The sequence below is a fragment of the Micromonospora coxensis genome, assembly GCF_900090295.1.
GTDB lineage: Bacteria > Actinomycetota > Actinomycetes > Mycobacteriales > Micromonosporaceae > Micromonospora > Micromonospora coxensis.
Genome location: NZ_LT607753.1, coordinates 6,011,988 through 6,067,970 on the forward strand (window position 1 = coordinate 6,011,988; position 55,983 = coordinate 6,067,970).

Annotated in this window: 52 protein-coding genes (1 of these 52 cut by a window edge); 33 read left to right on the forward strand and 19 right to left on the reverse strand. The window is 74.1% G+C overall.

Annotated features, from left to right (window positions below; all coding sequences use genetic code 11):
- Positions 1-3 precede the first annotated feature (3 nt).
- Positions 4-1,086 (reverse strand): hypothetical protein, encoded by a 1,083-nt coding sequence (locus GA0070614_RS27405; RefSeq protein WP_088978653.1) that lies wholly within the window; start codon positions 1,084-1,086, stop codon positions 4-6.
- Positions 1,087-1,345: 259 nt separating this feature from the next.
- On the opposite strand from GA0070614_RS27405, the gene GA0070614_RS27410 reads away from it, so the two are divergent.
- A complete protein-coding gene (locus GA0070614_RS27410; RefSeq protein ID WP_088979706.1) occupies positions 1,346-3,499 on the forward strand; it encodes an amylo-alpha-1,6-glucosidase in 2,154 nt (717 codons plus the stop codon).
- Between the two features lie 42 nt (positions 3,500-3,541).
- Positions 3,542-4,846: an NAD(P)/FAD-dependent oxidoreductase gene (locus GA0070614_RS27415; protein ID WP_088978654.1), complete on the forward strand. Its 1,305-nt coding sequence runs from the start codon at positions 3,542-3,544 to the stop codon at positions 4,844-4,846.
- 24 nt (positions 4,847-4,870) lie between these two features.
- On the opposite strand, the gene GA0070614_RS27420 is transcribed toward GA0070614_RS27415, so the two are convergent.
- From GA0070614_RS27420 to GA0070614_RS27430, 3 genes are all read right to left on the reverse strand, one after another.
- Positions 4,871-5,956, reverse strand: a complete 1,086-nt coding sequence (locus tag GA0070614_RS27420; protein WP_088978655.1) for an AI-2E family transporter — start codon at positions 5,954-5,956, stop codon at positions 4,871-4,873.
- A 99-nt stretch (positions 5,957-6,055) separates the two neighbouring features.
- A complete protein-coding gene (locus GA0070614_RS27425; protein WP_088979707.1) occupies positions 6,056-6,847 on the reverse strand; it encodes a spermidine synthase in 792 nt (263 codons plus the stop codon).
- Between the two features lie 100 nt (positions 6,848-6,947).
- The gene (locus GA0070614_RS27430; RefSeq protein ID WP_088978656.1) at positions 6,948-7,919 is read right to left on the reverse strand and encodes a DUF2267 domain-containing protein; all 972 of its coding nucleotides are present in this window, start codon (positions 7,917-7,919) and stop codon (positions 6,948-6,950) included.
- A 183-nt stretch (positions 7,920-8,102) separates the two neighbouring features.
- Between GA0070614_RS27430 and GA0070614_RS27435 the strand changes: the two genes are divergently transcribed.
- Complete coding sequence (locus GA0070614_RS27435; protein ID WP_088978657.1) at positions 8,103-8,417, forward strand: hypothetical protein; 315 nt, start codon at positions 8,103-8,105, stop codon at positions 8,415-8,417.
- A gap of 67 nt (positions 8,418-8,484) precedes the next feature.
- On the opposite strand, the gene GA0070614_RS27440 is transcribed toward GA0070614_RS27435, so the two are convergent.
- Positions 8,485-8,826: an STAS domain-containing protein gene (locus GA0070614_RS27440; RefSeq protein ID WP_088979708.1), complete on the reverse strand. Its 342-nt coding sequence runs from the start codon at positions 8,824-8,826 to the stop codon at positions 8,485-8,487.
- Positions 8,827-8,872: 46 nt separating this feature from the next.
- Positions 8,873-9,265, reverse strand: coding sequence for an STAS domain-containing protein (locus tag GA0070614_RS27445; RefSeq protein ID WP_231933405.1), 393 nt, complete (start codon positions 9,263-9,265; stop codon positions 8,873-8,875).
- 217 nt (positions 9,266-9,482) lie between these two features.
- Between GA0070614_RS27445 and GA0070614_RS27450 the strand changes: the two genes are divergently transcribed.
- The 5 genes from GA0070614_RS27450 (at position 9,483) to GA0070614_RS27470 (ending at position 13,919) form a co-directional block, all read left to right on the forward strand.
- Complete coding sequence (locus GA0070614_RS27450) at positions 9,483-11,249, forward strand: PP2C family protein-serine/threonine phosphatase (RefSeq protein WP_088978659.1); 1,767 nt, start codon at positions 9,483-9,485, stop codon at positions 11,247-11,249.
- Positions 11,246-12,295: a cobalamin B12-binding domain-containing protein gene (locus GA0070614_RS27455; protein WP_088978660.1), complete on the forward strand. Its 1,050-nt coding sequence runs from the start codon at positions 11,246-11,248 to the stop codon at positions 12,293-12,295. The genes GA0070614_RS27450 and GA0070614_RS27455 overlap by 4 nt, the downstream gene beginning before the upstream one ends.
- Positions 12,296-12,381: 86 nt before the next feature.
- Positions 12,382-12,729 (forward strand): STAS domain-containing protein, encoded by a 348-nt coding sequence (locus tag GA0070614_RS27460; RefSeq protein WP_088978661.1) that lies wholly within the window; start codon positions 12,382-12,384, stop codon positions 12,727-12,729.
- Positions 12,730-12,802: 73 nt separating this feature from the next.
- The gene (locus tag GA0070614_RS27465; protein ID WP_088978662.1) at positions 12,803-13,249 is read left to right on the forward strand and encodes a response regulator; all 447 of its coding nucleotides are present in this window, start codon (positions 12,803-12,805) and stop codon (positions 13,247-13,249) included.
- 121 nt (positions 13,250-13,370) lie between these two features.
- Positions 13,371-13,919, forward strand: coding sequence for an ATP synthase subunit B family protein (locus GA0070614_RS27470; protein ID WP_088978663.1), 549 nt, complete (start codon positions 13,371-13,373; stop codon positions 13,917-13,919).
- Positions 13,920-13,921: 2 nt separating this feature from the next.
- On the opposite strand, the gene GA0070614_RS27475 is transcribed toward GA0070614_RS27470, so the two are convergent.
- Positions 13,922-14,767: a hypothetical protein gene (locus GA0070614_RS27475; protein WP_408630715.1), complete on the reverse strand. Its 846-nt coding sequence runs from the start codon at positions 14,765-14,767 to the stop codon at positions 13,922-13,924.
- Between the two features lie 303 nt (positions 14,768-15,070).
- On the opposite strand from GA0070614_RS27475, the gene GA0070614_RS27480 reads away from it, so the two are divergent.
- Complete coding sequence (locus GA0070614_RS27480; RefSeq protein WP_231933406.1) at positions 15,071-16,018, forward strand: endonuclease/exonuclease/phosphatase family protein; 948 nt, start codon at positions 15,071-15,073, stop codon at positions 16,016-16,018.
- A gap of 3 nt (positions 16,019-16,021) precedes the next feature.
- Here the strand turns inward: GA0070614_RS27480 and GA0070614_RS27485 are convergent, their stop codons facing one another.
- Positions 16,022-16,447 carry an OsmC family protein gene (locus GA0070614_RS27485; protein WP_088978665.1) on the reverse strand — a complete coding sequence of 142 codons (426 nt, stop codon included), beginning with the start codon at positions 16,445-16,447 and terminating at the stop codon, positions 16,022-16,024.
- Between the two features lie 90 nt (positions 16,448-16,537).
- Complete coding sequence (locus tag GA0070614_RS27490; RefSeq protein ID WP_088978666.1) at positions 16,538-17,488, reverse strand: serine/threonine-protein kinase; 951 nt, start codon at positions 17,486-17,488, stop codon at positions 16,538-16,540.
- A gap of 197 nt (positions 17,489-17,685) precedes the next feature.
- On the opposite strand from GA0070614_RS27490, the gene GA0070614_RS27495 reads away from it, so the two are divergent.
- Positions 17,686-17,919 carry a hypothetical protein gene (locus GA0070614_RS27495; protein ID WP_088978667.1) on the forward strand — a complete coding sequence of 78 codons (234 nt, stop codon included), beginning with the start codon at positions 17,686-17,688 and terminating at the stop codon, positions 17,917-17,919.
- Here GA0070614_RS27495 and GA0070614_RS27500 read toward each other — a convergent pair.
- Complete coding sequence (locus tag GA0070614_RS27500) at positions 17,895-18,734, reverse strand: alpha/beta fold hydrolase (RefSeq protein WP_231933407.1); 840 nt, start codon at positions 18,732-18,734, stop codon at positions 17,895-17,897. The two genes, GA0070614_RS27495 and GA0070614_RS27500, sit on opposite strands and share 25 nt — an antisense overlap.
- Positions 18,735-18,919: 185 nt before the next feature.
- Between GA0070614_RS27500 and GA0070614_RS27505 the strand changes: the two genes are divergently transcribed.
- Genes GA0070614_RS27505 through GA0070614_RS27515 form a run of 3 tightly spaced genes read left to right on the forward strand, consistent with a single transcriptional unit; the run spans position 18,920 to position 21,887 of the window.
- Positions 18,920-19,666, forward strand: a complete 747-nt coding sequence (locus tag GA0070614_RS27505; RefSeq protein ID WP_088978668.1) for a response regulator transcription factor — start codon at positions 18,920-18,922, stop codon at positions 19,664-19,666.
- Complete coding sequence (locus GA0070614_RS27510; protein WP_088978669.1) at positions 19,644-21,149, forward strand: sensor histidine kinase; 1,506 nt, start codon at positions 19,644-19,646, stop codon at positions 21,147-21,149. Before GA0070614_RS27505 ends, GA0070614_RS27510 begins: the two co-directional genes overlap by 23 nt.
- Positions 21,150-21,197: 48 nt before the next feature.
- Complete coding sequence (locus GA0070614_RS27515) at positions 21,198-21,887, forward strand: helix-turn-helix transcriptional regulator (protein ID WP_088978670.1); 690 nt, start codon at positions 21,198-21,200, stop codon at positions 21,885-21,887.
- Between the two features lie 257 nt (positions 21,888-22,144).
- On the opposite strand, the gene GA0070614_RS27525 is transcribed toward GA0070614_RS27515, so the two are convergent.
- Entirely contained in the window at positions 22,145-22,552 is a 408-nt protein-coding gene (locus GA0070614_RS27525; RefSeq protein ID WP_088978672.1) for a VOC family protein, read from the reverse strand.
- A gap of 186 nt (positions 22,553-22,738) precedes the next feature.
- Here GA0070614_RS27525 and GA0070614_RS30365 point away from each other — a divergent pair, with 186 nt between their 5' ends.
- The 4 genes from GA0070614_RS30365 to GA0070614_RS27540 all read left to right on the forward strand — a co-directional run bounded on the left by GA0070614_RS30365 (position 22,739) and on the right by GA0070614_RS27540 (position 27,830).
- On the forward strand, positions 22,739-22,888 hold the full coding sequence (locus GA0070614_RS30365) for a hypothetical protein (RefSeq protein ID WP_157745101.1): 150 nt from the start codon (positions 22,739-22,741) through the stop codon (positions 22,886-22,888).
- A gap of 10 nt (positions 22,889-22,898) precedes the next feature.
- Positions 22,899-24,314, forward strand: a complete 1,416-nt coding sequence (locus GA0070614_RS27530) for a class I SAM-dependent methyltransferase (RefSeq protein ID WP_088978673.1) — start codon at positions 22,899-22,901, stop codon at positions 24,312-24,314.
- A complete protein-coding gene (locus tag GA0070614_RS27535) occupies positions 24,307-26,358 on the forward strand; it encodes a sulfatase-like hydrolase/transferase (RefSeq protein WP_088978674.1) in 2,052 nt (683 codons plus the stop codon). Before GA0070614_RS27530 ends, GA0070614_RS27535 begins: the two co-directional genes overlap by 8 nt.
- 188 nt (positions 26,359-26,546) lie before the next feature.
- Entirely contained in the window at positions 26,547-27,830 is a 1,284-nt protein-coding gene (locus tag GA0070614_RS27540) for a citrate synthase (protein ID WP_088978675.1), read from the forward strand.
- A gap of 158 nt (positions 27,831-27,988) precedes the next feature.
- On the opposite strand, the gene GA0070614_RS27545 is transcribed toward GA0070614_RS27540, so the two are convergent.
- A complete protein-coding gene (locus GA0070614_RS27545) occupies positions 27,989-29,395 on the reverse strand; it encodes a glycosyltransferase family 4 protein (protein WP_088978676.1) in 1,407 nt (468 codons plus the stop codon).
- A 316-nt stretch (positions 29,396-29,711) separates the two neighbouring features.
- Here GA0070614_RS27545 and glgX point away from each other — a divergent pair, with 316 nt between their 5' ends.
- The 6 genes from glgX to GA0070614_RS27570 all read left to right on the forward strand — a co-directional run bounded on the left by glgX (position 29,712) and on the right by GA0070614_RS27570 (position 37,892).
- On the forward strand, positions 29,712-31,832 hold the full coding sequence (glgX, locus tag GA0070614_RS27550; protein ID WP_088978677.1) for a glycogen debranching protein GlgX: 2,121 nt from the start codon (positions 29,712-29,714) through the stop codon (positions 31,830-31,832).
- Between the two features lies 1 nt (position 31,833).
- Complete coding sequence (gene treY, locus GA0070614_RS27555; RefSeq protein ID WP_088978678.1) at positions 31,834-34,164, forward strand: malto-oligosyltrehalose synthase; 2,331 nt, start codon at positions 31,834-31,836, stop codon at positions 34,162-34,164.
- Positions 34,161-35,894 carry a malto-oligosyltrehalose trehalohydrolase gene (gene treZ, locus GA0070614_RS27560; protein WP_088978679.1) on the forward strand — a complete coding sequence of 578 codons (1,734 nt, stop codon included), beginning with the start codon at positions 34,161-34,163 and terminating at the stop codon, positions 35,892-35,894. Before treY ends, treZ begins: the two co-directional genes overlap by 4 nt.
- Before the next feature lie 118 nt (positions 35,895-36,012).
- The gene (locus GA0070614_RS30370; RefSeq protein WP_157745102.1) at positions 36,013-36,822 is read left to right on the forward strand and encodes an ETEC_3214 domain-containing protein; all 810 of its coding nucleotides are present in this window, start codon (positions 36,013-36,015) and stop codon (positions 36,820-36,822) included.
- A 192-nt stretch (positions 36,823-37,014) separates the two neighbouring features.
- Entirely contained in the window at positions 37,015-37,293 is a 279-nt protein-coding gene (locus GA0070614_RS27565; protein ID WP_088978680.1) for a helix-turn-helix domain-containing protein, read from the forward strand.
- 5 nt (positions 37,294-37,298) lie between these two features.
- Positions 37,299-37,892 (forward strand): hypothetical protein, encoded by a 594-nt coding sequence (locus tag GA0070614_RS27570; protein ID WP_157745103.1) that lies wholly within the window; start codon positions 37,299-37,301, stop codon positions 37,890-37,892.
- A 127-nt stretch (positions 37,893-38,019) separates the two neighbouring features.
- On the opposite strand, the gene GA0070614_RS27575 is transcribed toward GA0070614_RS27570, so the two are convergent.
- On the reverse strand, positions 38,020-39,387 hold the full coding sequence (locus GA0070614_RS27575) for a permease prefix domain 1-containing protein (protein ID WP_088978682.1): 1,368 nt from the start codon (positions 39,385-39,387) through the stop codon (positions 38,020-38,022).
- Positions 39,384-39,755 carry a PadR family transcriptional regulator gene (locus GA0070614_RS27580; protein ID WP_088978683.1) on the reverse strand — a complete coding sequence of 124 codons (372 nt, stop codon included), beginning with the start codon at positions 39,753-39,755 and terminating at the stop codon, positions 39,384-39,386. Before GA0070614_RS27580 ends, GA0070614_RS27575 begins: the two co-directional genes overlap by 4 nt.
- Positions 39,756-39,911: 156 nt before the next feature.
- Between GA0070614_RS27580 and GA0070614_RS27585 the strand changes: the two genes are divergently transcribed.
- The 4 genes from GA0070614_RS27585 (at position 39,912) to GA0070614_RS27600 (ending at position 43,896) form a co-directional block, all read left to right on the forward strand.
- Positions 39,912-40,508 carry a DUF6518 family protein gene (locus GA0070614_RS27585; protein ID WP_231933408.1) on the forward strand — a complete coding sequence of 199 codons (597 nt, stop codon included), beginning with the start codon at positions 39,912-39,914 and terminating at the stop codon, positions 40,506-40,508.
- Positions 40,509-40,615: 107 nt separating this feature from the next.
- Positions 40,616-41,551: a class A beta-lactamase gene (bla, locus tag GA0070614_RS27590; protein ID WP_088978685.1), complete on the forward strand. Its 936-nt coding sequence runs from the start codon at positions 40,616-40,618 to the stop codon at positions 41,549-41,551.
- A gap of 198 nt (positions 41,552-41,749) precedes the next feature.
- Complete coding sequence (locus GA0070614_RS27595) at positions 41,750-42,706, forward strand: SRPBCC family protein (RefSeq protein ID WP_088978686.1); 957 nt, start codon at positions 41,750-41,752, stop codon at positions 42,704-42,706.
- Between the two features lie 17 nt (positions 42,707-42,723).
- A complete protein-coding gene (locus GA0070614_RS27600) occupies positions 42,724-43,896 on the forward strand; it encodes a zinc-dependent alcohol dehydrogenase (protein ID WP_088978687.1) in 1,173 nt (390 codons plus the stop codon).
- 42 nt (positions 43,897-43,938) lie between these two features.
- Here GA0070614_RS27600 and GA0070614_RS27605 read toward each other — a convergent pair whose 3' ends face one another.
- Positions 43,939-44,937, reverse strand: coding sequence for a hypothetical protein (locus GA0070614_RS27605; RefSeq protein ID WP_231933409.1), 999 nt, complete (start codon positions 44,935-44,937; stop codon positions 43,939-43,941).
- A gap of 232 nt (positions 44,938-45,169) precedes the next feature.
- Entirely contained in the window at positions 45,170-46,648 is a 1,479-nt protein-coding gene (locus GA0070614_RS27610; protein WP_088979711.1) for a glutamate--cysteine ligase family protein, read from the reverse strand.
- Between the two features lie 164 nt (positions 46,649-46,812).
- On the opposite strand from GA0070614_RS27610, the gene GA0070614_RS27615 reads away from it, so the two are divergent.
- Positions 46,813-47,151 carry a DUF3817 domain-containing protein gene (locus tag GA0070614_RS27615; protein WP_088979712.1) on the forward strand — a complete coding sequence of 113 codons (339 nt, stop codon included), beginning with the start codon at positions 46,813-46,815 and terminating at the stop codon, positions 47,149-47,151.
- Between the two features lie 104 nt (positions 47,152-47,255).
- On the opposite strand, the gene GA0070614_RS27620 is transcribed toward GA0070614_RS27615, so the two are convergent.
- Positions 47,256-48,116 carry an alpha/beta fold hydrolase gene (locus GA0070614_RS27620; RefSeq protein ID WP_088978689.1) on the reverse strand — a complete coding sequence of 287 codons (861 nt, stop codon included), beginning with the start codon at positions 48,114-48,116 and terminating at the stop codon, positions 47,256-47,258.
- Positions 48,117-48,154: 38 nt separating this feature from the next.
- Complete coding sequence (locus tag GA0070614_RS27625; protein ID WP_172892638.1) at positions 48,155-48,706, reverse strand: hypothetical protein; 552 nt, start codon at positions 48,704-48,706, stop codon at positions 48,155-48,157.
- Positions 48,707-48,851: 145 nt separating this feature from the next.
- Between GA0070614_RS27625 and GA0070614_RS27630 the strand changes: the two genes are divergently transcribed.
- Genes GA0070614_RS27630 through GA0070614_RS27640 form a run of 3 tightly spaced genes read left to right on the forward strand, consistent with a single transcriptional unit; the run spans position 48,852 to position 52,822 of the window.
- A complete protein-coding gene (locus tag GA0070614_RS27630) occupies positions 48,852-49,970 on the forward strand; it encodes a baeRF2 domain-containing protein (protein WP_088978690.1) in 1,119 nt (372 codons plus the stop codon).
- On the forward strand, positions 49,963-51,723 hold the full coding sequence (locus GA0070614_RS27635) for a thiamine pyrophosphate-binding protein (protein WP_088978691.1): 1,761 nt from the start codon (positions 49,963-49,965) through the stop codon (positions 51,721-51,723). Before GA0070614_RS27630 ends, GA0070614_RS27635 begins: the two co-directional genes overlap by 8 nt.
- A gap of 46 nt (positions 51,724-51,769) precedes the next feature.
- The gene (locus GA0070614_RS27640; protein WP_088978692.1) at positions 51,770-52,822 is read left to right on the forward strand and encodes an iron-containing redox enzyme family protein; all 1,053 of its coding nucleotides are present in this window, start codon (positions 51,770-51,772) and stop codon (positions 52,820-52,822) included.
- Positions 52,823-52,992: 170 nt separating this feature from the next.
- Here GA0070614_RS27640 and GA0070614_RS27645 read toward each other — a convergent pair whose 3' ends face one another.
- The gene (locus GA0070614_RS27645; protein WP_088978693.1) at positions 52,993-53,208 is read right to left on the reverse strand and encodes a CDGSH iron-sulfur domain-containing protein; all 216 of its coding nucleotides are present in this window, start codon (positions 53,206-53,208) and stop codon (positions 52,993-52,995) included.
- A gap of 191 nt (positions 53,209-53,399) precedes the next feature.
- Here GA0070614_RS27645 and GA0070614_RS27650 point away from each other — a divergent pair, with 191 nt between their 5' ends.
- Complete coding sequence (locus GA0070614_RS27650) at positions 53,400-54,812, forward strand: hypothetical protein (protein WP_231933410.1); 1,413 nt, start codon at positions 53,400-53,402, stop codon at positions 54,810-54,812.
- Positions 54,813-55,091: 279 nt separating this feature from the next.
- Positions 55,092-55,983, forward strand: the 5' portion of a protein-coding gene (locus tag GA0070614_RS27655) for a SigB/SigF/SigG family RNA polymerase sigma factor (RefSeq protein ID WP_088978694.1). It continues 257 nt past the right edge of the window; only the first 892 of its 1,149 coding nucleotides appear in the window; it begins with the start codon at positions 55,092-55,094; the stop codon falls past the right edge of the window.

A 55,983-nucleotide genomic window follows, 5' to 3' on the forward strand; every position in this document is an offset into this window, starting at 1 on the left:
CGGTCAGATCCGGGAGGTGAAGGCGGCCAGGAACCGGTGCGGGGTGATCACCCCGGCGTTGTCGAAGCAGACGACGTCCACCTCGGCGTCGAGCGCGTACGACCACGGCTGGGTCAGGTGGCAGTAGTGCGACCCGCTGCCCTGCGCCACCACCTGGGCGTGCGTCTCCTTGGCTCCGAGCTGCGGGAACGTGGCCAGGTACCGGCCGGCCGGCGCGATCGCCACGACGCTGTTGACGCCGACGCCGAGCACCGAGTTGTCGTTGGTCGGGCCGCCGACGGCGGTGCCCAGGTGACCGAAGCGGGTCGGCGGGGCGAGCGAGCCGATCACCGACCGGTCCCGGTGGTACGACAGGGTGAAGTCGCTGTCGGCCGCCGCGCCGGCCTGGTCGAAGCAGTTGACGTACACCACCACGTCGGCGCCCGAGGCGAACCACTGCAGCACCTTGCACCGGCGCTGCGCCGCGTTCGGATGCACGGCGGTGACCTGCACACCGCCGGCGAGCACGCCGGCCAGCCCGACCCCCGGCAGCTTCACCGAGTACTGCCCGAGCAGCAGGTGGGCCACCCCGTTCGCCACGCCGGTCGAGTTGTACGACTGGGCGAGCCCGCCGCCGGACTGGTGCACCCAGGCGTGGGAGGTGCCCGCCGGCAGCACCCCGGAGCTGGTCGTCCAGAGCACGGTGAAGGGCGTGTCGTCGCGCTCGCCGCCCGGCTTGTGGCACTGCACGTCGACGATCTGGTCCGCCCCGGACTGGTACCAGCGGACCACCTCGCAGTAGTGGCCGGTCCGGTTCACCGGGGTCACGTGCGGCACGCCGCGCGAGCCGGCGCCGATCTGCGGGAACCGGACCAGGAACCGGCCCGGCGCGATCTTGGCGCCCTGCGCCCAGGCGGCGGGGAAGGCCGTCTTCCAACTGCCCCACTGCCGGCTGGTGTCGAGCACCGTCCACGCCGGCACGGTCGGGTCCTTGACGTACGCGAAGCCCCACCGGTCGGCGGTGGCCGCCGCCGCCGGAGCGGCGGTGAGCGCGCCGACCGCCAGGACGGTGGAGAGCGCGGCGGCAGCGAGCGAACGCAGTCGCATGTTTCCTCCTGTGACGAGAGCCGTGTGTCGCCCAGGAGCGTGCGCCGCCGCCGACCCGGTCACTGTCGGCTACCGCACCATGACGTGTCGGGTGTGCGCCGCTGTCAACTCCCCGGCTTCGGGAACGCGACCGGGGACCGGTGGCCGGCATCCTCACCCCGTCCGGCGACGTCTGTCCATGTCCATCGCCCTCGATCAGCGGGTTCCACCCGGACCGGGTGATGCCCGGCTCGCCCCCGGCCCTCCTACCGTGGGCACCATGGCTGCCGTCCGCCCGACCCCGGCCGACCCGATGCCGGGCGTGTTCGTCGCCGACCGCGAGACCGGTGACCAGCGTGCTTTGCCACCCGAGCTGGGCCCGGACTCGATGGCCGTGCTCAGCGGCCCCACCTTCATGTACTCCGACCGCGCCGGGGACGTGCCGCCCGGCGGCATCGGTGGTCTGGTCCACCTGGACACCCGCCTGATCAGCGGCTGGGTGCTCACCATCGACGGCAACCGGCTGCTGGTGCTGCGCGCCGAGACCATCGACCACTACTCCGCGCAGTTCATCCTCACCAGCCCCGCGCTGCCCGGGCTCGCGCCGGACACCGTCGGCGTGCGCCGGCTGCGCTACCTGGGGCAGGGCTTCCACGAGCGGATCGAGCTGCTGTCGTACAAGGGCGAGCCGTGCGCCGTCGAGCTGCGGCTGGCCGTGCGCGCCGACTTCGCCGACCTGTTCGAGATCAAGTCCGGGGTGCGCGACCGGTCCGAATCGATCCTGCGCCAGCACACCCCGGAACAGCTCTTCTTCTCCTACGACCACGAGGACTTCTCCGCCTGGACCACGGTGCGCTGCTCGATCCCGGCCGACCGGGTCGAGGGCGACGACCTGGTGTGGCGGGTGACGCTGCAACCCCGCCAGCAGTGGCAACTCGACCTGCGCGTGCCGCTGCCACCCGGGATGGGCGTCGTCGAGACCGGGCGCGCCGACTTCGCCGAGGTCATCCACGGCCGCCGGAACGACCCGATCCGGCGCTGGATCGAGACCCGGGCGAAGCTGCGCAGCGACCACCCGAGCCTGGAGCGGGCCATCCGGCAGTCCCGCTACGACCTGGCCGCGCTGCGGCTGGACCTGGAGGTCCGGGGCCAGCGCATCATGCTGCCCGGCGCCGGCCTGCCCTGGTTCCTCACCCTCTTCGGCCGGGACACCCTGATCACCGCGTACCAGACCCTGACGGCCGGGCCGATGCTCGCCCAGGGCGCGCTGTTGGCGCTGGCCCGGCTGCAGGGGCGGCGCTGCGACAACTTCACCGACGAGGAGCCGGGCCGGATCCTGCACGAGGTGCGCAGCGGCGAGCTGACCCGCACCGGCCGCAAGCCGTACGCCCCGTACTACGGCACCGCCGACGCCACCCAGCTGTGGCTGATCCTGCTGTCCGAGTACTGGCGCTGGACCGGCGACCACGACCTGGTCCGGTCACTGCGGGACAACGCCCTGGCCGCGCTGAACTGGATCGACCACTTCGGCGACCGGGACGGCGACGGCTACGTCGAGTACGCCACCCGCTCGCCGGAAGGGCTGGGCAACCAGTGCTGGCGCGACTCGCCGGACGGGGTCCGCTTCTCCGACGGCCGGATCCCGGTGCTGCCCGTCGCCACCTGCGAGATCCAGGGCTACACGTACGACGCGAAGCTGCGCCTGGCGGAGCTGGCCGACGGTCCGCTGGCCGATCCGGCGCTGGCGGCCCGGCTGCGCGAGGAGGCGGCCGGGCTGTACGAGCGGTTCAACCGGGACTTCTGGCTCGACGAGCGCGGCGGCTTCTACGCCGTCGGGCTGGACGGCGACAAGAACCCGATCGACTCCAAGACCTCGAACATGGGGCACCTGCTGTGGAGCGGCATCGTCCCGCCGGAGCGGGCCGAGCGGGTGGTGCGCCAGCTGATGCACCCCGACATGTTCTCCGGCTGGGGCATCCGCACCCTGTCCCGCGAGGACCGGCCGTTCAACGCCCTCGGCTACCACCTGGGCACCGTCTGGCCGCACGACAACTCCCTCGCCGTGCTCGGGATGAGCCGCTACGGCTTCCGGGCCGAGGCGAACCGGGTGAGCCTGGCCCTGCTCGACGTCGCCGACCAGTTCGACCACCGGCTGCCGGAGGCGCTGAGCGGGTACCCGCGCGACCGCACCCTGTTCGCCGTGCCGTACCCGACGGCGTGCAGCCCGCAGGCCTGGGCCGCCGGCGCGCCGCTGGCCGTGGCCCGGGCGATGGCGGGCCTGGAGCCGGTGGACGGCCGGCTGGTGCTCGACCCGGACATCCCGCCGGAGGTGGGCCGGATCCACGTCGACGGCGTGCGCGCGTTCGGCCGGCTGTGGGAGATCGAGGCGATCGGCCGGACCGGACACGTCCGACTCCAGGACGCCCGGCCCTGACCGGCACGTTTGCCGGGGCGGGCGACGGGAACGGCAGCGGGCATGACGAAACCTCGTGTGGTGATCGTGGGGGCCGGGTTCGCCGGTTACCACGCGGCGAAGACGTTGAGCCGGCTGGCCCGCGACCGCGCCGAGATCGTGGTGCTGAACTCCACCGACTACTTCCTCTACCTGCCGCTGCTGCCGGAGGTGGCCGCCGGAGTGGTGGAGCCCACCCGGATCTCGGTGCCGCTCACCGGCACCCTCGACGGGGTACGGATCATCGTCGGCGAGGCCGACCACGTCGACCTGCACAACCGCTGGGTGGGCTTCACCCAGCCCGAGGGCGACCGCGGCCGGATCGCGTACGACCGGTTGGTGCTCTGCGTCGGCAGCGTCAACAAGCTGCTGCCGATCCCCGGGGTGACCGAGTACGCGCACGGCTTCCGCGGCCTGCCCGAGGCGGTCTACCTGCACGACCACGTGATCCGCCAGATCGAGTTGGCCGAGCAGGCCGAGGACCCGGCCGAGCAGCGGTCCCGCTCCACCTTCGTGGTGGTCGGCGCCGGGTACACCGGCACGGAGGTGGCCGCGCACGGGCAGCTCTTCACCGACCGGCTGGTCGCCCAGCGGCCACACCTGAAGATCCGGCCGCGCTGGATGCTGCTCGACGTCGCGCCCCGGCCCCTGCCGGAGCTGGACCGGCGGATGTCCGACACCGCCGACCGGGTGCTGCGCCGCCGGGGCGTGGACGTGCGGATGGGCACCTCGGTCGCCGAGGCCACCCCGGACGGGGTGATGCTGACCGACGGCGAGTACGTGCCGACCTGCAGCCTCATCTGGTGCGTCGGGGTGCGTCCCGACCCGTTCGTGGCCGAGCTGGGCCTGCGCACCGAGAAGGGCCGGCTGGTGACCGACGAGTACCTCAACGTCCCCGGCTTCCCCGAGGTGTACGCCTGCGGCGACGCCGCCGCGGTGCCCGACCTGACCCGCCCCGGGGAGATCTGCACGATGACCGCGCAGCACGCCCAGCGCCAGGGCAAGCTCGCCGCGCACAACATCGCCGCCTCCTACGGGCAGGGCCGGCGCAAGCCGTACAAGCACCACGACCTCGGCTGGGTGGTGGACCTGGGCGGCAAGGACGCGGCGGCGAACCCGCTCAAGCTGTCGATGTCCGGGCTGCCGGCCAAGGCCGTCACCCGCGGCTACCACCTGCTGGCCATGCCGGGCAACCGGGCGCGGGTGGGCGCCGACTGGGTGCTCGATGCGACGCTGCCCCGCTCGGCGACCCAGCTCGGGCTGGTGCCGGCGCACGCCGTACCGCTGGAGAGCTCGTCGCCGGAGGTGCCGGTCCGGGCGCGGGCCTGACTGGTCGCGGACCGGCCGGCGGGATCACCCGCCGGCCGGTCCGGCGTCCGGGTCGGTGGGCGCGGGCAGCGTCCGGGCCCCCGGAGCCGGGGCGAACTCCCGCAGCAGCAGCTGGCCGATGCCGGCGGCGGGGATGGCCAGCAGCGCGCCGACCAGCCCGGCCAACTCGGCGGCGAGCAGCACGCTGACCAGGACGGTCAGTGGGTTGAGCCGGACCGCGCGGGCCATGATGACCGGTTGCAGCAGGTGGTTCTCCACCTGCTGGTAGACGACGAAGAAGACCAGCACCACGATTCCGGCGGTGGGGGAGTGCAGGAACGCCGCCCCGGCCGCGACCAGCGCGCCGAGGGTCGCCCCGACCAGCGGGATCAGGTCGGTGACGGCGACGACCAACGCGATCACCGCGGCGAACGGCACCCCCGCCAGGGCGAGCACCAGGTACGTCAGGCCGCCGCAGATGACGCTGATCAGCAGGTTGCCGCTGAGGTAGCCGGTGATCGTGCGGGAGATCTCCCGGCCGATGCGGTGCAGCCGCTCGGCCGGTCCGTCGCCGGCCAGGCGCAGCACGGCCCGCACGATCCGCGGCGCCTCCAGCACCATCAGGTACGCCAGCACGATCACCGTGACCAGTCCGGCGACGGTCTCCAGCACGCTCCGGACCAGCCCGACGGCGGGTTCGCGCAGTTCACCGCCATACCGCTGGACCTGCTCGGAGTGCCGGCGGGCGTAGTCGAGCAGCCCGGAGCGCGCCAGCAGCTCCCCGAGCGGACCCCGGCCGTCCCGGGTCTCGTCCAGCAGCTCCGGCGCCCGGTCGACGAACCGGCCGAGCTCGTCCAGCAGCGGTACCACGATCAGCGCGCCCAGCCCGCCGAGCAGGACGAACGCGGCGAGGAAGACCAGCAGGGTGGCCAGTGCCCGGTGCCGTACCAGCCGCCGTTGCAGGTGGTCGACGAGCGGGTTGAGCGCGACGGCGAGGAAGGCGGCGACGAGAATCCAGATCAGCACCCGTCGGGTGGCCCAGACCAGGGTCAGTCCCAGCGCGGTGCCGAGCACCAGTCCGATGACGATCAACGCCCGGCGGGCGGTGGAGCGGTCGTCGGCGGTGCTCATCCGGCGCGGCTACCCGGGCCGTCCGCCCCGAAACCCGCCGGTCGCCGCGTCCGGTCGCCACCCGGCCGCGTGGCCCGGCCGTACGCGAGCGGTCCCGGCTCAGCCGGTCAGCGAGGCGTCGGTGGCCGGGCGGGCGCCGCCGACGAACGCGTCCAGTTCCGTGCCGTGCAGCACGCCGCCCGGCACCGGGTCGGCCGCCACCCGCCCGGCGAGCCGGCGCGTCGGCAGCCGGCCGGGGCGGAGGGCGGCGGCGAGCACCACGTTGCCGTACCGGCGGCCCCGCAGCATCCGGCGGTCGGCCACCAGGCAGACCTCGGCGAAGACCGCCCGCAGGGTCGCCGCCTGCACCCGGGTGAAGACCAGCGGCGGCAGGTCGGTGACGTTGACCAGGTACACCCCGTCGGGGCGCAGCGTCCGGGCCACCTCGGCGGCGAACTCCCGGCTCGCCACGTGGGCCGGCATCCGCGCGGCCCGGTAGATGTCGGCGAGCACCAGGTCGTAGCGGTGCGCGGGGGCGGCGCCCACCGCGTCCCGGGCGTCGGCGACGTCGACGTCGACCGGCGTCGGCGGCGCCGGCAGCTCGCGGCCGACCAGGTCCACCACGGCCGCGTCCCGCTCGACGACCCGCTGGGCGGACCCGGGGCGGGTCGCCGCGACGTACCGGGGGAGGGTCAGCGCGCCGCCGCCCAGGTGCAGCACGTCGAGGGGGCGCCCGGCCGGGGCGGCCAGGTCGACCACCGCGGCCATCCGGCGGACGTACTCGAAGTGCAGGTGACGGGGGTCGGCCACGTCGACGTACGACTGGGCCACACCCCCGGCGAGCAGGATCCGACCGGTCCGGCGGGCCGGGTCGACGACCAGGTCCAGCCGGTCGTCGGCGGCGCTGTCCATGCGCGGCAGGCTAGCCGACGCCCCGCCGCCCGGGCCGGCGCGGACCCGGACGGCGGCCGGGGCCGGCGGACGCCCGCCCACCGGCCCGGACGACGTCGGCTCAGCCGGCGGCCATCCCCGCGCCGGCCTCGTCGATCGCGTCGTCGACCCGGTGCGCCAGTTCGACGTCCGCGGCGGTCACCGCGTCGACCTGCTGGCTGCGTACGGTCAGCACCGCGTTGTCGGGGTCGGGCCGGCCGATCTGCGGCCCGCGACCGGTCTGCGCGCGGAGCAGGTCGAGCCGGTCGAGCACCCGGTCCAGGTTGTCGGGCGGCAGCTCGATGGTGCGCACCAGCGAACGGCGGTCACTGGACCAGTACGGCAGGTCGTCCAGGGCGGCGCGCAGCTCCGCCTCGCTGAGCGGGGCGGTGGCGCTGGACGGCCCCACCAGCCCCCCGCCGACCTCGGCCGGGCCGAGCAGATCGCGCAGCCCGTCCGGCACGTGCAGCGACTCGACCAGGTCACCGTCGTGCGCCGCGAGCGCGGCCAGGGTCGCCTCCGCCTGGTAGCGGGCCTGCTCCGGGGAGCGCCCGCTGAGCCGGCCCACCTCGGCCAGGAAGCCCGGCAGGTCGTGGTGGCGCTCGATGCCGTCGACCGGCACCACGTCGTGCAGCTTCACCGGCACCGCCTCCAGCAGCCGGGCGCGTTCCCCCTCGTCCAGCGCCCAGGCCAGGGCGAGCACGGTGGCCTCGGCGCCCACCTTGGCGGTGCGGAAGTCCACCCCCGCCCGGCGGCTCACCTCGTCGACCAGCTCGCGGTAACCCATCTGGGTCACCTCGCCCGGTCCCGGCTCGGGGCGGGGCCGGTTGGTCGTGGCCACGGCGGTGGCCGGCGGCGCCGGTCCGCCCCGGGTGGGGTCCGGCTTGTGCCGGCCGGCCGGCGGGGGACCGGACCGCTTGCCCCGGTCCAGGCTGGTGAGCTGCTTGGACGCGCTCAGGCTGGTGCCCGCCTCGCTCGGCTGCCGACCCTGCTCGCGGGCCTGGCGGGCCAGGGCCCGGCGGCGCTGGTTGTCGCCCTCCATCTGCTTGCGCATGGTCGACCTCGCTCCCCTGTCGGGTTCACCGTCGCCGCTGGCGTTCCCGTCGGCGCGAGGAAGGTAACGGGGTGAGCCGGCTCGCCGGGTTCATTCCGCCGGGGTGAGGGGCGCTCACCCGACGGGCCCGCACGATCAGGCTTGACCGGAAGTCTTCCGAGCGACACGGAAGGGAAGGTCGTCATGAAGAGGATCGTCGAGATCGTCCCCGCCCGTCCGGGTTGGTACGCCCGCTGGCAGGTCACGCCCGAGCAGACCCGGTGCTATCCGGTCAGCCTGTGGGCGCTGGTCGAGGGGGCCGACGGATCCGGCCGCGAGGTGGTAGGCGTGGACTGCGCCGGCCAGTGGCCCGGGGCGGACGACAACGAGGCGGGTGGGGAGTTCGTCCGCTACCTGTTCCAGACGCCCGATTCCGGTCGCCCCGAGGACGCCGAGCCACCGACGGCGGCCGAGCTGCGCGAGAGCGGCCCCCGGCTCCAGCCGGTCCCCACCACCTAGACCCTCCTCCCGGCCCCCGGCCCCTGGTCCCAGGGTCGGGGGCCACCCCGGCCCGCGCCGGGGTGGCTCAGCCGGCCTCGCGCGCCTCGTCGCCGATCGCCGGCCGCTCGACGGCCAGCAGTTCGGTGAGACCGGTGCGGTCGAGCAGCTGCTGGAGCTGCGGACCGACCCCGGTGAGGCGGACCGTGCCGGCCCCGGCGAGCACCACGAACGCGCTCAGCCCCGAGGAGTCGCACAGACCGACCCCGGACAGGTCGATCAGCAGGTCGTGGTGGCCGTCCGCGCGGGCCTCGGCGGCGACGGCGACCAGTTCGGGCGCGGTGTCGAAGTCGAGGTCGCCGGTCAGCCGCAGCCGAGCGCGCCCGGCGTCGAGCCGGGTCACCTCGATGGACAACAGCTGAGAGGGCATGAACACATGTTCCCAGCTTCCGGTGTCCGGGAAACGCCCGGGGGGCTCAGGCGGACGCGGCGGGGCGCTCGTACGCCCCGGACTCGCCCCGTTCGCCGGTGAGTGGCCGGGTCAGCAGGCCGGTGACGCCGGTCATGTCGAGGATGGTGTCCAGGAACCGGGGCGTGGAGCGCAGCCGGATGAGGGTGCCGCCGTGCTGGCCCTCACGCCAGGCGTGCACGATGACCGACAGCCCGGTGCTGTCGATGAAGAGCAGGCCGGCGAAGTCGAGCACCAGCACCGGCGGGCGCTGCGCCAGGGCCCGGTCGACCTCGGCGCGCAGCGGGGCGGCGGTGGTGAAGGCGAGATCCCCGCCGACGGAGATGACCGGGGCGTCCGGATCCGATCGATCGACCGACATGGTCAGCGGAGTCGCCTCGGGCTTCCTCCCGTGGGGCACCACACGATCACCTTTCCGCAGGGCTGCCGTCGGGCAGGGGCTTTCCGGGATCGTAACAATCCCCGGGGTGCCCCGCCCGGCACGCGTGGCCGCAGCTCGGCGGCAGCGCGGAGTGGCGGTACCGGGATACCGGCGTAGGGTGGGGCCGAGGAGATTGGAACATACGGACCATTACCGCGGGACCGTGGGTGGCGATACGAGGAGTGGGGCTCAGCTGGTGACTGCTGCCGACGTCAGGGGCGCCGACCCGGGCGACGGACGGCTCTCCACGCCGAGCGACGTCCGGGTCCCGGCGCGGTCCGCCGAGGCCGTCGGGCGGCCCTCGTCGGCGCTGCCGCCGCTGGCCCCCGACCGGGGCCATCCGGAGCCCGACTGGTCCGAGGTGGTCGAGCACTTCCGCGAGGGTCTGATCGTCTGCGACCCCGACGGGGTGGTGTGCCACCTCAGCCCGGTCGCCGAGCGACTGCTGCCCGAGGTGGCCGAGGGCCGGTCGCTGACCGCCGCCGGGGTGCCCGCCCTGCGCTGCGGCGGGGTCGACGAGTTCGCCCACCACGGCCGCCGGCTGCGCATCCGTGCGGTGCCGCTCTCCGGCAACCGCAGCTGCCACTACGTCGAGGACGTCACCGAGAGCGTCACCCGCGCCGACGCGCTGCTGGCCGAGCGGGCCCGCTCGGCCTTCCTCGCCGTGGTCGGCGAGAAGCTCGGCAACCCGCTGCATCCCGATCGCGCCGCCGCCGCGGTGGTCCGACTCACCGTGCCCACGCTGGCCGAGGTCGCCGTGCTGGTGCTGGCCCCCCGCTCCGGGCGGGCCCGCTGGTGGCGGGCGAGCCGGGCCGACGACGAGGCGCCGACGGTGGACAGCGGGGTGCTCTCCACCACCGCGCTGCCCCCGGCGATCGCCGAGGGGCTCTCCGGCGTCGAGCCGCACGCCGTCGACTGGCTGGCCGAGCAGGCGGTGGACGCCGGCTGGCTGCCGGGGCTGACGGCCCGCGACGTCGTCGCCCGGGTGGTGCCGCTGCCCGGCCGGGAGACCCCGGCGGGCGTGCTGCTGGTCGCCCGCCGCTCCACCCGCTGGTACGACGAGGACGACGTCGAGCTGGTGCGGGCCTTCGCGGCCCGGGCCGGCGCGGCGCTGACCACGGCGGTGCTCTACCGGGACCAGGCCGAGGTCGCCGACACGCTCCAGGCGAGCCTGCTGCCGGTCGAGCCGGTCACCGTCGCGGGCGTGCAGTGGGGCACGGCGTACCGGCCGGCGCAGGCGAGCCTGCGCATCGGGGGTGACTTCTACGGCTCGCACCGGCTGCCCGACGGCGGCTCGGTGTTCTTCCTCGGCGACGTCTCCGGCAAGGGGGTCGAGGCGGCGGTCTTCACCGGCCAGCTGCGGCAGTGCCTGCAGGCGTTGCACCGGGTGGAGTCGCATCCCGCCCGGCTGCTCAAACTGCTCAACGACGCGATGCTGGAGACCACCCAGGCGCACGGCCAGGGCCGGTTCGCCACCATGGTGCTCGGGGTGGTCCGGCCCCAGCGCGACGGCGCCCTCACCCTGACCATGGCCGGCGGGGGCCACCTGCCGCCGCTGGTGCTGCGCGCCTCCGGCGAGGTGGAGGCGGTGCCGCTGAGCGGCATGCTGATCGGGGTGGTGCCCGACCCGCGCATCGGCGAGGTGACCGTACGCCTGGAGCCCGGGGAGACCTGCCTGCTCTACAGCGACGGGGTGACCGAGGCGCGTGGCGGCCGGCGCGGCGACGAGCAGTTCGGGCACGAACGGCTGGTCAACGCGGTGACCGGCTGTCACCGGGTGCCGGCGCCGGCGCTCGCCGAGCGGGTCGAGCAGGTGACCTGCGACTGGCTGGCCCACGGCGACCACGACGACATCGCGGTGCTGGCGCTGCGGGCCACCGGCCCGGGTGGGCGTCCGCCGCGACACCTGCACGCCGTGCCGACGGCGGGTGGGCCTGCCGAGCAGAGGGAGACCCGACCGTGACCACCTCGACCACGCAGGCCGACCCGTCCCAGGCGTACGCGCAGTTCCTGGACGCGCTGGCGGAGGCCGACGAGTACGCCGCGATCGAGGTGGCCGGCCGGCTGCTCGACGCGCGGGTGCCGGCCGAGCGGGTGCTGCTCGACCTGGTCGCCCCGGCGCAGGCCGAGGTGGGGGAGCGGTGGGCCCGCAACGAGTGGAGCGTGGCGCAGGAGCACGCCGCCACCCACATCAGCGAGCGGGTGGTGGCGGCGGTGGTCGCGCAGGTCAACCCCCGTCCGACCCGTGGGCGGGTGGTGGTGGCGTGCATGGACGGGGAGTGGCACGCGCTGCCGCCCCGGCTGGTGGCGGAGGTGCTGCGGCTGCGCGGCTGGCAGGTGACCTTCCTGGGGGCGAGTGTGCCCGCCGCGCACCTGGTGTCGTACCTGCACCGGTACGACGCGCACGCGGTGGCGCTGGCCTGCGCGCTGCCGATGCGACTGCCGCACGCGCACCGCATGATCGAGGCGTGCCGCCGCTCCGACGTGCCGGTCGTGGTCGGTGGCCGCGGCTTCGGCGACGACGGCCGGTGGGCCCGCGCCCTGGGGGTGGCCTGGGCGCCGGACGCGCCGACCGCGGCCGACCTGGTGGCCGACGAGCGGGCGTTGCGCCGGGTCCGCCCGGCCGAGCTGCCCCACCTCGCCGACGACGAGTACGCCGGCCTGGTGCGCCGCCGCGGCGAGTTGATCGACTCGGCGCTGGCCGACCTGCGCGAGCGGGTGCCCGCGGTCGTGCACTACACCCCGGCCCAGCTCGACTCGACGGTCAGCGACCTGGGCTACATCGTGGACTTCCTCGCCGCCGCCCTGTACGTCGACGACGACTCTCTCTTCACCGACTTCGTCGACTGGCTCGCGCAGATCCTCTCCAGTCGCGGCGTGCCGGCCGGGGCGGTGGGGCTGACCCTGGGGCACTACCATCGGCTGCTGCGGGACTTCCCACGCGCCGGGCGGTTCCTGGCGCTCGGGGAGGCCCGGGTCGCCGCGCTGCGCGACACCGCCCGGGGCTGACCCGGCGGTACCGTGGTGGAATGGTCCGCTGCGTATACTTGCTCTACTGCAAGGGTTCGCCTGCGGTGTGAGCGAGAGGGACGACATTGACCTTCGCGGTCACCCACAGCCCGCGCGACGGTGGCGGGGTCTGCCTGCGGCTCGTCGGTGAGCTGGACGTGAGCACGGCGGGCGAGCTGAACGAGGCGATCGACCGGCTGGCCGCCGAGGGTGAACGTCACCTGCTGCTCGACCTCACCGACCTGACCTTCTGCGACTCCACCGGCATCGCGGCGTTCGTCCGTGGCGACAATCGCGCGTCCGCCGACGGCGGGTGGTTGCGGGTGATCGGCGCGACCGGCCGGGTGGACCGGGTGCTCCAGGTCACCGGCCTGGCGGACGTGCTGCGATACGGACCGGACACGGTGGACCCCGCGTCGCGATCCGGCCGGTGATCGGTTAGATTCCCGCGAGCGGGTGACCGAGACCGTTGTCCCCCGTCCGCCGACACGAGACAGGTACATCCCCATGGGCCCAGGTGCCGCGAATCCCGTCCGTATCCTCGTCGTCGACGACGACCCGGGGGACGTCCTGATGATCGAGGAAGCCCTGGCGGACTCCGAGATCGACAAGGTCATCGACGTGGTCAACGACGGCCAGGAGGCGATGGAGTTCCTGCGTCGGGAGGGTCGGCACACCGAGGCCCGGCGGCCGGACGTGATCCTGCTGGACCTGAACATGCCCCGGATGGACGGGCGGCAGGTGCTCGGCGAGGTCAAGCAGGACGCGGATCTGCGGACCATCCCGATCGTGGTGCTCACCACCTCCAACGCGGACAACGACATCGTCGGCAGCTACACGCTGCAGGCCAACGCGTACGTGACGAAGCCGATCGACCTGGACGACTTCAACGACGTGGTGCGCCGCATCGACGAGTTCTTCGGCCGCGTGGTCGTGCTGCCCAAGCGCTCCTGAACGACCGCGCCCCGGCGCGCCCTCAGTTGCTGAACATTTTTCCCGAACCCCTCCGGTGGCTGCCGGCAGCCGCCAGGATCGAACTGGGGAAAGACGTACCAGCTTCCTGGGGGGCGACAGTATGAGGTTCTCCGTCGTTGAGACCGGCTACGACCAGCGGCAGGTGGATTCCTGCCTGGATGAGCTCGGGATCCGGTTGACCCGCCTGGCGGCGCGCGCCGAGGTGGCCGCCGGCGCGGGCCGGGAGTGGGACCAGATCCGGCAGGAGGCGGCGCTGCTGCGCGGGCTGGTCGACCGCCAGGGCGTGCCCACCGACGGCGGCGCGGTGGCGGCGCGCCGGGACGCGTCGGCCGTCGAGCGGGAGGCCGCCGAGATCCTGGCGCAGGCCCGCAGCGAGCTGGACGCGGCGCGCGAGGAGGCCCGGCAGGTCCGGGAACGGGTGTACGCCGAGGCGATGCAGGCCCGGCGTGAGTTCGAGGCGGCCCTGCACGAGCGGCGTCGCCGGGAGGCCCAGGTGGACCGGATCCTCGCCGGGCTGCCCGGCGAGGCGGTGCCGGCGGACACGCCCACCGCTGCGGCGTCCACGGGCGGGGTGCCGGCGACCCGGGTCGCCACCGGCACCACGGAGGTGTCGGTCGAGCGGCCGGAGCCCGGCACCCGGGTGGCCTGAGGTCAGGTCAGCGCCGCCACCACCGTGCCGGCCCGCTGCTCGTGCTTGGCGTACGCGTCGGGGAAGGCGGAGATCTGCACCGCCTGGGCCGCGGCGGTGACGCTCATGTCCTGCCACCCGGGCACCTCGAGCAGCGCCGTGTAGAACGCCCGGGCGGCGTACGCCGGGCGCATCAGCTGGGCCACCGTGCCCCAGCCGCTGCTGGGGCGCTGCTGGAACAGCCCGACGGAGTCGTGGTCGGAGCCGCTGCCCTGGTGCGGGTGGTCGAACGACTCGGGCAGCACGTCGCTGGCCAGGTTGTGCAGGTTGCTCTCCTGCATGGCGGTGGCGATCGCGACGACCAGTCCGCGCCGGGGCACACCCATCCCGACGCCCACGTCGACGATCACCTTGGCGTTGTCCATCTGCGCCTGGGTCAGGCCGGCGACGGGGCGGGGCCGTGCCGGTCGGGCCGGCTTCGGCTTCGGCTTCGGCTTGCGGGTGGCGGCCGGACTGGGCGTGGCGGCGGGGACCGGGGTGACCGGGACGGCGAGCGGGGACGCGCCACGGTCCAGGGAGCGGGAGGCCCGCTCGTCGGCCGCGGCGCGTTCGGCCAGCACCTCCCGCAGCGGCGGGGTCTGCTCGCTCTGCTGCGTCCCGGCGAACGCCGCCAGGCCGAGGCAGCAGGTCACCCCGCCGGCGAGGACGACCCGGGCGGGTGTGGACGCCAGCAGTGCGCGGGCGCCGCGCCGGGGCGGCTCCGGGGCCCGGTGGCGGCCGATCCTCCGTTCGCCCGAGGGGGCACCGGCTGGACGGGCAGCCCGGTGGGCCGCGGTCGACTGCTGCTCAGGGGAGTGATCGGCAGGCACCCGCCGAGGCTAGAGAGCCGCACGGCCCGTGCCATCGGGGTGATTAGTGGCATGCGCCACAATTGGCCATGATCGGCAGGGGCAATTGGTCCGTCACGCTGACGAACTGCATGAGCCTGGCAAATCCTTCTTGTCTGCCATGTCGTCCCTGCCCGGATCAATCCGGCGGGTGCCGACCGGCACGGCACCGGGCCGGCGCCTCCTCCGTTCGGCCGACGGGCAGGAGCCGTGCCACCGACCCCCGAGCCGGTCGGGTGGCGGAGTCTCCGACGGCCGTCGACGGCCGTCGGTACGATGCGGACGGTGACCAGTGTCATGATCGACGAGCCGGCCGCAGCCGCCCCGGCCCGCGCCGCCGACCGGCGCGGACTCCTCGTCGTCCTGCTCGCGGTGCTGCTGGCGGCGGTGCTCGCCGGGCACCGCGCGGTGCCGAACGTGCACGGCTTCGGCAGCCTGCTCGACAGCGTCGCTCCGCTGCTGGGCCTCGCGGTGCCGGCGCTGGCCCTCGCCGCGCTGCTGCGCCGGTCCCGGCGGGCGCTGCTCGCGGTGGCCCTTCCGGCCGTGGTGTGGGCGCTCGCGCACGGCGGCGCGTGGTTGCCGCCGTCCGCCGGGTCCGGGCCGACCGGGATCCGGGTGGCCAGCCAGAACCTGCGGGCCGGCAACCCCGATCCGGCCGCGACCGTGGCCCCGCTGGCCCGCTCCGGCGCCGACCTGCTCGCGTTGCAGGAGGTCGACGACGGCGACCGCCTCGCCGCACTGCGCGAGCGCTACCCGCACCGGGCGGAGGTCTCCACGGTGGCCCTCTGGAGCCGGTACCCGATCGCCGACGCGACCGGGGTCGACACCGGGCTGGGCTGGACCCGGGGGCTGCGCGCGGTCGTCGCCACGCCGGACGGGGAACTGGTGGTCTACGTGGTCCACCTCGGATCGGCGCGGGCCGGCGACACCGCGACCCGGGACGAGACGGTTCGGGCGCTGGCCCGCGCGGTCCGCGCCGAGCGCGCCCCGCGCCTGCTGGTGCTCGGCGACCTCAACACGGCCAGCACCGACCGGGTCTTCCGCCCGCTGACCCGGCTGCTGGACGACGCCCACGCCCAGGCGGGGCAGGGCTTCGGCTTCACCTGGCCGGCGGCGGTGCCGATGACCCGCCCCGACCACGTGCTCTACCGGGGGCTCACCCCGACCGCCGCCGGAGTGGCCCGTACCCCGGGCACCGACCACCGTGCGGTGACCGCCGGATTCCGCTGGTGACGCTCAGCGGCGCGCGCCGTCGGCGGGCGTGACGGTCAACCGGTGCCGGGTGGCGTCGCCGCTGGAGAAGGGCCAGATGCGGTCGGCGTACTCGACCAGGTCGGCCAGCTGCTCGCGGCTCAGCCCGGCCGACGAGATCGACGCGTGCACGTCCGCCCGGTAGCGGCCGTCGTCGTCGCGGCCCAGCCTCGCCTCGGCGGTGACCTGGACGGTGTGCGCCTCGTCGGTGATCTCCCCGGCCGCCTCCACCGCCGCGTGGTGCAGGCAGGAGGCGAACGCCGCGGCCAGCAGTTGTTCGGGCGTCAGGCCCGTGCAGTGCGGCGCGAGCGGCGACGCCAGCGCGCTGGACAGGCCACCGTCGTCGGTGCGTACATGACCACCCGAGGCGGTGGCCGTGGCCTCGTGCAGCCAGGAACTCGGATCCGGCATCACGTTCCTCCCGTCACTCACCGGCCGGGGTTCCCGGCCTCGATCGGGTGAAACGCGGTGCGGGGCACCGCCGCCGCGCCGGTCGTGGTGTCAGGCCGGGCCGGCGCGCGACCAGTCGTCGAGGGCGACCGCCTCCGTCGCCTCGGTCGCCGCCCGCTGGGTCCACGGCGAGATCGGGGTGGTGCGGGGCCGGGGCACGGACGCCAGCATCGGCACGTACACCCGGGCGTCCACCGCCTCGGCCAGCAGCAGCGCGGCCATCAGGCTGGTGGGACGGCTCATCGGATCGTCGGCGAGGCAGCGCCGGCACAGGTCGGCCACCTCCGCCGGCAGCCCGTCGATCGGCGGCAACGGCTCCGGCGCCACCATCCGGCGGGCCCCGACCAGTTGGGTGGCCGTGGTCCCCGCCGCGTACGGCAGCCGTCCGGTGAGGCAGTAGTAGAGCAGGACGCCGAGGGCGTACATGTCGGCGGCCGGGGTGGCCGGATGCCGGTCGAACTGCTCCGGGGCCAGGTACGCCGGCGTCCCCAGCACCATCCCGTCGGGGCAGTCGTCCGCCGCGCCGGCCGGCGTGGCGATGCCGAAGTCGAGGACCTTCACCCCGGACGGGGTGAGCATGACGTTGGCCGGCTTGACGTCGCGGTGCACGATGCCGTGCGCGTGCGCGGCGGCCAGCGCCGCGGCGACCTCGGCGCAGACCCGGACCGCGATCCGCCAGTCCAGCGGCCCGGCGTGCAGGTGCGCGGCGAGCGTCTCGCCCTCGGCCAGCTCCATCACGATGTACGGCGCCTCCTGCCCGGGCGCGCCGGTGGAGGTGCCGAAGTCGTGCACGCTGGCGACGTTGGGGTGGACCAGGCGGGCCGCGGAGCGAGCCTCGGCCCGGATGCGCTCCACCGTGCTCTGCTCGCCCTGCCGTCCGGGCGACATCAGCTTCACCGCCACCGGCCGGTCCAGCACCAGGTCGTGGGCACGCCACACCTCGGACATGCCGCCCACGCCGATGCGCTGTTCGAGCTGGTACCGCCCGGCCAGCGTCCTCATCGACCCGCTCCTGTCTGCTTCGTGCCGTACCGCCCGAGTGCGCCGTGGCGCTCCGGAGCCGGTACCCATGGCCGGAGCTGGGCAAACCCGGACCGGTCGGGTCGGCGGAGCGGGCTCGCGGGCCGTCGCCGGTGCGGTAGCTTGCCAGCCAGAGCGCCCGGCGGACCGGCCGGGACGGGGGTACGGGAGGGGGCGGCATGGACGAGGTGCCCGTGCGCTTCGTCGGCGGGCCGGCCCACGGCCTGCGGCGCGAACTGCCCGCCGATCCCGACGGCGCGCCGCCCGATCGGTGGGTCATGCGGCATCCCGGCGGCGACCCGTCGCCGGCCGGCGGCGGAGCGGACCACCTCTACGCCCGGGAGCGGCGCGACGGCGCCGGGGTGTGGACGATGCGGTTCGTGCACACCTACCCGGTCGGTGCCGGGGAGTAGCCGGGTCGGCCTCCGGTGGTCTCCAGGATGACCGAGGCGACCAGCTCGGGGTCGTCGTGCATCGGCACGTGGCCGCAGTCGACGAGGTCCAGGTGGCGGGCGTCGGGCAGCCGGGAGCGGGCCAGGGCGGCCTGCCGGTGCGGCAGGATCCGGTCCCGGGTGCCCCAGGCCACGGTCACCGGGACGGTCGGGACGCCGGCGAAGGTGTAGCGCCGGCCGGCGCGGGCCACCGCCCGGAAGGCGCGGGCGTCGCGCAGCGCCCAGGTGTCGGCGATGGCCACCTCCACGGCGAGCCGTTCCGGCCGCGCGACGATCATGCCGAAGGCCAGTGACCGCAGCGGCCCCGAGGCCAGCACCGACCGGACGACGGGCGCGGGCATCCGGGCCGCCGCCCGGTGCAGGCCGAGCACGGCGAGGGCGCGGCGCAGCTCGCGGGGGGTGCAGAAGCCGGCGGGGGAGAGTGCGGTGGCCGACGCGGCGTGCCCGGCGGCGGCCAGCTCCAGGGCGATCGCGCCGCCGAGGCTGTTGCCGGCCACGTGCGGCCGGTCCAGGCCGAGCGCCGCGCAGAACGCGGCCACCCCGGCCACCACGCCGGCCATGTCCCGGGGCAGGCCGCCGGCGGGCACCGGGGACCGGCCGAAGCCGGGCAGGTCCAGGGCGAGCACGTCGTGCCGGGCGGCGAGCAGGTCCAGCACCGGCAGCCAGGCGGCCCAGTGGTGCCCGATGCCGTGCAGCAGCACCAGCGGGGGACCGGAGCCGCGCCGTTCGAAGGCGATCCGCGGCACAGCGGGGGAGTCATCACCATCTATGCCCACGGCCGGAAGTTACCACCGGGTAGGAGTTTGCGGAAGGGTCCGGTGCCGTGGGCCGTAACCGGGCCGGCGCGGAAGTCGTCCCGGTGGCGGGGTGGGCCGGTACGGTCGAGCCGGGCCCGGGCGCGCACAGCGGGCGCACAGCCGGGGCACAGGTCCACGTCAGAGCGGCGGCCCACGATGGGAGCATGGTGATGAACGGGCAGGTGGCCCCGCAGCACGTCGAGCTGCGCCGCCCCGACGGCGAGCCGGTGCGGGTGCTGGTGGTCGACGACGAACCGACGCTGACCGACCTGCTCGCCATGGCCCTGCGCTACGAGGGCTGGCAGGTCCGCAGCGCCGGCGACGGCACCGCCGCGCTGCACGTCGCCCGGCAGTTCCGGCCCGACGTGGTGGTGCTCGACGTGATGCTGCCCGACCTCGACGGCTTCCAGGTGCTGCGCCGGTTGCGGGAGCAGTCCCCGAGCGTGCCGGTGCTCTTCCTGACCGCCCGGGACGCGGTGGAGGAGCGCGTCGCCGGGCTCACCGTGGGCGGCGACGACTACGTCACCAAGCCGTTCAGCCTGGAGGAGGTCATCGCCCGGCTGCGCGCCCTGCTGCGTCGCTCCGGCTTCGCGGTGGCCACCCGCCAGGAGGCCGTGCTCACCGTCGGTGACCTCCACCTCGACGAGGACAGCCACGAGGTGCGCCGCGGCGACGACCTGATCACCCTCACCGCCACCGAGTTCGAGCTGCTGCGCTACCTGATGCGCAACCCGCGCCGGGTGCTGAGCAAGGCGCAGATCCTCGACCGGGTCTGGAACTACGACTTCGGCGGCCAGGCCAACGTCGTCGAGCTCTACATCTCGTACCTGCGGAAGAAGATCGACGCCGGGCGGCCCCCGATGATCCACACGCTGCGCGGGGCGGGATATGTCCTCAGACCCGCCGACTGACCGGGGCCTCCGCCCGCGCCGCTGGCCGGCCGGCTGGTCGCTGCGCCGCCGGCTGGTGCTCGCCGTGGTCGCGCTGCTCGCCCTGGTCGGGGTCAGCATCGGCGGGCTCACCACGCTCGCCCTGCGGCACTTCCTGATCAACCAGGTGGACCACCAGCTCACCCTCGGCGACCGCCGGCACGGCGACGACTTCCCGCCCTGGTTCCGCCAGAGCGGCGACCTGCCGTGGCCGGGTGGTGCCGAGCCGCCGGCCCCGGAGCCGCCGCGCGGCTTCCCGCCCGGCTCGATCGCGGCCCGCACCCGCGACGGCGTCGTGATCGCCCGCACCCGCGTCGAGACCGGCGGCCTGGAGCAGGTGCCGACCGCCGACGCGGCCCCGCTCGCCACGATGCCCACGGACGGGCACCCCCACACCGTCGAACTCGGCGGGCGGGGCCACTACCGGGCGGTGGCCCGGCAGACCCAGGACGGCAACGTGCTGGCCGTGGCGATCCCGCTCTCCGGGGTGTCGGACACCGTCATGTGGATGGTCGTCGCCCAGGCCGGTGTGGTGACCGCCGGACTGCTGGTGGCCGGCAGCATCGGGGCGCTGATCGTCCGGGCCACGCTGCGTCCGCTCGACCGGGTCGCCGCCACCGCCGCCCGGGTCGCCGAGCTGCCGCTGGACCGGGGGGAGGTCGCCCTCTCCGTCCGGGTGCCCGCCGCCGACACCGACCCCCGCACCGAGGTCGGGCAGGTGGGGGCGGCGCTCAACCGGATGTTGGGCCACGTCGCCGGCGCGCTCGCCGCCCGGCAGGCCAGCGAGACCCGGGTACGCCAGTTCGTCGCCGACGCCAGCCACGAGCTGCGCACCCCGCTGGCCGCCATCCGCGGGTACGCCGAGGTGGCCCGGCGCGGTCGGGACCAGGTGCCGCCCGACGTGGCGTACGCCCTGCTGCGGGTGGAGTCGGCCAGCACCCGGATGACGGCGCTCGTCGACGACCTGCTGCTGCTCGCCCGGCTCGACTCGGGCCGGCCGCTGGCGGTGGAGCCGGTCGACCTGAGCGCGTTGATCGTCGACGCGGTCAGCGACGCGCACGTCGCCGGTCCGGAGCACCGCTGGCGGCTCGACCTGCCCGACGAGGCGCTGGAGGTGCCCGGCGACGGCGTCCGGCTGCACCAGGTGGTGGCGAACCTGCTGGCGAACGCGCGGGTGCACACGCCGCCCGGCAGCACGGTCACCACCCGACTGGCCCGGGTGGGCGACGGCGTGCAGATCAGCGTCGCCGACGACGGGCCGGGCATCCCGCCGCCGTTGCAGGGCGAGGTCTTCGAACGCTTCGCCCGGGGCGACAGCTCCCGCTCCCGCGAGCACGGCAGCACCGGTCTGGGGCTGGCGATCGTGGCGGCGGTGGTGGAGGCGCACCACGGGAGCGTCGAGGTGGAGAGCCGACCGGGGCACACCGTCTTCACGGTCCGGCTGCCCGGCGCGGCTCCGCCCTGACCCCTGCGCCGCCGGTGCGCCGTCGTACCGCCGTGGCAGGGTGGTGGCGTGTACCGGGAACGTCGGGCCGGCCGGATCGCCGGGGCCGTGGTGTGGACCGGCCGGACCGACCCGGGCGCGCCGCCGACCCGGGTACTGCCGGACGGCTGCCTGGACCTGCTCTGGTCCAGCCGCTCCGGGCTGCTGGTGGCGGGGCCGGACCGGACGGCCCACCTGTCCCGTTCGGTGGCCGGGGAGCGGTGGCTGGGCCTGCGCCTGCCGCCGGGCACCGGTCCGGCGGTCCTCGGCGTCCCCGCCGACGTGCTGCGGGACCGCCGGGTGCCGCTCGACGCGCTCTGGGGCCGGGCGGCGGACGAGGTCGCCGAGCGGCTCGGCGACCGGCCGAGCGCCGCCGCGCTGGAGGCGGTGGCCGTCGACCGGCTGGTCGCCGCCGGTGGGCCGGATCCGCTGGGCGCCCGGATCGCCGCCTCGCTCGCCGCCGGGGCGAGCGTCACCGCGACCGCCGCCGAGGTCGGCCTCGGCCCGCGTGCCCTGCACCGGCGCAGCCAGGCCCTCTTCGGGTACGGCCCGAAGACCCTCGCCCGGATCCTGCGGATGCGCCGGGCGCTGGCGCTGGCCCGCACCGGCGTCGGGTGGGCCGAGGTGGCCGCCCGCAGCGGGTACGCCGACCAGGCCCACCTCACCCGCGACGTGCGCGAGCTGGCCGGCGTCCCACCCACCCGGCTGCTGCCCGGCTGATCCCGAACGCCGGTGGACCGGCCGGGCGGCACGCCGTCCGGCCCGCCCGCGCCAGCGTCGTCGCCCGTCGCGCCAGCGCCGCTGCCCGTCGTGCCAGCGCCCGCGCCCGCGCCGCTGCCCGTCGCGCCAGCGCCCGTGCCAGCGCCGCCGCCCACCGCGCCCGTGCCAGCGCCGCCGCTCGCCGCGTCCGCGCCGCCGCCCCGGGGGCGGTGTCGGGTGTCCGGGGGCGGGTCGGGTGGGCGCGGGAGCCCGTGGGCTCAGTCGGCGGCCGGCGCGGGCAGCGGGGCGTAGAGGTCGACGCCGTTGCCGTCCGGGTCGTGCAGCACCGCGTACCGCTGGCCCCAGTCCGCGTCCCACGGCGGCAGCTCGCCGTGGAAGCCGGCCGCGGTCAGCGCCGTCCAGCACCGGTCGACCTCCGCCGGGTGGGCGCACCGGAAGGCGAGGCTGATCCGAGGGCTGCCGGTCGGCGGCGTCCAGCCGGGGCCCAGGTCGCGGATGCTGTCGACGGTGTCCCAGCCCAGCCGGATGCCGCCGGGCAGGGTCACCTCCACGTGCGACCGGGTGTCCGATCCGGACGGCAGGTCCAGTCCGAGCCGGCGGTAGAAGTCGAGGCTGCGGGCCATGTCGGCGACGACCAGGCCGAGGTAGTCCATGCGAGGTGTCATGCCGCCGAGGCTAGGCCGGCGGCACGGCGGGGTCTTGAACGAAACGGACGCACGGTCGCCGGTGTGGCCCCGCGCGAGCCGCCGACCGCGTACGGTGTCAAGGAACAAGTCCGGCGTAAACGGCTTAAATGCCGCAGATGGGCGTGCCCGGCGCCGGGTGACGACGGCGAGGGAAGGGAGCGGTCGGTGAACCACCTGGCCTACCTGGACGCGGGGTCCGGCAGTCTGATCGTGCAGGCGGTGGTCGGCGGGGTCGCGGGAGCGGCCGTCGCCGCCAAGCTCTACTGGCGACGGCTGGTCGACCGCTTCCGCCGCCAGCCCACCGACCGAGGCTGACCGCTCGCCGATGACCAGCTCCGACACCCGGATCCGGGTCGAACCCGGCTCCTTCCGCGACCCGGCCAACCGGGTCTTCCACGCCGGCGACCAGGTGCTGCGCGGCCTCGGCCCGCAGGCCGCCCGCGACTGGCAGGCCCTGGCGGCCAGCGACTTCTTCACCGCGCTGCTCGCCGAGGGCAAGGTCTGCGGCACCGAGCCGGTCGACGCGGCCGTGCTGCCCGGCTGGACCGCCGTGCTGCGCCACGAGCGCATCCCGTTCGTCTCGCACCCGTACGAGTGGTCGTTCGGCATGCTGCGCGACGCGGCGCTGCTGCACCTGGAGATCCTGCGCCGCGCGCTGCCCGCCGGGTTCACCACCAAGGACGGCTCGGCGTACAACCTGCAGTGGCGGGGCGTGCGGCCGGTCTTCATCGACGTCGGCTCCTTCGCGCCGCTGACCGACGGCGAGCCCTGGGCCGGCTACCGGCAGTTCTGCCAGACGCTGCTCTACCCGCTGCTGTTGCAGGCCCACCTCGGCGTGGACTTCCAGCCCTGGCTGCGCGCCCGGGTCGACGGCGTCGAGCCCGACCAGATGCGCCGGCTCTTCCGGGGCGCCCGGCGGCTGCTGCCCGGCGTGCTCACCCACGTGCACCTGCACGGCGCCATGCAGGAGCGCCACGCCCGGTCGAGCACCACCGACGTGCGGGCCCAACTCCGCGCCGCCGGCTACTCCCGGGACCTGGCCCTGGCCACCGTACGCGGGATCGAGAAGCTGGTCCGCCGGCTGGAGCGGCGCGACGAGCCCAGCCACTGGGTCGACTACCAGCGCACCTGCAGCTACACCGCGCAGGACCGGGCGGAGAAGGAGCACTTCGTCACCACGGCCGTCACCGCCGCCGGTCGGCCCGGCCTGGTCCTCGACCTCGGCGCCAACGACGGCCGGTACGCCCGGATCGCCGCCCGGCACGCCGCCACGGTGGTCGCCGTCGAGCAGGACCCCGCCGTGGTCGACGCCCTCTACCGGGCGCTGCGCGCCGAGGGCGAGCAGCGGATCCTGCCGCTGGTGATGGACCTTGCCGACCCGTCGCCCGGCGGCGGCTGGCGCGGCGTCGAGCGGGCCGCGTTCGCCGACCGGGCCCGGGCCGACGTGGTGCTCGCCCTCGCCGTGGTGCACCACCTGGCCATCGGCCGCAACGTGCCGCTGGCCCAGGTCCTCGACCAGTTGGTCGCCCATGTCCGCCCCGGCGGGCGGCTGGTGGTGGAGTTCGTCCACCCCGAGGACGTCATGGCCCGCCGGCTGCTGGCCAACAAACCCGACGGGCTCTTCCCCGACTACCGCCGCGACGAGTTCGAGCGCCTGCTCGCGGCCCGCTGCCGCGTCGAGCGGCACCGGGAACTGCCCTCGGGCACCCGCACGCTCTACCAGGTGGTGGTGGGTGGCTGAGCGCGCCCTCGCGACCGCGGCGCCACCGCGTACGGCCGGCCCGTCGCCGGACCCGGACGACCCGGGTGGGCGGCGGGCCGAGCTGCGCCGGCTGCTGGAGGTGACCGCCCTGGTCGGGCTGACGGTCACCCAGCCGCTGCTGGACGTGCTCGGGCGCAGCCCGGACTTCTTCCTGTTCCACCGGGCCGAACCCCGGGACGTGCTGCTGCTGGTGGCGCTGGTGACGGTCCTGCCCACCGTCGCGCTCGGCGCGCTCGGCCTGGCCACCCGGCTGGCCGGCGTCCGGGCCCGGGGCCTGGCGCACACCGTCGTGGTGGGGCTGCTGCTGGCCGCGCTCGCCGTGCAGGCCGGCCGGCACGCCACCGGGCTGCGGGGCGTGCCGCTGCTGCTGGTCGCCGGGGTGCTCGGCGTCGCCGGGGCGGCGGCGCACCGGCGGTGGCGCGCGCCGGGACGGGTGCTGCGGGTCGCCGCGGCCGGCCCGCCGGTCTTCGTGGCGCTGTTCCTGTTCGCCTCGCCGGCCTCGGCGGTGGTGCTGCCCCGGGCGCACGGCGGCGCCGCCGGGGTGGCCGGGCCGGGGGAGCACCCGCCGGTGGTCATGATCGTCCTGGACGAGCTGCCGCTGGTCTCCCTGCTCGGCCCGGACGGCCGGATCGACGCCACCCGCTACCCGCACTTCGCCGAGCTGGCGGCCGGGTCCACCTGGTACCGCAACGCCACCGGGGTCAGCGGCTGGACGCCGTACGCGCTGCCGGCCATGCTCACCGGCCGGTACCCGGCGCAGCCGTTCGCCCCGCACTACTCGCAGTACCCGGACAACCTGTTCACCGCCCTCGGCGGCCTGTACGACGTCCGCGCCGAGGAGAGCATCACCCGGCTCTGCCCGCCGAGCCGCTGCGAGCAGCCGTCGAGCCCCCAGCAGGGTCTCGGGGTGCTGGTGCGCGAGAGCGGGCGGCTGCTGCGGCAGATCGTCGCGCCGGTGGACAGCCGGGTCGACCCGCAGGAGTCGTACCGGGAGCGGACCGCGGCCGAGGTCGGCCTGGACGACGCCGAACCGGTCCCGGACGACCCGAAGTTCCGCTGGGACAGCCTCGACGACAACCAGCCCGCCCGGTTCACCAGCTTCCTGGCCGGCCTGCGCCCCACCGACCGGCCCACCCTGCACTTCCTGCACCTGCTGATGCCGCACGCGCCCTGGGCGTACCTGCCGTCCGGGGCGCGCTACACCGCCCCGGAGGACCTGCCCAACGACGGCGCCGGCTGGGTCGAGCTGGCCCGGGCCCGGCACCTGGCCCAGTTGCGCTACACCGACCGGCTGGTCGGCGAGACCCTGCGCACCCTGCGCGCCACCGGCCTGTACGACCGGGCGCTGCTGGTGCTCACCGCCGACCACGGGGTCAGCTTCCAGCGGGACTGGCAGGGCCGCGGGCTGGACGCGATCAACCACGCCGCCGGTGAGGTGGCCTGGGTGCCCACCTTCGTCAAGACGCCCCGCCAGCGCGCCGGCCGGATCGACGACCGCAACTGGGAGCACGTCGACCTGCTGCCGACCATCGCCGACGAGGTGCACGTACGGATCCCGTGGCAGGTCGACGGCCGCTCGGCCCGGCAGACCCCGCGCCCGCGCGCCGAGAAGGTCTTCTACGACCGGCCGGGACAGCCGTTGACCCTGCGCGGCGCGGTGCCGACCCGACCCCCGGACCCGCCGGCGCACCCGCTGGTCGGCACCACCGTCGGCGACGCGCCCGCCGGGGGGCGGGCCCGGGTGGCGAACCTGGCCGCGTTCCGGTCCGTCGACCCGGCCGCCGGCGAGCTGCCGGCGCTGGTCTGGGGGACGGTGCCCGACGAGGTGCCCGACGGCACGCTGCTGGCGGTCGCGGTCAACGGCACGGTCGCCACGGTGGTGCCCGTGGTGTCCCGGGACGCGGGGGGCCGCCGCTTCGCCGCCCTCGTCGGCGACGACCATTTGTTCCGGGCCGGCGTCAACCGGCTCGACCTCTACCGGGTCGCCTCCGACGGTGGCCTGCGCCGGCTGACGCTCAGCTGAGCCTTTCGTCCCCGACGCCCGTCATCGTCGGGTTCGCCCTCGCTGACCAGGGTTTCCGAGCCGCCGGGTCGGGAATCGGGTGACGCATACCTCACCGCCGAACCACGACGGGCAGTGTCCCAGGGTCCGCGAATACGGTAGAAGCGAAGGCAATTCAACGAAGATTCGCCGGCGAAGCGAGGAACCACATGACGGAAGTCAAGCTCGATCACCCCGGTGGGCAGCTCTCGATGCCGGTACAGGCCGCGGTCGAGGGCCCCGCCGGCATCGGAGTGACCAAGCTGCTGAAGGAAACCGGGATGACGACGTACGACCCCGGTTTCGTCAACACCGCGTCCTGCTCGTCCGCGATCACCTACATCGACGGTGACGCGGGCATCCTGCGGTACCGCGGCTACCCGATCGAGCAGCTGGCCGAGAAGAGCTCCTTCCTGGAGGTCTCCTACCTGCTGATCTACGGCGAGCTGCCGACCCAGCAGCAGCTCACCGAGTTCAGCGACCGGATCCGCCGGCACTCGCTGCTGCACGAGGAGATGCGTCGCTTCTTCGACGGCTTCCCCCGCGACGCGCACCCGATGGCCGTGCTCTCCTCGGCCGTCAGCGCCATCTCCACCTTCTACCAGGACAGCCTGGACCCGTTCGACTCCGAGCACGTGGAGATGTCCACGATCCGGCTGATGGCGAAGGTCCCCACCATCGCCTCGTACGCGTACAAGAAGTCGATCGGCCAGCCGCTGCTGTACCCGGACAACTCGCTGGGCTACGTGGAGAACTTCCTGCGGATGACGTTCGGCGTGCCGGCGGAGCCGTACGAGGTCGACCCGGTGATGGCGCGCGTGCTGGACATGCTCTTCGTGCTGCACGCCGACCACGAGCAGAACTGCTCGACCTCCACGGTCCGGCTGGTCGGCTCCAGCAACGCCAACCTCTTCGCCTCGGTCTCGGCCGGCGTCAACGCCCTGTTCGGCCCGCTGCACGGTGGCGCCAACCAGGCCGTGCTGGAGATGCTGGAGAAGATCCAGGCCGAGGGGGGCGACGTCCGGTCCTTCGTCCGCAAGGTCAAGGACAAGCAGGACGGCGTGAAGCTGATGGGCTTCGGCCACCGGGTCTACAAGAACTACGACCCGCGCGCCGCCATCGTGAAGAAGGCCGCCCAGGACGTGCTCGGCCGGATGGCCAAGCCGGACCCGATGCTGGACATCGCCATGCAGCTGGAGGAGATCGCGCTCGCCGACGACTTCTTCGTCTCCCGCCGGCTGTACCCGAACGTGGACTTCTACACCGGCCTGATCTACAAGGCCATGGGCTTCCCGACGAAGATGTTCACGGTCCTGTTCGCGCTGGGCCGGCTCCCCGGCTGGATCGCCCAGTGGCGCGAGATGATCAACGACCCGGAGACCAAGATCGGCCGCCCGCGGCAGATCTACACCGGCTCCGCCGAGCGCGACTACACCGCCCTCACCGACCGCTGACGGCGCATCCCGAACGGTGAAGGCCGCCGATCCCTACCGGGGCCGGCGGCCTTCACCGTTCGCCGGGCCGTCCACGTCCCCTGCGCACACGGTTCGCGGCGTGTCGCGGTGTCCTCGGCCGAGAACACCGCGACACGCCGCGAACGGCGCGGCGAGGGTCAGCGAAGGCCGGCGGCGACCAGTAGGTTGCCGTGCGGGGTGGGGGTGGGGATCCGACCGAGGGTCATGCGCAGTTCGGCGCGTTCGGTGGTGAACGCGGCGTCGCCGGTGATCGCGGTGGCGTACGTGGTCGCGGTGGCGTGCGCGATGGCCGTCCAGCCGTACTGCTCGTGGACCATGGCGCGGGCCCGGCGGGCGAGCAGGCGGGCCCGCTCGCGGTCGGACAGCAGGGCGTCGACGGCCTCGGTGAGCCCGTCCGGGTCCTGCGGGGCGAAGGTCATCCCGGTGACGCCCGGCTCCACGATCTCGGCCAGGCCACCGGTCCGGGCCACCGCGAGCGGCGCGCCGGCCGCCGCGCCCTCCAGGGCGACCATGCCGAACGGCTCGTAGATGCTCGGCACCGCGAAGCAGTCCGAGGCGGCCATCACCGCGGGCAGGTCGGTGCCGCCGAGGAAGCCCGGCATGCTGACCGTGGCGCCCAGCCCGAGCCGGTGCACCTCCGCCTCCAGGGCCGACTTGTACGGGCCGTCGCCGACGATCACCGCGCGCAGCCCGGGGTGCCGCTCCCGCAGCCGGGGCAGGCCGGCGAGCAGGTGCTGCACGCCCTTCTCGTAGACCAGCCGGCCGGCGAAGGTGACCAGCGGGCCGTCCCCGGCGAACCGGGCCCGGGCCGAGGCGACCGCCGACGTGGGCACCCGCCAACGGTGCGGCTCGACGCCGTTGGGCACCACGTCGACGCGGGCCGGATCCACCCCGAACAGCGCGCCCACCTCCTGGCGCATGTACCCGGAGCAGACGATCACCCGGCCGGACTCGCCGGCCAGCCACTGCTCGACGCCGTGGATGGTGCGGTTCATCTCCTCGGGCAGCCAGCCCTGGTGCCGGCCGGCCTCGGTGGCGTGGATGGTGCTGACCAGCGGCACGTCCAGGTGCTCGCGCAGGGTCATCGCGGTGTGCGCGACCAGCCAGTCGTGGGCGTGGATCACGTCGTAGTCGCCGGACTCGGCGGCGCGCAGCGCGGCCCGGGTCAGGGTGTGGTTGAACGCCATCGTCCAGGCCAGCAGGGAGCCGGTGGCCAGCGGGAAGGTGACCGGGTCCTCGGCGGCCCGCAGGATGCGCACGCCGTCGGCGTACTCCTCCAGCGGGGCGCCCTCGGCGTGCCGGGTGACCACGGTGACCTCGTGCCCGGCGGCGGCCAGGGCCACCGACAGGGCGTGCACGTGCCGGCCGAGGCCGCCGACGAGCACCGGCGGGTACTCCCAGGACAGCATCAGGATCCGACGGGTCCGCGGAGCCACCCCGGCGACGCCGTGCTGCTGCGGGATCTGGGCGCGGGAGGTGGGGCTGGGCCGGCAGGTCCGGTCGGGGGCGGTCACGGGCTGCTCGCCGACCCGCGGGGTGGTCACATCGATCTCCGTCCATGCACGGTGGGTCGCGCCGGCAACGGTGGCGGCGGAAAGAAAGGGTGGGGTGGCCGAGGGGCTCGACAGGCCGCCCGCGCGGGCGCGCCCGCATCAAGGAAAGGCCATGACGCTCTCCGCCGCATCTCGAAACGGCCTATGGTGACGGAGGACACCCAAAGGTCTTCCCGGTATCAGGTGGGTGGATATCGGGTGCCGTCCGAACGGCTGGATTGACCGGTCGCGCGGTGGGGCATTAGCGGCGTGCGCACCGGCGGCCCGCCCCGTCCGGTGCGCTCACGATCATGGCCGAAGGAGCGACATGCAGGTCTGGCCGGGCGAGCGCTACCCCCTCGGCGCCACGTACGACGGGATGGGCACCAACTTCGCCATCTTCTCCGAGGTGGCCGAGAAGATCGAACTCTGCCTCTTCGACGAGTGGGACACCGGCGCGGAGCGGCGGGTCGAGTTGCGCGAGGTCGACGCCTACGTCTGGCACGCGTACCTGCCCGGGATCGAGCCGGGCCAACGGTACGGCTACCGGGTGCACGGGCCCTGGAACCCGGCCGACGGGCTGCGCTGCAACCCGCACAAGCTGCTGCTCGACCCGTACGCCAAGGCCGTCGACGGGGAGGTCACCTGGGACCCGGCGGTCTACGACTACGAGCTGGGCGGCGACCCGGACCGGATGAGCACCACCGACTCCGCGCCGTTCGTGCCGAAGTCGGTGGTGGTCAACCCGTACTTCGACTGGGGCAACGACCGGCCGCCGCGCATCCCGTACCACCACTCGGTGATCTACGAGGCGCACGTGCGGGGGCTGACCATGCGCCACCCCGACATCCCGGAGGAGCTGCGCGGCACGTACGCCGCCATCGCCTCCCCGGTGATGATCGACTACTTCAAGCGGCTCGGGGTGACCGCCGTCGAGCTGATGCCGGTGCACGAGTTCGTGCACGACCACCGCCTCGCCGACCTGGGCCTGCGCAACTACTGGGGCTACAACACCATCGGCTTCTTCGCCCCGCACCACGGCTACTCCGCGCTCGGCCGCCTCGGCCAGCAGGTGCAGGAGTTCCGCGGCATGGTCCGGGCGCTGCACGCCGCCGGCATCGAGGTCATCCTCGACGTGGTCTACAACCACACCGCCGAGGGCAACCACCTCGGTCCGACGCTGAGCTTCAAGGGCGTCGACGCGCCCAGCTACTACCGGCTCTCCGAGGACGACCGCCGCTACTTCGTCGACTACACCGGCACCGGCAACAGCCTCAACGTGCGCAGCCCGCACTCGCTGCAGCTGATCATGGATTCGCTGCGCTACTGGGTCACCGAGATGCACGTCGACGGCTTCCGCTTCGACCTGGCCGCCACCCTGGCCCGGGAGTTCTACGAGGTGGACCGCCTCTCCACCTTCTTCGAGGTGGTCCAGCAGGACCCGGTGGTCAGCCAGGTCAAGCTGATCGCCGAGCCGTGGGACGTCGGCCCCGGGGGCTACCAGGTCGGCAACTTCCCGCCGCAGTGGACCGAGTGGAACGGCAAGTACCGCGACACCGTGCGGGACTTCTGGCGCGGCGAGCCGGCCACCCTGGCCGAGTTCGCCTCCCGCATCTCCGGCTCCGCCGACCTGTACCAGGACGACGGCCGCCGCCCCTTCCACAGCATCAACTTCGTCACCTGCCACGACGGGTTCACCCTCAACGACCTGGTGTCGTACAACGACAAGCACAACGAGGCCAACGGCGAGGAGAACCGCGACGGCGAGAGCCACAACCGGTCCTGGAACTGCGGCGTCGAGGGGGAGACCGACGACCCCGGCGTCCGCGCGCTGCGGGCCCGGCAACGGCGCAACTTCCTGGCCACCCTGATCCTCTCCCAGGGCGTGCCGATGATCGGCCACGGCGACGAGCTGGGCCGCACCCAGCGCGGCAACAACAACGCCTACTGCCAGGACAGCGAGCTGGCCTGGATCGACTGGGAGCAGGCCGACGCCGAGCTGCTCTCCTTCGTCCGTCGGCTCACCGAGTTCCGCAACTCGCACCAGGTGTTCCGCCGCCGGCGCTTCTTCACCGGCCTGCCCGTCGGCGGCCGGGCCGCCGGCTCGGCCCTGCCCGACCTGGCCTGGTACACCCCCGACGGCCGGGAGATGACCGGCGAGGACTGGGGCAACGACTTCGGCCGCTCGGTGGCCCTGTTCGTCAACGGCGACGGCATCCCGGAGCGCGGCCAGTACGGCCAGCGTCACCGGGACAGCTCCTTCCTGCTGCTGTTCAACGCGCACGACGCCCCGCTGGACTTCACCCTGCCCGGGCCGGAGTTCGGGCAGCGCTGGGAGTTGAAGATCAGCACCGCGGAACCCGACCCGGAGAAGACCACGGTGGTCGAGGCCGGCGGCGCGATCTGCGTGCCGGACCGCTCGCTGCTGGTCCTGGAGAGGACGGCCTGAGATGCCCGACACCCCTCGACCCGACCGGACGCCGACCACCCGGGTGGGGTCGACCTACCGGGTCCAGGTCCGCCCCGGCTTCGACCTGGACGCCACCGCCGCGCTCGCCGACTGGCTGGTGGCGCTGGGCGTCACCCACCTCTACAGCGCGCCCCTGCTCGCCGCCACCCCCGGCAGCCAGCACGGTTACGACGTGGTCGACCACCGCGCGGTCAACCCCGAACTGGGCGGCGAGGCCGGCCGGCAGCGCCTGGTCCGGGCGCTGCGCGCCGCCGGGCTCGGCCTGGTGGTGGACATCGTGCCCAACCACGCCGGGGTGGCCCGGCCCGCCGCCAACCCGGCCTGGTGGGACGTGCTGCGCCGGGGCCGCGGCTCGGCGTACGCGTCCTGGTTCGACATCGACTGGGACCGGGGCCGGCTGCTGCTGCCCGTCCTCGCCGACAGCGCCGGCGCGCTGGACGACCTCAAGGTCGTCGACGGAGAGCTGCGCTACCACGAGCACCGGTTCCCGATCGCCGACGGCACCGGCGACGGCACCGCCCGGCAGGTGCACGACCGGCAGCACTACGAGCTGGTCGACTGGCGCCGCGGCGACACCGAGCTGACGTACCGCCGGTTCTTCGCCGTCTCCGACCTGGCCGGCCTGCGGGTGGAGGACCCGGCGGTGTTCGACGCCACCCACGCGGAGATCCTGCGCTGGGTCGCCGCCGGCGACGTCGACGGCATCCGGGTCGACCATCCCGACGGCCTGCGCGACCCGGCCGGCTACCTGGCCCGGCTGCGCGCCGCCGCGCCGGACGTCTGGCTGGTGGTGGAGAAGATCCTCGAGTACGGCGAGGAGCTGCCGGACTGGCCGGTGCAGGGCACCACCGGGTACGACGCCCTCGCCGCCGTCTGCGGGCTCTTCGTCGACGGCGACGCCGAGGGCGACTTCACCGCCCTCGACGGCCGGCTGACCGGCCGGCACACCTCCTGGCAGGACCTCACCCACGACACCAAGCGGGAGGCCGCCACCCGGCTGCTCGCCGCCGAGCTGACCCGGCTCGCCGCGCTCGTCCCGGAGCTGGACCGGGAGGTGACCCGGGACGCCCTCGCCGAGCTGGCCGCCTGCTTCCCGGTCTACCGGGGCTACCCGCCGATGGGCGCCCGGCACCTGGCCGCCGCCCGGTCCGAGGCGGGCCGACGCCGCCCCGACCTGACCGCCGCCCTGGACACGCTCACCGCCCGCCTGCGCGACCCGGAGCACGAGCTGGCCGCCCGTTTCCCGCAGCTCACCGGCGCGGTGATGGCCAAGGGGGTGGAGGACACCGCCTACTACCGGTGGAGCCGGTTCGTCGCGCTCAACGAGGTCGGTGGCTCGCCCGCCCACTTCGGGGTGCCGCCGGCGGAGTTCCACCGCTTCGCCGCCGCCCGCCAGGCCCGCTGGCCGGCGAGCATGACCACCCTGTCCACCCACGACACCAAGCGCGGCGAGGACGTGCGGGCCCGCCTCGCCGTGCTGTCCGAGCTGCCCGGCCGCTGGGCCGAGCAGGTCGGCCGGTGGACGTCCCGGGCGCCGCTGGGCGACCCGGCCTTCGCCCACCTGCTCTGGCAGACCGCCGTCGGCGCCTGGCCCGTCGAGCGGGAGCGGCTGCACGCGTACGCGGAGAAGGCCGCCCGGGAGGCGTCGGTCAGCACCAGCTGGGCCGACCCCGACCCCGCCTTCGAGCACGAGCTGCACGCCCTGATCGACCGGATGTACGACGACCCCGAGCTGCACGCCGAGATCACCGCCTTCGCCGCCGAGATCACCCCGGCGGGCTGGTCCAACTCGCTCGGGCAGAAGCTCGTCCAGCTCGCCATGCCCGGGGTGCCGGACACCTACCAGGGCACCGAGCTGTGGGAGAACTCCCTGGTCGATCCCGACAACCGCCGTCCGGTCGACTTCGCCGTACGCCGGGAGCTGCTGGCCCGTCTCGACGGCGGCCGGCGACCGGCGGTGGCCGCCGACGGCGCGGCGAAGCTGCTGGTGGTGTCCCGGACGCTGCGGCTGCGCCGCGACCACCCGGAGCTGTTCGACACCTACCGGCCGGTGCCGGCGCACGGGCCGGCCGCCCGGCACGCGCTCGCCTTCGACCGGGGTGGCGCGGTCGCGGTGGCCACCCGGCTGCCGGTGCGGCTGGCCGCCGACGGCGGCTGGCGCGGCACCACCCTGCCGATTTCCGGTAACAGTGTTACGGACGTGTTCACCGGTCGGGTCTACAGTGGGTCTGAGCTGCTGCTCGATGATCTGTTGCGCACCTACCCCGTCGCACTGCTGGCTCCCACCGACTCCGTGGAGGCTGCCGCATGACCGAGTTCACGGTGTGGGCGCCCGAGGCCGCCCGGGTCCGGCTGCGGCTGCCGGGCGACACCGACCACGAGATGCGCCCCACCCGGCAGGGCTGGTGGCGGGTCGAGATCCCCGGCGCCGGGCCGGGCACCGACTACGCGTTCCTGCTGGACGACGACGACCGGGCACTGCCCGACCCCCGCTCGGCCTGGCAGCCGGCGGGGGTGCACGGGCCCAGCCGGCTCTACGACCACTCCGCCCACCCGTGGACCGACCAGGGCTGGACCGGCCGGCAACTGCCCGGCAGCGTCCTGTACGAGCTGCACGTCGGCACCTTCACCCCGGAGGGCACCTTCGACGCGGCGATCACCCGCCTCGACCACCTGGTCGACCTCGGCGTCGACATGATCGAGCTGCTGCCGGTCAACGCCTTCAACGGGGAGCACAACTGGGGCTACGACGGCGTCTGCTGGTACGCCCCACACCAGCCGTACGGCGGGCCGGACGGGCTCAAACGGCTCGTCGACGCCGCCCACGCCAAGGGGCTGGGGGTGATCCTCGACGTCGTCTACAACCATTTCGGGCCCTCCGGGGCCTACGCGCCGATGTTCGCGCCGTACCTCACCGAACAGAGCAACACCTGGGGCCGCACCGTCAACCTCGACGGCCCGCACTCCGACGGGGTGCGCCGCTACATCGTCGACTCGGTGCTGATGTGGCTGCGCGACTACCACGTCGACGGGCTGCGGCTGGACGCCGTGCACGCCATGCCGGACTCCCGGGCCACCCACTTCCTGGAGCAGGTCGCCACCGAGGTGGAGACGCTCGCCACCCACCTGGGCCGGCCGCTGTCGCTGATCGCCGAGTCCGACCTCAACGACCCGAAGCTGATCACCCCGCGTGAGGCCGGCGGGTTCGGCCTGCACGCCCAGTGGAACGACGACGCCCACCACGCCCTGCACACCCTGCTCACCGGCGAGCGGCAGGGCTACTACGGCGACTTCGGCTCCCTCGAGTGCCTCACCGACGTGCTCACCGGCGCGTTCTTCCACGCCGGCACCTGGTCCAGCTTCCGCAACCGCAGCCACGGCCGCCCGGTCGACCGGCAGCGCACGCCGGGGCACCGCTTCGTGGCGTACCTGCAGAACCACGACCAGATCGGCAACCGGGCCACCGGGGACCGGATCTCGGCCACCCTCTCGCCGGCGCTGCTGCGCGTCGGGGCGGTGCTGCTGATGACCGCCCCGTTCACCCCGATGCTGTTCATGGGTGAGGAGTGGGCGGCGTCGACGCCCTGGCAGTTCTTCACCAGCCACCCGGAGCCGGAGCTGGCCGTGGCGGTCCGTGACGGCCGCAAGCGCGAGTTCGCCGCGCACGGGTGGGCCACGCAGGACGTGCCGGATCCGCAGGACCCGCAGACGTTCCTGCGCTCCCGGCTGGACTGGGCGGAGCTGGACAAGCCGGAGCACCGCGAGATGTACGAGTTCCACCGCCGGCTGATCGCGCTGCGCAAGAGCCGGGCGGACCTGTCCGACCCTCGGCTGGACCGGGTGCAGGTGCGGCACGGGGACCGGTTCCTGGTGATGCGCCGGGGGGAGACCCTCGTGGTGGCGAACCTGGCCGCTCGGGCGCAGGGCATCTCGCTGCCGGGGGTGGCGCGGCGGGTGCTGCTGGCCACCGGGGAGGGCGTGACGGTGATGCGGGACCGGGTCGAGCTGCCGGGGGAGACGGCGGCGATCGTGGCGCTCTGAGCAGGTCCGGTCATGTCTCCACTCTTGGTGAGCTCTGGAACCAGCCCCACGTGCAACAAGCCTTTAAAGTTGCAACAAACCGACATTCTCCGCTTGCATAAAGGCTAGCGTCGGCAGCATGACGGATGCAATCCGACCTGACAATCGCATCCAGCGGTGGAAGAAATGGGTTGGAGATCACAAGCTGGGTATCCCCAAGCTTGCTCAGATGGTCATCTCCACAATTGTCGGCCTTCTGGTGGTCGCTGCCGTTGCTTATGTCTCGAAGAAGTCGGAGGAGGAGGTGGCGGCAGAGGCGGTTGCCAAACTGTTTGCTGACTCTACGGTGGAGAACTTCAAAGAGAAGCTGGGCGGGCAGCCGCAGATCGAGCGGGATCTAGGCGCGTTGCGTGAGCTGATGTGGATCAACGCGGTTTATGCAGTCAAGGCATTCACTGAAAGCGGCAAGAACGGGGTGGTGGCCTACACGGTCACAACACGAACACCAAGTTTTGCCCCAGAGATACCGCTGCACGGTGTCGGGAAGCTCGGCGAAGCCCGCTTCTCCGCCGTCAATCGAAGCGCACATGTTAGAGCGGAACGATTTCCGAACGGGTATTGGTACTACGATGAGGCGATTGAGGCGAGCGCCTACACCAACTACGAGACGGTAGTGCTTGGCAGTGGGTGGTCTGGGTTGAGTGCCCATTCGGCGGGAAGCCTCGCAGCTATTTCGACTGTCGTCGGCACGGTTGAATCTGGCCACTCGCAGACGGCCAAGTTCCGTGCCCCGCCAGCAAGCGAACCCCGGTTTCTTGAAGCGCGCAGGCAGTTGACCATAACAACCTACGGTTACTTGAGTGACACCCTCCAACTTCGCGAACTTCCGGGAGCGTTCACGCTCGCCCCTAGCCGAGTGGACGACAACAAGTTTCCGGCCAAGAAGTGAGATGAAGAGGTGCGGCGTGAGGCGTGTAGGGGAGTGCGCATGTCCGAGGGGACAGGTGGGCGGTTCCCCTGCTGCCTGGGTGAGCGTCGCCAAGAGGGGTTTCTGGCATCTCTGCGCCCGTCAGGAGTACGGTCGATGACCGGAGCGTTGCCCACTGTGATGGTCGTGGCCGTCTGAGGTAGGAGTGCTGCGATGCCCCCGCGTGCGAACACGATCGTCGATCCGCGCTTCGCTGCGGAACTGCGACGACTCCGTGAGTCGCGGGGGATGTCCCTGCGACAGCTCGCCGCCGCCGTCAACCATGGCAAGAACCTCCTCCACCAGTTGGAGGCCGGGCGTACGAGGCCGACCGTGGATGTGGCCGCCCTACTCGACGGCGCACTCGACGCGCACGGTGCTCTGGCGGGACTGGTCATCGAGGCACCTGACGTCGGCGAGCGCCTGACGTACGTCGCGGCGCATGGTGGGTGACGGCGGTGAGAGCCGTCCTCGTGAAGCTCGGTGAAGCCGATCTCGGCTGGCTGGCCGCCGACCGAGCGGTCGCCCTGGCCGGTGGCGATCCGGTCGTGGCGGGAGTGGCGGCGGTGTCGGTCGGGCAGGCGCTGCGGGCCCTGGACCGGGATCGGCTGGCGTTGACGGTGACCATGACTGCTGCCGCGAGGACGACGGATGCCGCAGTCGAGGGGACGCTGCTGCTCCAGGGCGCGCTGGCTGCCGCCAGCTGTGGCGACACCCACCAGGCCGACGAGCTGATCGATCACGCCGCCGGGGTGGCCGAGCACATGAGTGCCGGCCAGGATCCGCATCACACCAGCTTCGGGCCCATCGCCGTCGAACTGGCGCGGGTGGTGGCGGCGGTGGAGTTGGGCGATGCCGGGGAGGCGGTGTACCGGCACGAGCGGGTCATCCGGCGGGAGGAGTGGCGGTGGCTGCCCGCCGAGTACCGGGCCGCGTACCTGGTGGACGCCGCGCAGGCGTACCTCCAGGTGGGTGACCTGGTCGGGGCAGGGCGGGTGCTGGTCGACGCGGACGGCATCGCGCCGGCCGAGGTCCGGTGGCGCGTACGGTGATCGCCGAGGTGACCCGGGGCGGCCCGGCAGGGGCCGGCGTGGCGCGGCTGGCGACGCTGGTCGGCCTGACCCGGTGACGTGGCGCGACCCGCTCCGTCCCGGGCGGGGGAGCGGGCCGGCACGTCGGTCAGGTGAAGTCGAACACCGGCGGGAAGGCGAGCACCACCGTCCAGGCCCAGACCGCGTAGACGACGAGGTAGCGGGTCTGCCAGCGTTCCAGGCGGGCGAAGGTCATCCGGCCCCGCAGGAAGCCGAGGAACAGCCAGGCCGACCAGCCCAGGTTGGCCAGCAGGATGAGATTCTCGCCGAGCGCGGCGGTCTTGTTGGGGCTGAAACCGAACTCGCTGATCCGGCCGGTGATCGCCAGCAGTACCAGGACGTCGATGACCAGGGCGCTGACCACGAGCACGAGTTGCAGGCGGTCGAAGAGGCCGGGCCGGGCGGTGAGGTCGCGGGCGCTGATGGCGTAGAGCAGCAGGCCGAGCACGACGACGAGTAGCAGGTCGAACAGGATGAGCACGTCACGTTCGACGTCGATACCGTTGTTGGTGGCGATGAAGGCGACCAGGAAGGCCAGCAGGGTGGCCGCGAAGAGCGGGGTGAAGACGCGGGTGAGCACTGGCGCCATGTTCTCGATGACGCTTTGTTTGGCCTCCACCAGCCAGGCCGCGACCACGACCGCCGCCATCGCGCCGCACGGCAGCAGCCACTGGCTGACGAAGCCCTCGGCGTCGATGCCGATGGCCTCGAAGGTGCCGACGGTGAACAGGGTGAGCACCCCGCCGCCCAGCGCGAGCAGGGCGAAGTAGATCAGCCACTCGCCGGTGAAACGGATGAAGTCCATCCGCCGCCGGTCGGAGCGCCAGTCGCCGCCGACGTAGGCGACGCCGACGACCAGCCACAGCGCCAGTGGCAGGTGGATGGCGGTGAGCACGAGGGTGTGCGCGTCGTCGTCGAGCGGGTAGGCGTTCGCGGCGACCGCGCCGAGGACGAAGAGCGCGCCGAGCACCGCCACGACGGGCAGACCGACGCGGCGTTGCCAGGCGAAGTAGGCGGCCAGTGCCGGCAGCGCGAACAGGCTGAGGTTGCGGGCGTAGAAGGCGGCGTCGTCGTCCTCGCCGAGGCCGAGCCCGAACAGGGCCGGCGCCTTGATCGCCAGCGCGGCGAGGGCGGCGCAGAGCACCATTGTCGGAAGTTCCCGGCGGGTCCGGGCGGCGGTGGGGGCGTCCGCCTCGCCGGGCAGGACGAGTTGTTTCCACAGCCGCTCGGAGTGTTCGCGGGCGAACTCGCGGGACAGTTCGTCGAGGCTGCCCATGCGTTTGACGGCGATGAGGAACGCCTCGTCGGCGCGCAGGCCGCCCTGGGTCAGCTCGGTGATCCGGCTGCGCAGGTGGTCCTCCAACTCCTCGGCGTCGGTGCGGTGCAGTTCCCGGCGGCGGTCCATGTAGGCCCGCCACTCGGCGATCTGGCCCTCCAGATCGCTGTCGATGGTCATCGTCCCGCCTCCCAGGCCGGCGTGATCGGCGTGCTGGTCTGTGCGGTGCTCCAGACGCCCCGCAGCGCGTCGACGACCGTGGCCCACTGGCGACGCTGCTCGGCGAGTTCGGCCCGGCCCTGTTCGGTGATGCGGTAGTACTTGCGGCGCCGTCCGCCTGGCGGGGTCACCCAGAACGACTCGACGTGGCCCAGCCGCTCCAGCCGGTGCAGCAGCGGATAGAGCAGCCCCTCGGTCCACTCCAGTTGCCCGCCCGACAGCTGGTCGACCTGTTTGAGGATGGCGTAGCCGTAGCTCTCCCCCTCGCTGAGGATGCCCAGCACGAGTGGTGTCGCCGAGGCGGCGACGAGGTCTTTGGTGATCCGCACGTTGCCCCCTGACCCTAGGACTGCAATGCATAGTAGTTCTAGGTATTGGCACGGTGCAATCCTCCGGCGGCGTGCCTCCGGGAGACATGGGGGATCACGTCAAGGCGTGATTGCATACCGAGTATGCTCGCCGCCATGCGACCCCAAGATCGGACAGTGGCACTCGTCGCCGTGGTGGGCGGATTCCTGCTCGGCTTCCTCGACTTCGTGTGGATCACGAGCGTGCCGTATCCCTTCGCCGAATTCGGCAACTCCACCGCCACCTGGGCGGTCGCCGCCTTCGGCTTCGGCTGCTGGGTCCGGTCCGGGTGGCGGCGCGCGGCGCTGGGCGCCGCCGTGCTGCTCGTCGTCGCGGTGCCCAGCTACTACCTCGCGGCGACCCTCCTACAGGGCGACGACCTGGCGGTGTCGTGGGCGCCGACGTCGCTGCTCTGGATGGCGTTCGGGGTGCTCGCCGGGGTCGTCTTCGGCATCGCCGGCACCTGGGCGCGCGCGGCGGGCCGGCGGCGGGTCGTCGGGGCCGCGCTGCCGGCAGCCGTGTTCTTCGAGGAGGCGGCCCGGTTCGCCGGCAAGGCCGCCGGTCCCGACCATCCGCCGGGCGTGGCGTGGAACGTCGTCATCGACGTCGCACTCGGCGTGCTGGTCGTGGTGCTGGTCGGCCGATCGCACCGGCAGCGGGCGCTCGCGGTGGCCCTGGCGCTGCCGCTGGCCGCGATCATCTACCTGGCGTTCGCGGTGGCCGGCGGGGCATAGGGGGTCCGGGCCGTCGGGTGGTGGCAGGCTGGTGTCGCCGTACCCGGGCCGCTCGGCCGGGTGGCGTCGCACCACGGTGGCCTGCACCGACGGAGAGGAGTACCGACATGACCGGGCACACACGGCGGGCGCTCGCCGTGGCGGCGGTCACGGTCGCCCTCGCCACGGCGGGCTGCGCCGGCGGCGAGCCGACCGCCGTCCCCGGCACGTCCCCCGCCGTCCCCGGCACCACCGCCCCGGTCGGCCCGACCGTGACGCCGGTGCCGCCACCTCCGCAGCTCGCCGCGCTGGAGCGGCGCCACGACGCCCGGCTCGGCGTCTACGCCCTCGACACCGGCTCCGGCCGCATGCTGGCGTACCGGGCCGACGAGCGGTTCGCGTACGCGTCGACGTTCAAGGCGCTGGCCGCCGGGGCGCTGCTGGCCGCCACCTCCGACGCCGACCTGGACCGGGTGGTCCGCTACGGGCGAAAGGACCTGGTGCCGCACTCGCCGGTCACGGAGCAGCACGTCGCGGGCGGCATGACCCTGCGCGAGATCGCCGACGCGGCGCTACGGCACAGCGACAACACCGCCGCCAACCTGATCCTGGCCGAACTCGGCGGCCCGGACGGGTTCGAGCGGGCGCTGCGCGGGATCGGCGACACCGTCACCGACCCCGCCCGCACCGAGCCGGACCTCAACCAGGCCGCACCGGGCGACGTCCGCGACACCAGCACGCCACGTGCCCTTGCCGACTCCCTCCAGGCGTACGCCATCGGCGACGCGCTGTCGGTCACCGACCAGGCGGTGCTGCTCGACTGGCTCAAGCGCAACACCACCGGGGCGACGCTGATCCGGGCCGCGGTGCCGGCGGGCTGGCAGGTCGCCGACAAGACCGGTGCCGGCGGGTACGGCACCCGCAACGACATCGCCGTGGTGTGGCCGCCGGACAGCGCCCCGATCGTGCTGGCCGTGCTGTCCCGCCGCGACAGTCGCGACGCCACCCACGACGACGCGGTGATCGCGCAGGCGACGAGGGTGACCCTCGACGCGCTGCGCTGACCCGTCCGAACTGCCCTGACCGGTCGCCGGCCGCGCTCCCGCGATCGGACCTGCCGGCGCGTCCCGCTGCCGACAGCGGCGGGGTTTCTGTGCCGATTCGTGGTTCGTCGACCGTGCCGCGGGCATAGCGTCGTCGTGGCGGCTCCCGCCGCCGGGCCGTCCGTGGGGACGGTCAGGGCCGAGCGACGGTGGTGCGGCGTGGACAGAACCGACCCGACGGTGCTGGACGAACTGGAACGGCGGCACCGGGGGACCGGGCTGCCCCGGATGCTGGGCGTGGTGAGCCTCGCCCTCGGCGCGGGCGGTGTGCTGGCGCCGGCAGCGGTGGCCCGGCTGACCGGTGTGGACGACTCCCCGCTGGCCCGCACCATCGTCCCGGCCGTCGCCGCCCGGGAACTCGGGCACGCCGCCGGCCTGCTGGCCGGCCGCCGGCCGGCCGGCTGGACGTGGACCCGGGTCGCCGGGGACGCCGTCGACCTCACCCTGCTCGGGCGGGCCCTCGCCGACCGGCGCGGTGAGCGCCGCCGGCGGGTGGCCGTCACCACGGCGGTGATCGCCGGCATCGCCGTGGTCGACCTGATCGCCGCGCTGCGCGCCGGGCGGGCCCGGCGGGCCCGGGAGCGGCTGATCCTCATGGAGGTCGGGGTCACCGTGAACCGCCCGGCGTCCGAGGCGTACCGGTTCTGGCGCGACCTGGAGAACCTGCCCCGGTTCATGGCCCACCTGGAGGCCGTGCGCGTCGAGGACCTGCGCATCTCGCACTGGACGGCGCGGGGACCGGCCGGCCGGCACGTCGGCTGGGACGCGGAGATCGTCGAGGACCGCCCGAACGAGCTGATCGCCTGGCGGTCGCTGCCGGGCGCGCGGGTGCGGAACGCGGGCCGGGTGCGCTTCGTGCCCGCCCCCGGCGACCGCGGCACCGAGGTCCGGGTCGAACTCGGGTACGCCCCGCCGGCCGGGCGGCTCGGCCGGGCCGTGGCGAAGCTCTTCGGCGAGGAGCCGGAGCAGCAGGTCCGCGACGACCTGCGCCGGTTCAAGCAGGTGTTGGAGACCGGCGAGGTGGTCCGCTCCGACGCCAGCCCCGAGGGGATCAGCCTGCGCCAGCAGTTCCGGCAGCGACCCGCCCAGCCCCTGCCCGCCGGCCTGCGCGGCTGACCGACCGAGGAGAGACGATGAAGGCCACCGCCTGGATGGGCAAGGACAGCGTCAAGGTCGTCGACGTGCCGGACCCGCGCGTGATGAACGCCCGCGACGCCGTCGTGAAGATCAGCTCCACCGCGATCTGCGGCTCCGACCTGCACCTCTACCACGGCTACATCCCCGCGATGCGCAAGGGCGACATCCTCGGCCACGAGTTCATGGGCGAGGTGGTGGAGGTCGGCCCGGAGGTGGACAACCTCGCCGTCGGCGACCGGGTGGTGGTGCCGTTCCCCATCGCGTGCGGCAACTGCGTCTCCTGCCAGCAGGGCCGCTACTCGGTCTGCGAGAACTCCAACCCCAACGCCGGCGTCGCCGAGAAGATCATGGGCCACTCGCCGGCGGGCATCTTCGGCTACTCCCACCTGCTCGGCGGGTACGCCGGCGGTCAGGCCGAGTACGCCCGGGTGCCGTTCGCCGACGTCGGCCCGATCAAGGTCCCCGACGAGGTGCCGGACGACCAGGCGCTGATGCTCGCCGACGTCTTCCCCACCGGCTACATGGGCGCCGAGATGTGCGACATCACGCCCGGTGACGTGATCGCGGTCTGGGGCGCCGGGCCGGTCGGGTTGCTCGCGGCGGCCAGCGCCCGGCTGCTCGGCGCGGAGCGGGTCATCGTGATCGACCGGTACCCGTACCGGTTGCGGCTGGCCGCCGAGCAGGTCGGCGCGGAGACGATCAACTACGAGCAGCTCGACGTCCTCGACGAGCTGAACCAGCTCACCGCCGGCCGGGGCCCGGACGCCTGCATCGACGCGGTCGGCCTCGAGGGGCACCACGGCAACGCCGCCCTGTACGCGTACGACCGGGTCAAGCAGGCGGGGCGGCTGGAGACCGAGCGGCCGTTCGCGCTGCGCCAGGCGATCATGGCGTGCCGCAGCGGGGGAGTGGTGTCGGTGATCGGCGCGTACGGCGGCTTCGTGGACAAGTTCCCGATGGGGGCGTTCATGAACCGGTCGCTGATCATGCGGACCGGACAGTGCCACGTGCAGCGTTACACCCGGCCGCTGCTGGAGCACATCGTCCGCGGCGACATCGACCCGAGCTTCGTGATCAGCCACCGGCTGCCGCTCAAGGATGCGGCGAAGGGCTACCGGATGTTCCAGAAGAAGCAGGACGACTGCACCAAGGTCGTGCTCAAGGTCTGAGCCGGGCGCGGGACCGGGCGCCGCCCGGTCCCGCGCCGCCGGTCACGCCCAGGGGGCCGTCGGGTACCAGGGGATGATCTCGCGGCGGGCGAGCAGTCGGACGTCCCAGTACAGGAAGGTGAACGCCCCGGCGACGATGAACGCGACCGCGGTCAGCACCGCCAGCCGGCTCGGCCGCTCGGCGAACCAGCGTTGCAGCCGCGACCCGGCGAGCCAGGCCAGCAGCAGGAACAGCACCGCCATGATGACGATGTTGCCGATGGACTGGAGGGTGAAGGCCGCCGCCCCGTACAGCGGGTTGCCGCTCTCCGCCGCGTCGCGGAACATCTGCCGGAACAGCGCGAACGGGCGTCCGATCAGGAAGCCGGCGATCAGCGCGCCCATGAAGACCATCGGGGCGTTGGGGTGACGCCGGGCGATCCGGGCGAACGGGTCCGGCACGACGCCGAGCGCCGCCAGACCGAGATAGATCATGATGAGCCCGATCACGCCGAAGACCACCATGGACTGGATGCTGCGCGGCGACAGGCCGCCGGGCGAGTTCGGCGTGGTGGAGAACTGCGGCATCGACGTGCCGACGAGCCCGACCAGCGCGCCGTACGCCGCCGACACCGCGATCATCCCCACCGACATCCAGCCCAGCGGCTTCAGCGGCTGGGTGAAGCGGCTCAGCCGACTGCCGGTGGTGCCGGTGAGCGGGGCGAGCGCGCCGAACGCGGCGATGTTGCAGGCGGTGAAGGTGCCGGCGATGCCGGAGACGAAGGCGAACAGCACGCCGGCCGCCACCCCCTGGATGGGGGTTTCCTTGGCGTCGTGGCCGAGCAGCGTGTTCGCGACGTTGTCGCCGATGGTCCGGTCCACGAACTCCGCCGACCAGATCACCGTCAGCAGGAAGCCGCCGAGGACGCTGAGCAGGATGATCAGCCCGCGCCGCCGGGGGAAGTGGCCGTTGACGAAGGCGGAGGTGCCCCCGGGGCCGGTGTCGGGCCGGTTCAGCACGGGGCCGTCGGGTCGCCGGGGAGATCGGTGGGTCTGCGTCACGATGCGCTCCTCACGATGGGGGCGGGCCCGCAGGAGCGGCGACGCGGGCCACGGCGCCCGGACCGGGACGGCGGTCACCGGTCGCGGGGACGGACGTGCCCGGGGCGTCCCCGCCGACGATCCGTACGGGTCGATGTCCGCGTTTCATCATGGGGGGCGAGCCATGCGTCGATTTCTCCGGACGTGCGCAGTCACGGCCCGAAACCGATTGGTTACCGAAGGGCGCACCCGCTCACGGCAGCGGCCACTCGTGCACCGGGCGGTTGCTGTGCATCAGCTCCACGTAGTGCCGCACCACCTCGCGCAGCGCCTCCGGCCGGTCCAGGTGGTCGGCGGACTCCAGCCGGTGCAGCGTCTCCACCTGCCAGGTGGCCCCGTTGCGCCCGGTCAGGCAGCGCTGCTCGATGATGCCGAGCAGCCGGTCCCGCTCGGCCGGGTCCACCCCCCACCGGTCCAGCCCGTGGTACGCCAGCGGCAGCAGCCGACGCAGCACCAGCTCGGTGACCGGCAGGTAGCCCAGCCCCGGCCAGAACACCTGGGCGTCGATGCCGTACCGGGCGCAGCTGTGGAAGTTCTCCTCGGCGGCGCTGAACGACATCTGCGACCACAGCGGACGGTCCGACTCCGCCAAGGCGCGGACCAGCCCGAAGTAGAACGCGCCGTTGGCGACGGTGTCGAGCACGGTCGGCCCGGCGGGCAGCACCCGGTTCTCCACCCGCAGGTGGGGGCGGCCCTTGAGCACGTCGTAGACGGGTCGGTTCCAGCGGTAGACGGTGCCGTTGTGCAGCCGCAGCTCGGCGAGCTTCGGCACCCCGCCGGCCGCGAGCGCCTCGCCCGGGTCCTCCGGGTCGCAGACCGGCAGCAGGGCCGGGAAGTAGCGCACGTTCTCCTCGAACAGGTCGAAGACGCTGGTGATCCAGCGTTCGCCGAACCAGACGCGCGGGCGTACCCCCTGGGCCTTGATCTCCTCCGAGCGGGTGTCGGTGGCCTGCTGGAACAGCGGGATGCGGGTCTCGCGCCACAGTTCCCGGCCGAAGAAGAGGGGGGAGTTCGCGCCGAGCGCCACCTGGACGCCGGCGATCGCCTGGGCGGCGTTCCAGTAGTCGGCGAACTGTGCCGGGCTGACCTGGAGGTGGAACTGGGTGCTGGTGCAGGCGGCCTCCGGGGTGATGGTGTCCGCGGTGGTGGCCAACCGCTCCACCCCGGTGATCGCGATCCGCAGGTCCTCGCCGCGGGCGGCGAAGATCTGCTCGTTGAGCAGTTCGTAGCGCGGATTCGCCGACAGCGTCGCGGCGGTCAGGTGCTCCGGGCGCAGGGTGGGCAGGATGCCGATCATCACCAGGTGCGCGCCGACGGTGCGGGCCTTGGCCTCGGCGGCGTTGAGGCTGGCCCGCACGTGCTGCTCGAACTCGGCGGCGCCGGTGCCGGCCAGCCGGCGCGGCGCGACGTTGATCTCGATGTTGAACTGCCCCAGCTCGGTCTGGAAGCTCGGGTCGGCGACGGCGGAGAGCACGTCGGCGTTGCGCATCGTCGGCATGGAGTCGTCGTCGACCAGGTTGATCTCGATCTCCAGCCCGGTCATCGGCCGTTCGACGTCGAAGCGCGACTCGCGCAGCATCTCGGCGAACACGTCCAGGCACCGGCGTACCTTCTCGCGGTAGCGGGCCCGGTCCTCACGACTGAAGGTGCGCACGCCGACGTCCTCGCCCATGGTCACCACCCTGTCACCGTTGGTCCTCCCAACCTCGCACGATCCGGCAAGGCCGGGGAAGACCCGAAGGACCTTTTACCTACCCATTCCGCGCGCCGGTGATCCCCGTCGCGCCGGCGGTCGAGGCGTCCGGCCGGCGCCGGGCCGCTGGCTACGATGGCGCGATGCGCGAGAAGACCACCCGACTGTTCGTGGCGGCGGCGATCGCCGAGGCGTGCTCCTGGCTGGCCCTGCTGGTCGGCATGGCGGTCAAGTACGGCCCCCCGGCCGACGAGATCGGCGTCAAGATCTTCGGCCCGGTGCACGGCGCCCTCTTCGTGGCGTACGGGCTGCTGGTGCTGGTGATGGCCCGGACCCACCGGTGGAGCCTGATGGTCACCGCCGTCGCGCTGGTCTGCTCCGTGCCGCCGTTCGCCACCCTGTTCTTCGAGCGCTGGGCCAAGCGGCGCGGCCTGCTCGACCCCGCCCCGCAGCCGCAGCGCCCGCTGACCCCGGTCGGCTGAACCCGCCGCGCCGCCCCGGTGACGCCCCTGACCGGGCGGCCCGGGGCGACCCTGACTCGCGGTCACGAGCGCCGCGCTCGCGGCGGTGGGTCCCGCCGGCCGGCTCAGTCCGCCAGGAACGCTCCCAGTACGGCGGCCAACTGCTCCGGCGCCTCCTCGGCCATGTGGTGGCCCGAGTCGATCGGAGCGACCCGCAGGTCCGGGGCCCACTGCCGCCAGATCGCCGCCGGGTCGCCGTACAGCTCGACCAGGTCGTCCCGGGTGGACCAGCAGAACAGCGTCGGGCAGCCGATCCGCCGCCCGGCCGCCCGGTCCGCGTCGTCGGCTGCCCGGTCCGGCCCCAGCCCGGCCCGGTAGTCCTCGCACATCGCGTGCACCGTGGCCGGGTCGTGGATCGCCCGGCGATAGTCGGCGTACGCCTGCGCGCCCATCTCGTGCGGTGATCCGCCGTACCAGGCGTCGGGGTCGGCGTTGATCACGCGTTCGGCCGGCTTGGCGGACTGGGCGAGGAAGAACCAGTGCCACCACCGGGCGGCGAACCGGGCGTCGCAGCGCGCCAGCGCCTCGCCGATCGGCACGCCGTCGAGGACGCCGAGCCGGCTCACCCGGTCGGGGTGGTCCAGCGCCGTGCGCATCGCCACGTAGCAACCCCGGTCGTGGCCGACGACCGCCGCCCGGCCGTGGCCGAGGGCGTCGAGCAGGCCGACCACGTCGCGGGCCATGGCCCGCTTGGCGTACCCGGCGTGGTCCGGGCCGCCCGGCGGTTTCGAGGAGCCGCCGTAGCCGCGCAGGTCCGGGCAGATGACGGTGAACCGGTCGGCGAGCAGCGGCGCGACCCGGTGCCAGGTGGCATGGGTACGGGGATGGCCGTGCAGCAGCACCACCGGGGGCCCGGACCCGCCGTGGCGTATCCGCAGGCGCACCGGGCCGACGTCGACCTGGGCCAGGGTGAAACCGGCGAACATGTCTCGCATCGGTGCCCGGCGGGGCCGGCGCGGAAACCTCAGCCGGTCAGCACCGAGCAGGCGCCGACGCCCGCGAGCAGCAGCAGCCCGAGCGCCGCCTGCAGCAGCAGCGGCGGCCCGAGATGCGACCAGACGGTCGCGGTGCGCGGTCGCAGCGGCTGGGCGGTGGTCAGGTTGACGATCCGCTCCACCTTCGGCGGCAGGTCGGGATCCTGCGGGCGCAGGGTGAGCTGCACGTGGTCGCCGGGGTGCAGGGCGCTCTGCGGCAGGTGCCCGTGCAGTTCCACCTCGTAGAGCAGGCCGGCGGCGTCGCGGACCCGCAGCGGGGTGACCAGGAACTCGGGGCCCTGCTTGAGTTCCTTCCACTTGCGCCGGGCGCCGCCTCCGCCCCCGCCGGACGAGATCAGCGTACGCACCAGCAGCACCAGCAGACCCATCACGCTCGCGGCGGTCACCACCGCCACCAGCACCGGCTGCCCGATGCGGACCTCCCGGGGATATCCCTCCCGCAACCGGACGACCTGCCCGGTGAGGATGCGCTGCGTCGGGCGTACGACGCGGGGCGCGAGGTCGCTGTCCATGATCACCACCGAGGGTCCGGTTCCGTGCACCGATGGTATCGGTCCTCCCGGTCGAACGACGTGAATGAACCCGCGTCACGCCCGGCGGGGCGGCGAGGTGACATCCCCGGTGGCGCGGGTAAGCGTGCGGCCGAGCTGGAAAGGGGTCTTGAGCATGCAGCTGTCCTTCCTGCGCCCGCTCTACGACCGGCCCGGGCCGTGGTGCTCGGTATACCTGGACGCCTCCCGGGACACCCACGACGCGCACCCGCAGGTCGACCTGCGCTGGCGGGCCCTCAAGGGCCAGTTGCTGGAGCAGGGCGCCGACGCCGCGAGCATCGACGCGATCGAACGGGTGGTACGCGGACACGACCCGATGCCCGGCGACTACGGCATCGCGGTCTTCGCCACCCGAGGTCACGTGGTGCTCACCGAGTACCTGACCGCACCGCCGCTGAAGGACCTGGCCGTCTGGTCGAACCTGCCGCACACCATGCCGCTGGTCGCCCAGCGGGGCGAGCAGATCGCCTGGGTGCGGGTGCTGGCCGACCGCCGGGGCGCCGACGCGATGGCGGTCAGCGCGGGCGGGGTGCCGCGCCGGGCGCACGTGCAGGGCCGGGAGAGCTGGCAGCTGCGCCGGGTGCAGCCGGGCGGCTGGTCGCAGTCCCGCTACCAGCGTGCGGCGATGGAGGCGTGGCACCACAACGCCGGTGACGCGGCCGCCGCCACCGTCGAGCTGGCCGAGAAGGTCGGCGCCGACGTGCTCGTGGTCGCCGGTGACGTCCGGGCCACCGGCATGATCGCCGCCCAACTGCCGGAGCGCTGGCAGGACATGGTGGTGCGCACCGACGCCGGCTCGCGCAACGTCGGGGCCGACGACACCCTGATGGACGACCTGACCGTGCAGACCATCGCCGAGGTCGCCGAGCAGCGGGTCGCCGCCGCCCTGGACCGCTTCGGCATGCAGGAGGACGTCGGGGCGGGGCTGGACGCGGTGGTCGCCGCCCTGCAACGCAACCAGGTCGACACCATGCTCATCGTCGACGACCCGTCGGCGAACGGGCAGCTCTGGATCGGCCCCGAACCGACCGACATCGCCACCGACCCGGGGCAGCTCGCGGCCGTGCGCGACCCGCAGCAGGTCCGAGCCGACGCCGCCCTGGTCCGGGCGCTGGTCGGCACCGACGCCGAGCTGGCCGTCCTCGGCCCGGACGAGGCGCCCGACCTGACCGACGGCGTCGGTGCGGTGCTGCGCTACGTCGACGCCGGGACCCCCGGCCGTGGCAATGGCTGACCGGACGGCGGCCGACCTGGTCGTGGACCGGCTGCGGGCCTGGCGGGTGCCCCGCGTCTTCGGCTACCCCGGGGCGGCGATCGCCCCGGTGGTCGAGGCGCTGGACGCCGCCGGGGGCGACCCGGAGTTCGTCCCGGCCCGGCACGAGGAGAGCGCCGCCTTCATGGCGACCGGCCACGCCAAGTTCACCGGGGAGATCGGCGTCTGCCTGGCCACCCAGGGCCCCAGCGCGGTGCACCTGCTCAACGGCCTGTACGACGCCAAGCTGGACAGCAAGCCGGTGGTGGCCCTCGTCGGGGAGGACATCACCGGCCCGCTGGGCGGCGCGCACGAGGAGATCGGGCTGAGCCGCCTCTTCGGCGACGTCTGCAACCAGTTCGTCCGCTACGCCCGCTCCCCGGCGCACCTGCCGGTCCTGCTGGACCAGGCGTTCCGGACCGCCGCGGCGACCCGCAGCCCCACCTGCGTGGTGCTGCCCCGGGAGGTGCAGGAGGCCGTGGTGCCCGACCTGCAACCGCACGCGGCCGGGGTGGTGACCGCCACGCCGGGGGAGCCGCTGGCCCGGGTGCTGCCGCACGAGGCCGACCTGGACGCCGCCGCGTCGCTGCTCACCGTGGGCCACCGGGTGGCGATCCTGGTGGGCCAGGGAGCCCGGGGCGCGGACGACGAGGTCGTCGCGCTCGCCGACCGGCTCGGCGCGGGGGTGGCCACCTCGCTGCTCGGCAAGCCGGTGCTCGACGAGCGGCTGCCCTTCCACACCGGGGTGCTGGGCGAGGTGGGCACCCCGGCGGCGGCGCAGCTGATGGGCGGGGCGGACACCCTCCTGCTGGTCGGCACGAACGACCCGTGGACCGACTACTTCCCGATGCCGGGGCAGACCCGCACGGTGCAGATCGACATCGACGGGCGGCGGATCGGCAACCGCTACCCGGTGGACGTGCCGCTGGTCGGCGACGCCGCCGAGACGCTGCGCGCCCTGCTGGCCCGGGTCCCCGACCAGCCCAACCGGCAGTGGCGGGCCACCGTCGAGGGCTCGGTCGACCGGTGGCGCCGGCACGCCGTCGACCGGGCCGTCGCGTCGGCCGAGCCGGTGAACCCGCAGCTGGTGCTGCACGAACTCTCCGCCCGGCTGCCCCGCTGCGGCGCGGTCGCCGTCGACGTGGGGTCGGTCACCTACTGGTACGCCCGCCACCTGGAGCTGCCGCCGGGGGTGAACGCCCAGCTCTGCGGCACCCTCGGCTCGATGGGCTGCGCCCTGCCGTACGCGGTCGCGGCCAAGCTGGCCCGGCCGCACGAGCCGGTGGTGGCGTTGGTCGGCGACGGGGCGATGCAGCTCAACGGCCTGGCGGAGTTGATCACCGTGGCGGACCGGTGGTCGGAGTGGACCGACCCGCGGCTGGTGGTGCTGGTGCTCAACAACCGTGGCCGCTCCGGCACCGGGGGCGGACGGCCGGGCGGCGACGCCTCGCCGCGCCGCCCCGACGTGCCGTACGCCGGCTGGGGTCGGCTGCTCGGTCTGCACGGCGTACGGGTGGACCGGCCGGAGCTGGTCGGGGCGGCCTGGGACGAGGCGCTCGCCGCGGACCGGCCCTGCGTGCTGGAGGCGGTGGTGGACCCGGCGGTGCCGTTGCGCCCACCGGAGCCGGCCCTGGCCGACCTGCGTGGGATCGTCGCCGACGGCGACGCGGTACGGCGGGTCCGCGACACGATGCTGCGGGCCCGCACGGCGGTGGAGGCGGAGGACCTCGTTTAGCGGTACCCCGCCCGGGCATCAGAGACCAGCCGTCCCAGGAGGTCCCATGTCCGATGCCGTCGACCGTCGCTACGGCCCCGCGCCACTGCCGCAGCCCCGGGGCGTGGTCTCCGCCGCGCTTGTCGACGCGCTGCGCGAGCCGCCGCACGACCTGCCGATGGACCTCGGCGCGCGGCTGGTCACCGACGACCCGCTCGACGACGAGGACCTCCAGCTGACCCTGTTCCTCTGCTACGAGCTGCACTACCGCGGCTGGCGGGCGGTGGACGACGACTGGGAGTGGCAGCCCACCCTGGTGGCGCTCCGGTCGGTCGCCGAGCGGGCCTTCGAGGCGGCGCTGCGCCGGCTGGTCGGCCCGCTGCCGGCGGTGCTGCCCGGCGGTGTGCCCCGGGCGCTGGCCGAGCTGGTGGCCGCCGACGACGGGCCGTCGCTCGCCGTCGCGTTGCAGCGCCGGGCCACCCTGGCGCAGTTCCGCGAGTTCGTCGCCCACCGGTCGATCTACCACCTGCGCGAGGCCGACCCGCACAGCTGGGGGCTGCCCCGGCTCGGCGGGCCGGCGAAGGCCGCCCTGGTGGAGATCCAGATGGACGAGTACGGCAACGGCCGGCTGGACCGGATGCACGCCGAGCTGTTCCGCGCCACCCTCGGCCGGCTGGGCCTGGACACCGGGTACGCCGCCCACCTGGACCTGGTCCCGGCGGTCACCCTGGCCACGAACAACCTGATCTCGCTGTTCGGGCTGCGCCGACGGCTGCGCGGCGCGCTCCTGGGCCACCTCGCCGCCTTCGAGATGACCTCGTCGCTGCCGAACCGCCGCTACGGCAACGGCCTGCGCCGGCTCGGCCTGGACGAGGTCGCCACCCGCTTCTACGACGAGCACGTCGAGGCCGACGCGGTGCACGAGCAGATCGCCGCGTACGACCTGTGCGGCGGGCTGGTGCGCGCGGAGCCCGGGCTCACCGCCGACGTGCTGTTCGGCGCGGCCGCCGCGCTGGCGGTGGACCGGCTCTTCGCGGCGCACCTGCTCGACAGCTGGGCCGCCGGCCGCTCCTCCCTGCGCCCCGCCCCCGCCCCACTCGCCGTACCCACCGCCGCCTGACCCCCGGCCTCACCGCAGCACTCGGTGGCCCCGCCGCCTCCCGCCCCCGGCTGCCGGACTCCGACGCCGGCGGTGATCAAGAGGTTCGCGTAGCGATCCGACCCGAAGACGTGCCCGAACCTCTTGATCACCGGCGTGCTCGTCAGGTGGCCGGGGCGGGGTGGGGGGAGTCAGCCGGCACGGAAGTTCACCGCCTTGTGGGTGCCGTCGCAGAACGGCTTCAGCGCCGACTTGCCGCACCGGCACAGGGCGACCGTGCCCCGCCGCGTGTCGATCGCCCGCCCGTCCGGGGTGACCAGGGCGAAGTCGCCCCGGACCAGCAGTGGGCCGTCCGGGTAGGGGGTGATGATGGCCGCCGCGTCGGCGGTGGGGTCCTCGGCGCTCATGCGTCGGATGTGCCCGTGCCGGTCCCGCCGAAACTCCCGCGCGCAGCCGTCCCGCCTGGGCGGTCCCGTCCCGGGCGGACCGCGACCGGCGTACCGCCACCGACCCGGTGATTGCCCCCAATGCCCCGTTTAGACCCCATCGGTACGGGAAGCCGGGCCGCGTGGTGAGCGATCGAGGCAAGGTGGGGCCGGTGCCCGAGGTGCAGAAGGGGCTCGTGGCCGAGGGCGCGGGTCTGGCCGGCGACCGGGTGGTGGCGGCGGGCAGCACCGCACGGGTGCTGGTGGCCGCCGCCGCCCGGGCGTTGCGCGGCGCCGACTGCGCCGACCTCGGCCAGCCGACCCCGCTGTCCCGGTTCACCGCCGCGCCCGAGGTGGTGCGCCGCGCCGCCGCCGCCCGGGCCGCCGGACGGGTCGCGCTCACCCCGGAGCAGACCGCCGAGGTGGAGGCCGAACGGGTGGCCCGGTGGATCGTCGACCAGTACCCCCGCCGGCGCTACCCGGGCGTGGTCGTGGGCTCGCCGCACGCCGCCGCGGTGCACCTGGCGGTCGCGCTCGGCGTACCGTGGCTGCCCGCCGGCTTCGAGATGAGCGCGCACTGGACCCGGGGGTCGGTGGACCGCCCCCGGGCCGCCCTCGACCACGGCGCGGCGCTCGCCGCCCGGCTGCTGGCCGGCAACCCCGATCTGCACGTACGGCAGGTGCACTGCCCGGCGAGCCGGGGCGCGCTGGCCGGGGCGACCGTGTCGCTGCTGGCCCGGTGGCGGGCCCTGCCGGCGGCGTACGCCCGGTTCCTGGGCGACCGGCTGCTGCCCGGCGCCCCGGTGCTGGTGGTCCGTGACGCGCGGACCTGGCCGGTGCTCGACGAGGGCCGGGGGCACAGCTTCCAGCTCGGCTGCCCGTCCAGCGGGCTGGAGCCGGTGGACTTCCACCCGGATTCGCCCGCCCTGCGCCAGCTGCTCCGCGCCGCCGGTGGCGACGGCGCCCACTGGGAGCCACCGGAGGTCTCCGCCGCCGGGGAGCACGCCGAGCACGGCGTCGAGCCGGGCTTCGCCGAGGCGGCCCGGCGCTGGGCGGGGCGCCACGGCCACGACCTGCACGAGGTGCACGTCCCGCACCCGGCCGCGCTGAGCGCCGCCGTCGCCGACCTCTACCGGCGCTGGCTGCGGCGGGCCGGCAAGACCGGTGACCGGTTGGTGGTCGAGTGCGGGCGGTTGTTCGACCCGTGGCAGGTGGTGCGCGCGGGGCTGGTGCCCTACTGGTGCGAGAACGCCACCCGGCGCAGCGTCGAGGCGGCGGAGTGGTGGCTCGCCGGCAGCGAGCCGTTCAGCTCGGTGGACGTGCTGCCGGAGTCGCCCGGCATGCGTACCCCGGCGCTGGCCGGACTGCCGCAGTGGCTCGCCGTGGCCGCGTTCGGCCGTCGCCGCCGGGCCCTGGACCGGACCGCCGCCCGCGGCTACCCGGTCGCCACCGTCCCCACCCGCCGGGCCACCGAGGTGCTCCGCAACCAGCCGTACGACCTGCCGGTCCCGCCGCCGCTGACCGCCGCCGAGGCCGTCGCCGCGCTGCGGGACGGTGGCGCCCCGCTCGGGCTGGCCGTGACCTGACCGGGCGGAAACCGGACGCCGGGCGGGCCAGCACCCGACCCGGCGGCCCGAGCTGCCGAAACATCCTCGCGAACCCCGGGTCCCGTGATTGAGTACCTACGGAGCGGGAACACCGCTCGCTGCGACGGCCTGACATGCCGTGCGGCGCGCTCTCTGCCGCTCCCGCGCGTCCGGTGACACCGGCGCGTCACGTGACCCAACTTCCGGCCCGGTGCGTGGCCCGACCACGCGCACGACCGGCTCCGATCCGGGCGGGGGACCTTCCTGAGGGAGGCGCGGATGTTCGGACAGACCACCACGACCACGACCACGGCACCGCCGACCAACGAGCGCGGCCTGGAGGACCTGGACGCCGCCGCGCTGGCGTACGCGGCGCGGATCGAGGGACTGCCGCCCGAGCGGCGGCAGGAGGCACGCGACGACCTGGTCCGGTTCGCCCTGCCCTTCGCCGGCCGGCTGGCCCGCCGGTACCGGGGACGGGGTGAGCCGCTGGAGGACCTGGAGCAGGTGGCCCGGCTCGGCCTGGTCAACGCCGTCGACCGGTACGACCCGGAGCGGGGCTCGTTCACCGCGTACGCCGCCATCACCATCGTCGGCGAGATCAAGCGGCACTTCCGCGACCGCACCTGGGGCGTGCACGTGCCCCGCCGGCTGCGCGACCTGATCCTGGAGGTCGGGCAGGCCACCGCGGCGCTGACCAGCGAGCTGTCCCGGGCGCCCAGCGTGGCGGAGCTGGCCGCGCGGCTGGAGACCCCCGAGGAGGAGATCCTCGCCGCGCTGGAGTCGGCCGCCGGCTACAGCCCGGCCTCGCTGAACGCGCCGGTCGGCGGGGAGAGCTCCGCCGAGTTCGGCGACCTCGTCGGCGAGTCGGACAACGCCCTGGAGTCGGTGGACGACCGGGTGACGGTCAGCGGGCTGCTGCACCGCCTGCCCTGGCGCGAGCGGCGCATCCTGGCCATGCGCTTCTACGGCAACCAGACCCAGGCGGAGATCGCGGCCCGGTTCGGCATCTCGCAGATGCACGTCTCCCGGCTGCTGTCCCGCGCGCTGACCTGGCTGCGCCAGGCCATGCTGGCCGACGCCCCGCCGCCCTGGCAGAACGGCGTCGCCGAGTCCGAGACCGGGCGCAACCGGATCGCCCTCAAGCGCACCGGCGACCGGGTGGTGGTGG

What these genes read in the sequence shown, in the direction of transcription:
- GA0070614_RS27405 (WP_088978653.1), bottom strand. Translation starts at nt 1,086, where the DNA reads ATGCGACTGCGTTCGCTCGCTGCCGCCGCGCTCTCCACCGTCCTGGCG.
- GA0070614_RS27410 (WP_088979706.1), top strand. Translation starts at nt 1,346, where the DNA reads ATGGCTGCCGTCCGCCCGACCCCGGCCGACCCGATGCCGGGCGTGTTC.
- GA0070614_RS27415 (WP_088978654.1), top strand. Translation starts at nt 3,542, where the DNA reads ATGACGAAACCTCGTGTGGTGATCGTGGGGGCCGGGTTCGCCGGTTAC.
- GA0070614_RS27420 (WP_088978655.1), bottom strand. Translation starts at nt 5,956, where the DNA reads ATGAGCACCGCCGACGACCGCTCCACCGCCCGCCGGGCGTTGATCGTC.
- GA0070614_RS27425 (WP_088979707.1), bottom strand. Translation starts at nt 6,847, where the DNA reads ATGGACAGCGCCGCCGACGACCGGCTGGACCTGGTCGTCGACCCGGCC.
- GA0070614_RS27430 (WP_088978656.1), bottom strand. Translation starts at nt 7,919, where the DNA reads ATGCGCAAGCAGATGGAGGGCGACAACCAGCGCCGCCGGGCCCTGGCC.
- GA0070614_RS27435 (WP_088978657.1), top strand. Translation starts at nt 8,103, where the DNA reads ATGAAGAGGATCGTCGAGATCGTCCCCGCCCGTCCGGGTTGGTACGCC.
- GA0070614_RS27440 (WP_088979708.1), bottom strand. Translation starts at nt 8,826, where the DNA reads ATGCCCTCTCAGCTGTTGTCCATCGAGGTGACCCGGCTCGACGCCGGG.
- GA0070614_RS27465 (WP_088978662.1), top strand. Translation starts at nt 12,803, where the DNA reads ATGGGCCCAGGTGCCGCGAATCCCGTCCGTATCCTCGTCGTCGACGAC.
- GA0070614_RS27470 (WP_088978663.1), top strand. Translation starts at nt 13,371, where the DNA reads ATGAGGTTCTCCGTCGTTGAGACCGGCTACGACCAGCGGCAGGTGGAT.
- GA0070614_RS27485 (WP_088978665.1), bottom strand. Translation starts at nt 16,447, where the DNA reads ATGCCGGATCCGAGTTCCTGGCTGCACGAGGCCACGGCCACCGCCTCG.
- GA0070614_RS27490 (WP_088978666.1), bottom strand. Translation starts at nt 17,488, where the DNA reads ATGAGGACGCTGGCCGGGCGGTACCAGCTCGAACAGCGCATCGGCGTG.
- GA0070614_RS27495 (WP_088978667.1), top strand. Translation starts at nt 17,686, where the DNA reads ATGGACGAGGTGCCCGTGCGCTTCGTCGGCGGGCCGGCCCACGGCCTG.
- GA0070614_RS27505 (WP_088978668.1), top strand. Translation starts at nt 18,920, where the DNA reads ATGGTGATGAACGGGCAGGTGGCCCCGCAGCACGTCGAGCTGCGCCGC.
- GA0070614_RS27510 (WP_088978669.1), top strand. Translation starts at nt 19,644, where the DNA reads ATGTCCTCAGACCCGCCGACTGACCGGGGCCTCCGCCCGCGCCGCTGG.
- GA0070614_RS27525 (WP_088978672.1), bottom strand. Translation starts at nt 22,552, where the DNA reads ATGACACCTCGCATGGACTACCTCGGCCTGGTCGTCGCCGACATGGCC.
- GA0070614_RS27530 (WP_088978673.1), top strand. Translation starts at nt 22,899, where the DNA reads ATGACCAGCTCCGACACCCGGATCCGGGTCGAACCCGGCTCCTTCCGC.
- GA0070614_RS27540 (WP_088978675.1), top strand. Translation starts at nt 26,547, where the DNA reads ATGACGGAAGTCAAGCTCGATCACCCCGGTGGGCAGCTCTCGATGCCG.
- glgX (WP_088978677.1), top strand. Translation starts at nt 29,712, where the DNA reads ATGCAGGTCTGGCCGGGCGAGCGCTACCCCCTCGGCGCCACGTACGAC.
- treY (WP_088978678.1), top strand. Translation starts at nt 31,834, where the DNA reads ATGCCCGACACCCCTCGACCCGACCGGACGCCGACCACCCGGGTGGGG.
- treZ (WP_088978679.1), top strand. Translation starts at nt 34,161, where the DNA reads ATGACCGAGTTCACGGTGTGGGCGCCCGAGGCCGCCCGGGTCCGGCTG.
- GA0070614_RS30370 (WP_157745102.1), top strand. Translation starts at nt 36,013, where the DNA reads ATGACGGATGCAATCCGACCTGACAATCGCATCCAGCGGTGGAAGAAA.
- GA0070614_RS27565 (WP_088978680.1), top strand. Translation starts at nt 37,015, where the DNA reads ATGCCCCCGCGTGCGAACACGATCGTCGATCCGCGCTTCGCTGCGGAA.
- GA0070614_RS27575 (WP_088978682.1), bottom strand. Translation starts at nt 39,387, where the DNA reads ATGACCATCGACAGCGATCTGGAGGGCCAGATCGCCGAGTGGCGGGCC.
- bla (WP_088978685.1), top strand. Translation starts at nt 40,616, where the DNA reads ATGACCGGGCACACACGGCGGGCGCTCGCCGTGGCGGCGGTCACGGTC.
- GA0070614_RS27600 (WP_088978687.1), top strand. Translation starts at nt 42,724, where the DNA reads ATGAAGGCCACCGCCTGGATGGGCAAGGACAGCGTCAAGGTCGTCGAC.
- GA0070614_RS27610 (WP_088979711.1), bottom strand. Translation starts at nt 46,648, where the DNA reads ATGGGCGAGGACGTCGGCGTGCGCACCTTCAGTCGTGAGGACCGGGCC.
- GA0070614_RS27615 (WP_088979712.1), top strand. Translation starts at nt 46,813, where the DNA reads ATGCGCGAGAAGACCACCCGACTGTTCGTGGCGGCGGCGATCGCCGAG.
- GA0070614_RS27620 (WP_088978689.1), bottom strand. Translation starts at nt 48,116, where the DNA reads ATGTTCGCCGGTTTCACCCTGGCCCAGGTCGACGTCGGCCCGGTGCGC.
- GA0070614_RS27630 (WP_088978690.1), top strand. Translation starts at nt 48,852, where the DNA reads ATGCAGCTGTCCTTCCTGCGCCCGCTCTACGACCGGCCCGGGCCGTGG.
- GA0070614_RS27635 (WP_088978691.1), top strand. Translation starts at nt 49,963, where the DNA reads ATGGCTGACCGGACGGCGGCCGACCTGGTCGTGGACCGGCTGCGGGCC.
- GA0070614_RS27640 (WP_088978692.1), top strand. Translation starts at nt 51,770, where the DNA reads ATGTCCGATGCCGTCGACCGTCGCTACGGCCCCGCGCCACTGCCGCAG.
- GA0070614_RS27645 (WP_088978693.1), bottom strand. Translation starts at nt 53,208, where the DNA reads ATGAGCGCCGAGGACCCCACCGCCGACGCGGCGGCCATCATCACCCCC.